This is a genomic window from Shewanella canadensis, from assembly GCF_003966225.1.
GTDB lineage: Bacteria > Pseudomonadota > Gammaproteobacteria > Enterobacterales > Shewanellaceae > Shewanella > Shewanella canadensis.
On sequence record NZ_RXNU01000022.1, the window covers coordinates 1 to 47,034 of the forward strand.

The 47,034-nt window shown below is 44.6% G+C and carries 44 protein-coding genes, 4 tRNA genes and 2 pseudogenes; 21 read left to right on the forward strand and 29 right to left on the reverse strand.

Translation table 11 applies throughout. From position 1 onward, the window contains the following. Window positions 1-48: 48 nt before the first annotated feature. The 13 genes from EKG38_RS23260 to EKG38_RS23315 all read right to left on the reverse strand — a co-directional run bounded on the left by EKG38_RS23260 (window position 49) and on the right by EKG38_RS23315 (window position 9,743). A tRNA-Lys gene (locus EKG38_RS23260) sits at window positions 49-124 on the reverse strand. A 116-nt stretch (window positions 125-240) separates the two neighbouring features. Beyond that, window positions 241-330 (reverse strand) — tRNA-OTHER (locus EKG38_RS25035). A gap of 44 nt (window positions 331-374) precedes the next feature. Continuing rightward, window positions 375-450 (reverse strand) — tRNA-Lys (locus EKG38_RS23265). Window positions 451-520: 70 nt separating this feature from the next. Then, a tRNA-Lys gene (locus tag EKG38_RS23270) sits at window positions 521-596 on the reverse strand. Window positions 597-778: 182 nt separating this feature from the next. Beyond that, entirely contained in the window at window positions 779-1,507 is a 729-nt protein-coding gene (gene ybgF, locus EKG38_RS23275; RefSeq protein WP_126523286.1) for a tol-pal system protein YbgF, read from the reverse strand. A gap of 19 nt (window positions 1,508-1,526) precedes the next feature. Next, window positions 1,527-2,066: a peptidoglycan-associated lipoprotein Pal gene (gene pal, locus EKG38_RS23280; RefSeq protein ID WP_012142205.1), complete on the reverse strand. Its 540-nt coding sequence runs from the start codon at window positions 2,064-2,066 to the stop codon at window positions 1,527-1,529. A 33-nt stretch (window positions 2,067-2,099) separates the two neighbouring features. Continuing rightward, window positions 2,100-3,428: a Tol-Pal system beta propeller repeat protein TolB gene (tolB, locus tag EKG38_RS23285; RefSeq protein WP_126523287.1), complete on the reverse strand. Its 1,329-nt coding sequence runs from the start codon at window positions 3,426-3,428 to the stop codon at window positions 2,100-2,102. 10 nt (window positions 3,429-3,438) lie between these two features. Continuing rightward, window positions 3,439-4,398: a cell envelope integrity protein TolA gene (tolA, locus tag EKG38_RS23290; RefSeq protein ID WP_126523288.1), complete on the reverse strand. Its 960-nt coding sequence runs from the start codon at window positions 4,396-4,398 to the stop codon at window positions 3,439-3,441. Between the two features lie 2 nt (window positions 4,399-4,400). After that, the gene (tolR, locus tag EKG38_RS23295) at window positions 4,401-4,835 is read right to left on the reverse strand and encodes a protein TolR (RefSeq protein ID WP_126523289.1); all 435 of its coding nucleotides are present in this window, start codon (window positions 4,833-4,835) and stop codon (window positions 4,401-4,403) included. Further along, entirely contained in the window at window positions 4,835-5,524 is a 690-nt protein-coding gene (gene tolQ, locus EKG38_RS23300; protein ID WP_126523290.1) for a protein TolQ, read from the reverse strand. The genes tolR and tolQ overlap by 1 nt, the downstream gene beginning before the upstream one ends. Then, entirely contained in the window at window positions 5,514-5,912 is a 399-nt protein-coding gene (gene ybgC / locus EKG38_RS23305) for a tol-pal system-associated acyl-CoA thioesterase (RefSeq protein ID WP_126523291.1), read from the reverse strand. The genes tolQ and ybgC overlap by 11 nt, the downstream gene beginning before the upstream one ends. Window positions 5,913-6,077: 165 nt before the next feature. Then, window positions 6,078-8,231, reverse strand: coding sequence for a prolyl oligopeptidase family serine peptidase (locus EKG38_RS23310; protein WP_126523325.1), 2,154 nt, complete (start codon window positions 8,229-8,231; stop codon window positions 6,078-6,080). Between the two features lie 642 nt (window positions 8,232-8,873). Further along, a complete protein-coding gene (locus EKG38_RS23315) occupies window positions 8,874-9,743 on the reverse strand; it encodes a flagellar protein MotY (protein WP_126523292.1) in 870 nt (289 codons plus the stop codon). A 141-nt stretch (window positions 9,744-9,884) separates the two neighbouring features. On the opposite strand from EKG38_RS23315, the gene rnt reads away from it, so the two are divergent. Beyond that, window positions 9,885-10,556, forward strand: coding sequence for a ribonuclease T (rnt, locus tag EKG38_RS23320; RefSeq protein ID WP_126523293.1), 672 nt, complete (start codon window positions 9,885-9,887; stop codon window positions 10,554-10,556). A gap of 88 nt (window positions 10,557-10,644) precedes the next feature. On the opposite strand, the gene EKG38_RS23325 is transcribed toward rnt, so the two are convergent. Both EKG38_RS23325 and EKG38_RS23330 read right to left on the reverse strand, forming a co-directional pair. Then, complete coding sequence (locus EKG38_RS23325) at window positions 10,645-11,166, reverse strand: aminoacyl-tRNA deacylase (protein ID WP_126523294.1); 522 nt, start codon at window positions 11,164-11,166, stop codon at window positions 10,645-10,647. 215 nt (window positions 11,167-11,381) lie between these two features. Continuing rightward, complete coding sequence (locus EKG38_RS23330; RefSeq protein ID WP_126523295.1) at window positions 11,382-11,987, reverse strand: peroxiredoxin C; 606 nt, start codon at window positions 11,985-11,987, stop codon at window positions 11,382-11,384. Between the two features lie 310 nt (window positions 11,988-12,297). Here EKG38_RS23330 and EKG38_RS23335 point away from each other — a divergent pair, with 310 nt between their 5' ends. Continuing rightward, complete coding sequence (locus EKG38_RS23335) at window positions 12,298-13,617, forward strand: Na+/H+ antiporter family protein (protein WP_126523296.1); 1,320 nt, start codon at window positions 12,298-12,300, stop codon at window positions 13,615-13,617. A gap of 237 nt (window positions 13,618-13,854) precedes the next feature. On the opposite strand, the gene upp is transcribed toward EKG38_RS23335, so the two are convergent. Beyond that, entirely contained in the window at window positions 13,855-14,481 is a 627-nt protein-coding gene (upp, locus tag EKG38_RS23340; RefSeq protein WP_126523297.1) for a uracil phosphoribosyltransferase, read from the reverse strand. Window positions 14,482-14,703: 222 nt separating this feature from the next. Here upp and purM point away from each other — a divergent pair, with 222 nt between their 5' ends. From purM to EKG38_RS23360, 4 genes are all read left to right on the forward strand, one after another. Continuing rightward, the gene (gene purM / locus EKG38_RS23345) at window positions 14,704-15,741 is read left to right on the forward strand and encodes a phosphoribosylformylglycinamidine cyclo-ligase (RefSeq protein WP_126523298.1); all 1,038 of its coding nucleotides are present in this window, start codon (window positions 14,704-14,706) and stop codon (window positions 15,739-15,741) included. Next, on the forward strand, window positions 15,741-16,385 hold the full coding sequence (gene purN / locus EKG38_RS23350; protein WP_126523299.1) for a phosphoribosylglycinamide formyltransferase: 645 nt from the start codon (window positions 15,741-15,743) through the stop codon (window positions 16,383-16,385). Before purM ends, purN begins: the two co-directional genes overlap by 1 nt. A 271-nt stretch (window positions 16,386-16,656) precedes the next feature. Continuing rightward, window positions 16,657-17,061, forward strand: a complete 405-nt coding sequence (locus EKG38_RS23355) for a hypothetical protein (protein ID WP_126523300.1) — start codon at window positions 16,657-16,659, stop codon at window positions 17,059-17,061. 257 nt (window positions 17,062-17,318) lie between these two features. After that, window positions 17,319-18,701 (forward strand): serine hydrolase domain-containing protein, encoded by a 1,383-nt coding sequence (locus EKG38_RS23360; RefSeq protein ID WP_126523301.1) that lies wholly within the window; start codon window positions 17,319-17,321, stop codon window positions 18,699-18,701. A 238-nt stretch (window positions 18,702-18,939) separates the two neighbouring features. On the opposite strand, the gene EKG38_RS23365 is transcribed toward EKG38_RS23360, so the two are convergent. Further along, complete coding sequence (locus tag EKG38_RS23365) at window positions 18,940-20,502, reverse strand: hypothetical protein (RefSeq protein ID WP_126523302.1); 1,563 nt, start codon at window positions 20,500-20,502, stop codon at window positions 18,940-18,942. Window positions 20,503-20,895: 393 nt separating this feature from the next. On the opposite strand from EKG38_RS23365, the pseudogene EKG38_RS23370 reads away from it, so the two are divergent. The 5 genes and pseudogenes from EKG38_RS23370 to asnB form a co-directional block, all read left to right on the forward strand. Then, window positions 20,896-21,216: pseudogene (locus tag EKG38_RS23370) on the forward strand (UMP phosphatase); the annotation flags it as partial. 276 nt (window positions 21,217-21,492) lie between these two features. Then, window positions 21,493-22,329, forward strand: coding sequence for a TIR domain-containing protein (locus EKG38_RS23375; RefSeq protein WP_126523303.1), 837 nt, complete (start codon window positions 21,493-21,495; stop codon window positions 22,327-22,329). A gap of 72 nt (window positions 22,330-22,401) precedes the next feature. Beyond that, window positions 22,402-22,851 (forward strand): annotated as a pseudogene (locus tag EKG38_RS23380) (HAD hydrolase-like protein); the annotation flags it as partial. 705 nt (window positions 22,852-23,556) lie between these two features. Then, entirely contained in the window at window positions 23,557-25,266 is a 1,710-nt protein-coding gene (locus EKG38_RS23385; protein ID WP_126523326.1) for a M28 family metallopeptidase, read from the forward strand. Window positions 25,267-25,729: 463 nt separating this feature from the next. Then, on the forward strand, window positions 25,730-27,391 hold the full coding sequence (asnB, locus tag EKG38_RS23390) for an asparagine synthase B (protein ID WP_126523304.1): 1,662 nt from the start codon (window positions 25,730-25,732) through the stop codon (window positions 27,389-27,391). 79 nt (window positions 27,392-27,470) lie between these two features. Here asnB and EKG38_RS23395 read toward each other — a convergent pair whose 3' ends face one another. The 4 genes from EKG38_RS23395 to EKG38_RS23410 form a co-directional block, all read right to left on the reverse strand. Continuing rightward, window positions 27,471-27,824 carry a 5-carboxymethyl-2-hydroxymuconate Delta-isomerase gene (locus EKG38_RS23395; RefSeq protein ID WP_126523305.1) on the reverse strand — a complete coding sequence of 118 codons (354 nt, stop codon included), beginning with the start codon at window positions 27,822-27,824 and terminating at the stop codon, window positions 27,471-27,473. A 59-nt stretch (window positions 27,825-27,883) separates the two neighbouring features. After that, window positions 27,884-28,234 (reverse strand): VOC family protein, encoded by a 351-nt coding sequence (locus EKG38_RS23400; RefSeq protein ID WP_126523306.1) that lies wholly within the window; start codon window positions 28,232-28,234, stop codon window positions 27,884-27,886. Between the two features lie 93 nt (window positions 28,235-28,327). Then, window positions 28,328-29,035, reverse strand: a complete 708-nt coding sequence (locus tag EKG38_RS23405; RefSeq protein WP_126523307.1) for a DUF445 domain-containing protein — start codon at window positions 29,033-29,035, stop codon at window positions 28,328-28,330. A 58-nt stretch (window positions 29,036-29,093) separates the two neighbouring features. After that, window positions 29,094-29,489 (reverse strand): GNAT family N-acetyltransferase, encoded by a 396-nt coding sequence (locus EKG38_RS23410; RefSeq protein ID WP_012142181.1) that lies wholly within the window; start codon window positions 29,487-29,489, stop codon window positions 29,094-29,096. Window positions 29,490-29,702: 213 nt separating this feature from the next. On the opposite strand from EKG38_RS23410, the gene EKG38_RS23415 reads away from it, so the two are divergent. After that, window positions 29,703-30,110 carry a VOC family protein gene (locus EKG38_RS23415; protein WP_126523308.1) on the forward strand — a complete coding sequence of 136 codons (408 nt, stop codon included), beginning with the start codon at window positions 29,703-29,705 and terminating at the stop codon, window positions 30,108-30,110. Here the strand turns inward: EKG38_RS23415 and EKG38_RS23420 are convergent, their stop codons facing one another. Then, on the reverse strand, window positions 30,111-31,130 hold the full coding sequence (locus EKG38_RS23420) for a 2Fe-2S iron-sulfur cluster-binding protein (protein WP_126523309.1): 1,020 nt from the start codon (window positions 31,128-31,130) through the stop codon (window positions 30,111-30,113). Window positions 31,131-31,284: 154 nt separating this feature from the next. Between EKG38_RS23420 and EKG38_RS23425 the strand changes: the two genes are divergently transcribed. Beyond that, complete coding sequence (locus EKG38_RS23425; RefSeq protein WP_126523310.1) at window positions 31,285-34,395, forward strand: DUF748 domain-containing protein; 3,111 nt, start codon at window positions 31,285-31,287, stop codon at window positions 34,393-34,395. Between the two features lie 65 nt (window positions 34,396-34,460). Further along, window positions 34,461-34,817 carry a glutathione S-transferase N-terminal domain-containing protein gene (locus EKG38_RS23430; protein WP_126523311.1) on the forward strand — a complete coding sequence of 119 codons (357 nt, stop codon included), beginning with the start codon at window positions 34,461-34,463 and terminating at the stop codon, window positions 34,815-34,817. Between the two features lie 55 nt (window positions 34,818-34,872). On the opposite strand, the gene EKG38_RS23435 is transcribed toward EKG38_RS23430, so the two are convergent. The 4 genes from EKG38_RS23435 to EKG38_RS23450 are packed head-to-tail and all read right to left on the reverse strand — an operon-like array spanning window position 34,873 to window position 37,142. Then, the gene (locus tag EKG38_RS23435; protein ID WP_126523312.1) at window positions 34,873-35,280 is read right to left on the reverse strand and encodes a CBS domain-containing protein; all 408 of its coding nucleotides are present in this window, start codon (window positions 35,278-35,280) and stop codon (window positions 34,873-34,875) included. After that, window positions 35,277-35,627 carry a P-II family nitrogen regulator gene (locus EKG38_RS23440; protein ID WP_126523313.1) on the reverse strand — a complete coding sequence of 117 codons (351 nt, stop codon included), beginning with the start codon at window positions 35,625-35,627 and terminating at the stop codon, window positions 35,277-35,279. Before EKG38_RS23440 ends, EKG38_RS23435 begins: the two co-directional genes overlap by 4 nt. After that, window positions 35,617-36,408 carry a DUF1538 domain-containing protein gene (locus EKG38_RS23445; protein WP_126523327.1) on the reverse strand — a complete coding sequence of 264 codons (792 nt, stop codon included), beginning with the start codon at window positions 36,406-36,408 and terminating at the stop codon, window positions 35,617-35,619. The genes EKG38_RS23440 and EKG38_RS23445 overlap by 11 nt, the downstream gene beginning before the upstream one ends. Beyond that, window positions 36,408-37,142 (reverse strand): DUF1538 domain-containing protein, encoded by a 735-nt coding sequence (locus tag EKG38_RS23450; RefSeq protein WP_126523314.1) that lies wholly within the window; start codon window positions 37,140-37,142, stop codon window positions 36,408-36,410. The genes EKG38_RS23445 and EKG38_RS23450 overlap by 1 nt, the downstream gene beginning before the upstream one ends. A gap of 358 nt (window positions 37,143-37,500) precedes the next feature. On the opposite strand from EKG38_RS23450, the gene EKG38_RS23455 reads away from it, so the two are divergent. Continuing rightward, window positions 37,501-37,956 (forward strand): hypothetical protein, encoded by a 456-nt coding sequence (locus EKG38_RS23455; RefSeq protein ID WP_126523315.1) that lies wholly within the window; start codon window positions 37,501-37,503, stop codon window positions 37,954-37,956. Between the two features lie 79 nt (window positions 37,957-38,035). Here EKG38_RS23455 and yqfB read toward each other — a convergent pair whose 3' ends face one another. Then, a complete protein-coding gene (yqfB, locus tag EKG38_RS23460) occupies window positions 38,036-38,353 on the reverse strand; it encodes a N(4)-acetylcytidine aminohydrolase (protein WP_126523316.1) in 318 nt (105 codons plus the stop codon). 175 nt (window positions 38,354-38,528) lie between these two features. Here yqfB and EKG38_RS23465 point away from each other — a divergent pair, with 175 nt between their 5' ends. Beyond that, entirely contained in the window at window positions 38,529-38,765 is a 237-nt protein-coding gene (locus EKG38_RS23465) for a DUF2986 domain-containing protein (protein WP_126523317.1), read from the forward strand. 85 nt (window positions 38,766-38,850) lie between these two features. On the opposite strand, the gene EKG38_RS23470 is transcribed toward EKG38_RS23465, so the two are convergent. Continuing rightward, a complete protein-coding gene (locus tag EKG38_RS23470; RefSeq protein WP_126523318.1) occupies window positions 38,851-40,368 on the reverse strand; it encodes an MATE family efflux transporter in 1,518 nt (505 codons plus the stop codon). A 24-nt stretch (window positions 40,369-40,392) separates the two neighbouring features. Further along, window positions 40,393-41,232, reverse strand: a complete 840-nt coding sequence (locus tag EKG38_RS23475; RefSeq protein WP_126523319.1) for an ion transporter — start codon at window positions 41,230-41,232, stop codon at window positions 40,393-40,395. Between the two features lie 175 nt (window positions 41,233-41,407). Here EKG38_RS23475 and EKG38_RS23480 point away from each other — a divergent pair, with 175 nt between their 5' ends. The 5 genes from EKG38_RS23480 (at window position 41,408) to ablB (ending at window position 46,721) form a co-directional block, all read left to right on the forward strand. Continuing rightward, window positions 41,408-41,947: a L,D-transpeptidase family protein gene (locus EKG38_RS23480; protein WP_126523320.1), complete on the forward strand. Its 540-nt coding sequence runs from the start codon at window positions 41,408-41,410 to the stop codon at window positions 41,945-41,947. A 33-nt stretch (window positions 41,948-41,980) separates the two neighbouring features. Then, window positions 41,981-42,553, forward strand: coding sequence for a VOC family protein (locus tag EKG38_RS23485; protein ID WP_126523321.1), 573 nt, complete (start codon window positions 41,981-41,983; stop codon window positions 42,551-42,553). A gap of 634 nt (window positions 42,554-43,187) precedes the next feature. Then, window positions 43,188-44,381: a KamA family radical SAM protein gene (locus tag EKG38_RS23490; protein WP_126523322.1), complete on the forward strand. Its 1,194-nt coding sequence runs from the start codon at window positions 43,188-43,190 to the stop codon at window positions 44,379-44,381. A 2-nt stretch (window positions 44,382-44,383) separates the two neighbouring features. Next, a complete protein-coding gene (locus EKG38_RS23495; protein WP_126523323.1) occupies window positions 44,384-45,838 on the forward strand; it encodes a sodium:solute symporter family protein in 1,455 nt (484 codons plus the stop codon). Next, on the forward strand, window positions 45,825-46,721 hold the full coding sequence (ablB, locus tag EKG38_RS23500; RefSeq protein WP_126523324.1) for a putative beta-lysine N-acetyltransferase: 897 nt from the start codon (window positions 45,825-45,827) through the stop codon (window positions 46,719-46,721). Before EKG38_RS23495 ends, ablB begins: the two co-directional genes overlap by 14 nt. Window positions 46,722-47,034: the final 313 nt, after the last annotated feature.

Sequence of the window (47,034 nt, forward strand, 5' to 3'; positions counted from 1 at the left end):
ACATTTCTGAATTCATCTACTATAAAAGTAGAACCACCTCAGAAAAAGTGGTGGGCCGTGAAGGATTCGAACCTTCGACCAATTGGTTAAAAGCCAACTGCTCTACCAACTGAGCTAACGGCCCTTCCGGTAAATCATCCTGAATTTGCTCATTCACTTTAATGAATGAGTCCACTTTCAGAAGAGTGGTTTTGAATTTAATAACGAAAGCATGACTTAAGCTATTCACTTTCAAAGAAGTGGTGGGCCGTGAAGGATTCGAACCTTCGACCAATGTGGTAGTTAAGAGTAAAGCCAACTGCGCTCTTATTACAAAGCATCAACTGAGCTATTATCTTTCCAACCTTTCTTTATATTTAGCCACCTAAAGGAAGTGGTGGGCCGTGAAGGATTCGAACCTTCGACCAATTGGTTAAAAGCCAACTGCTCTACCAACTGAGCTAACGGCCCTTACTTGGTATTGCGCTTTGAATTTAACGACTTATGACTCAAACCTGAGTATCGTACACTTTCAAAGAAGTGGTGGGTCGTGAAGGATTCGAACCTTCGACCAATTGGTTAAAAGCCAACTGCTCTACCAACTGAGCTAACGACCCATCGAGTTCCGAAGAACTGAATCTACAGTTAAAACTTCTTAATCCGTAGACCCTCAAGCGACTCTGCCGCTCTAAGGGCGCCTATAATACCTTTTTCATCTTCTCTTGCAAGTGCAAATTTTGCATTTTTTGTTGTTTGCATGAAAAACAGACTAAGAGTATGTTTCTTGAATAAATTCAGATTAAAGAGCAGCCAACTGTTGCTTCGCAATACGTGCCGCGGCACTATTTGCGTACTCTTTGACGACTTTCTGGTAATAAACTTTAGCCGAAGAGATATTTCCTGTCTTCTCAGCGATCATTCCTAGCTTAACCAAGCTGTCTCCGCGCTTATTAGACTCAGCAAATTGATTAACTACAGTTTCAAACGCTTTCTTAGCCGTGACAAACTCCCCTTTGTTATATAAAAGCTGCCCTAACCAGTAATTCGCGTTAGCCGCATACGTTGAATTTGGGTAGTTTTTGATGAAACCACTAAAAGCCGGAATGGCTTCATCATACTTTCTTTGCTTAAGCACCAAGTTAACAGCATGCTCATAGCTTGCTGTTTCACCTAACGTTGATGAAGCAGAAGAGTTGACCCCAGGAGGTAAAGTGGCTGCCGGGAGCTGCGCAGGCTTAGCTGATAGATTGGCAATGTCATCATAGAGCTGACGTTGACGCTGCAACATCTGTTCAATTTGATAGCTTTGTTGCTCATTCAGACCACGTAGGTCAAGCACCTCTTGCTGCAACACATCCAAGCGCTGCTGCGTCTGAAACTCTGATTGCTGCTTCGCCTTTAAGATCCTTTCTAAACGCGCAATTCTTTCATCGTTTGAACCGCCGGTTACATCAGCAACCGGAGCGGGTGCAGCAATTGCCACACCTATACTGAGAAGAATTGCCGTAGTTAATACGGCACTTTTCATAAAAACCTTAACAACTAAATTAATAAACTAAGACAGCTCTACGGTTTATAGCAAAACCATCGTCTGTACGAGACATATCGAGTGGCTTTTCTTCACCGTAACTCACGATACTCATCTGACTTGGCAGTACGCCCATACCTTGAAGGTACTTTGCCACAGCTTTAGCACGTCTTTCGCCAAGCGCGATATTGTACTCTGGAGTACCACGCTCGTCGGCATGTCCCTCAATCATTAAGCGGACATTTGGATGTTCAACCAGGTAGTTACCATGAGCCTGTAATACTTCAGCAAATTGCATAGAAACAGAACTACGATCGAAATCGAAATAGATGACATGTTCTTTACGCAACTCTTGGTACTTCAAACGTTGCTGTTCTTCTGGCGTTAGTATTGGCGCAACACCACCGGTTTCTACACCACTACCCGTTGATAGTTCGCTTCCAGAACCTGAAGTTGAACTTGTCGCATCGGTTTCAGACTCAGAAGTTGAACTACAAGCGCTGATGGCCATGATAGGAAGAGCAACCAGCATCGCTTTAAACAGCTTATTGAGATCCATTTTTAATCCTTATTATTCTTTATCGTTAATATATTAGAGAAAAGGTGACCAAGAAGGTGATTTAACTTCCCCTTGACCCGTTGGCAGTCGGGCTTTAAATCGTCCATCCGTTGAAACCGCTGCTAAAACTTGCTTACCTTGATAGGTTGTTCCGTAAATCACCATCGTTCCATTTGGTGCTACACTAGGTGATTCATCGAGACGTGTCGATGTCAGTACCTGCATAAAGCGTGTTTCCAGATCCATTCTGGCAATATTATATTTACCATTTGTTCTGTTCACAAAGATCATGCTTCGACCATCGGGTAAAATTGAACCGCCTAAGTTCCACTCCCCTTCAAATGTCATTCTTTGTACCTTACCTGAGGCCAGTGTCACTTTGTAAATTTGAGGGCGACCGCCGCGCTCCGAGGTGAAGATCAAAGATTTGCCATCAGGAAACCAAGACGCTTCTGTATCGATAGCATAATGATTTGTGACACGCTTAAGTGCTTTAGTACTGATATCGATGATATAGATCTCTGGCTGGCCATCTTTAGACAGAGTCAAAGCTAGTTTTTTTCCATCAGGAGAAAAAACGGGAGCGCCATTAATTCCGTCAAAGCTGGTAATTTTACTTCGAGATTGCGTATAAATATCTTGTACAAAAATTTCCGCTTTTTTGTTTTCGAAACTCACATAAGCAAGCTTCCGTCCATCGGGTGACCATGAAGGAGACATCAAGGGCTCCGGAGAACGTAACAGCATCTGTTCATTATGCCCGTCGTAATCTGAAATCATCAACTGGTACGGTGACTTCTCACCATGCTTAACGACAACATAAGCGATACGAGTTAAAAAGGCACCACGGATACCCGTTAGTTTTTCGTAGATAATATCACTAATACGGTGACCATATTGTCTGAACTGAGCAGATGAAATAACGGTTTCACGACTATCAATCAAGAATTCCTGTTTTGCCTGAGGCCCCGTTCCTGATTGCATTTGAGCTTTGACAAGATCGACCAGGTCGAAGCTCACCAAATATTTATCTTCGCCATAAGGCTTAATCGCCCCCATGACCACAGCTTCGGCGCCAACGCTTGCCCAATCTTTAGCTTGAAACTGAGAAATAGCGCTGATGTTTCGTTGCGGTAAACTCAGCTCATCCAAGGTTTTAAAGGTACCACTTCGAGTCAGATCAGACATAACAACATCAGAGATCTGCTGCGGTGCGGGTCCCTGCCCTTGCCAGACAAAAGGAACCACTGCGATAGGCCTTGCCGCATCGATACCTTCGGTGATCACGATATCCAGTGCAGCTCTTACAGGTGAGCTTAATATAACCAGCCCTAAGACGAGCCATTTTCCCAAAGTCTTCATATCACGCCTTTTAGTTAAATTCAGGTTGAACAGTTAAATTAATCTCTTTTAATTTGTTATAAACATCTGGCTCACTCGACACAGGCAAGCGCCCGGCTTTGTTTATCGCCGTTTTAGTCGCTCTGCATACAACTGGGTCGCCCGACAATATTTTATTGGCGGTGACAAATCCATCATTAGCTAAACGAATGAAAATAAGACAGCTCTTACCTCGCATCGACTCATCAACTACAAGGTTTCGCTGAATCGTCGCTCTGATCATGCTGGTATAACGCTGAACTTCACTCATCACTTGCCTATTCCGCGTCTGAGACAGTGCAGCCTGCTCCGCGGCTAAGGCATCTTGCATCATCTGCTCTTGCTGTTGACGAGCTAGCTCCTCAGCTTTGCGCTTACGCTCGGCATCAGCCTTACGTTTACGTTCAGCCTCCTCTTTACGCTTACGCTCATCGGATGCTTTTTTCGCCGCTGCCTCTTCCTGCTTACGCTTATCAGCGGCTTTTTTTGCTGCCACTTCAGAGGCTTGACGTTCTTTCTCTTTCTGTTTTCGGTCAGCTTCAGCTTTTTGTGCTTTATCCTTGGCTTGCTTCTCTTTTAATTGAGCTGCCTTTGCAGCCGCTGCTGCATTTTTCGTTTCTATCTCTTTTTGCTTACGCTGTTTCTCAAGCTTTTTAATTTGAGCCTGTTCACGCTCTCGCGCCTGACGAGCTTTCTTAGCCTTAAGCTCTAGTTCGTCTTGTCTGGCTTTCTCTTTACGGGCCACTTCCCTTTTTTCGGCTTTAAGTCTCTCGACATGCTGAGCCACTTTTTTCTGATCCACTATAACGGCTTGTACCGCAGGCGCACTCGCCTGAGGCTGAGGTTTTGGTGGTTCAGAAAAATCGACACCCAATGCGAGAATAACTAACACGCCAATATGAATGCCAGCTGAAATCACCAGAGGTAACGTAAAATTTGCTTTATCTGTCACGACTACTCCTCAGGTGAATCTGTCATCAATCCGACCGAAGGCACACCTGCACCTTGTAGCGTCACCATGAGTTGAATGACCTTCTCATAAGCGATGGTTCTATCGGCTTTGACCACAACCGGGCGCTCCGGCTCTAGTTGAATAATGGCCCCAACTCTGATTGCGATCTCTTCTAAATCGAGTGTTTGTCGATCACTTGAGCTCCCTACATCCAGGAAATAATCCCCATCAGCATCGATTGAAGCCACTACAGGCGGTTTACTGTCTGCGGGTAAAGCCTCTGAAGAGGCTTTAGGAAGATCGACTTTAACCCCCTGAGTCACGATGGGAGCTGTCACCATAAAAATAATCAACAAGACCAGCATCACGTCGATGTATGGCACCACATTAATCTCAGCCACCGGACGTCGGCGCTTTCGCTGATAGCCCTGCTGCATTAGCCTTCATCCTTTTCGCTGTACGCTTGGCGGTGTAAAATACTTGAAAACTCCTCCATGAAGTTTGCGTAAGACATCTCAATACTATCGACCTGAGTGGTAAAGCGGTTATAAGCAATAACGGCAGGAATGGCGGCAAATAAACCCATCGCCGTTGCAATCAATGCCTCAGCAATACCTGGTGCGACCATGGCAAGCGTCGCATTTTCGACTGCTCCGAGCGCAATAAAGGAGTTCATGATCCCCCATACAGTTCCAAACAAACCGATATATGGACTCGTTGAACCTATGGTCGCTAGCAAAGGAAGGTGAGTTTCAAGCTTTTCCATCTCTCTTGACAGAGATACCCTCATCGCTCGATAACTACCATCCATCACCGCCGCAGGAACCTTGCCACTTAACTTATTTAATCTGGCATATTCCTTAAATCCGGTATGAAACAGGGCTTCCAGCCCTTCATTACCATCTTGTCGAGCGGAAATCTCTTTATAAAGCTTGTTAAGATCCACTCCGGACCAAAATTTATCTTCAAATTTAATGGAGCTTTGCTTCGCCGCGGTTAACAGGCGGCGGCGCTGAATAATCACAGCCCATGAGATCACTGACAAACTCAGTAAGGTTAACATCACAAACTTGACCAACAAACTGGCTTGTAAAAATAATCCAATAAACGAAATATCAGCTTCCACCGGTAAACTCCTGAGCAATATTTTGGGGAATGGCACGAGGTCTCATAAGAGATAAAGTGATACAAGCAACTAAGATGTTACCTTCACAATATAAAACGCCTTGCTTATCGACTAATCGTTGATTAAACATCAACGACGCTTTCTTCATCTTTGTGACAACAGTTTCTACAATAAGGTCCTGTTCGAACTTCGCAGGTTTACAAAAATCCAATTCGGCCTTCTTGACAACAAACGCAATATCTTCCGCTAACAGAGCGGTCTGTTTCACTCCCATATCTTTCAACCATTCGGTTCTGGCTCGTTCAAAAAAATTAAGATAATTTGAGTGATAAACAACACCACCAGCATCGGTATCTTCGTAATAGACTGAAATAGGCCAGCGAAACATGAGTATAAATGCCAATCAATGATTTAAAACAGAGGGCTACTATACCTAGCCCAAATGAAATTGTGAATGCTTCTCATCAGGCTGGGATCACTATCTTCGTAAATTTTTGTTCATAAAAAAGAGGAGCCATTGCTCCTCTTTTTAACTCATTTCACTTTTTAGTGATTATTGGATAATTTTTGCCGGTATTTTCAGACCAAAGCTATCAAAAAGAAAACTATAAATATCGGCAAATTCATCAATCTTCATGGCTGTTGGTTTACCCGCACCGTGTCCGGCTTTCGACTCTATGCGCATGATGATTGGGGCATCGCCTTTTTGCTTGGCTTGTACCATAGCGCCAAACTTAAAGCTGTGAAGAGGTACAACCCTGTCATCATGGTCCGCAGTCATTACCATAGTCGCAGGGTAGGCTCTCTCGCTAACATTATGGTAAGGAGAATACGCCATAAGGGCTGGAAATTGCTCAGCCACATCCGCACTACCATATTCACTGGTCCAAGCCCAACCTATGGTGAACTTATGGAAACGTAACATATCAAGTACGCCAACTGCCGGAAGGACTGCTGCAAACAGTTCCGGACGCTGCGTTAGCGTCGCTCCCATCAACAAGCCACCGTTGCTACGGCCATAAGCTCCTAACTTACTCTTGTTCGTGTAATTTTGATCGACTAAGTACTCAGCTGCAGCATAATAGTCATCAAACACATTCTGTTTCTTATCCAGCATTCCAGCTTGATGCCAGCTCTCTCCATATTCGGCGCCGCCTCTTAAATTCGGCACCGCATACACACCACCAAGATCCATCCATGCTATATTAGCAGGGCTAAATCTAGGTGTTAATGAGATAGCAAAGCCACCATAGGCATAAAGTAAAGTAGGATTGTCTCCGGTTTTCTTCAACCCCTTCTTATACGAGATCATCATAGGCACGCGAGTACCATCTTTACTGTCATAAAAAACCTGCTCCGAAATATAATCATCGGGGTTAAATGACACTTTAGGCTCGGTAAATAAGGTTGAGCTTCCCGTCTTAAAGTCAAAACGGTAAGTCGTTTTGGGTTGAACATAACTATTAAAGACATAATAGAAATAGTCTTTGCTACGCTTCCCATAGGGACCGGCAACTTTACCTTTTCCGGGAAGAGTCACATCTTGTCTCTTATCACCGCTCAAACTGAAGATAGAGAGCTTGCCGAGTACGTCGTGCAGATAACTAACAACCAAGTGATCGTTAATAATTGCAATATTGCTTATGGGATCGGTAGACTCAGGAATTATCGTGTGCCAATTAGCCTTATCACTCTTATTCACGTCTATCGCAATGACTTTACCGTTCGGCGCATCGAGATCTGTCTTGAAGTAAAACGTCGATCTGTCATTTCCCAGGAAGCTGTATTCAGCTTCAAGGTCGATGATCAGCTCAACGACATCAGCGTCCTTCTCCAGACTCTTATAGAAAAAGCGGTTACGGCTATCCGTTCCCTGAGAGATGGATAGCAACAAGTAGTCACCCGCTTCAGACACTTCGATTCCAAAGCCCCAATCTTTATTTTGTGGGCGCTCATAGACCAGCTTATCCTGACTCTGATCGGTACCGATTTTATGAAAGTACACTTTTTGATTGAAATTCACATCGGCAAGTAAGTTACCGCCGGCTGGAGCATCGTATCGTGCGTAATAAACGCCACCGTTATCCTTACTCCACTCGGCACCCGAGAACTTAATCCACTTAAGCTCATCATTTAACTTAGCACCGCTGGCAATATCGACAAATTGCCATTGCTGCCAATCTGAACCTGAATTTGAAACACCATAAGCTAAGGTATTACCATCACCGCTGACAGACACCCCAGATAAGGCAACCGTACCGTCAGTAGAAAGCGTATTCGGATCGAGAAGTACTTTCTCTTTGCCATCCGCTCCCTTTACAAACAGAACAGATTGAGCCTGCAGACCATCATTTCGGTAGTAAAAAGTATTATCACCGTGCTCGAAAGGCGCAGACACTTTTTCATAATTCCAAAGCTCGGTAATACGGTCGACAATGGCTTGTTTGTTTTCAATTCTTGCCAGATAGGCATGCCCGTCAGCCTGTTGCGCTTTTACCCAGCTTGTCGTTTCCTCAGACTCTACTTCGAGGTAACGATACGGATCCGCAACCTGTACACCGTGTATTGTCTCTATCGTGCTTGCCGGCGAGGGAATTTGAGGAGCTGAAACTTGCTTCTCAGTCGTTGTAGCCTGACAACCCATTAACGCGATGCCGACCCCAGCCATTAAAAGGTGCTGTTTTTTAAGTATTGATTTAAATACCATCATTGCCATCCTGATGCAGATATTATTTGAATTTTAGATATTGTTATTATTGGAGGGAAAACCTCAATTAACGAAGTACTATACAAGCAAAAAAAATGATGGCAATGAAAGAAAATTTTTAAGGAAACCCTAGTTACTAAACCCGGATTAATAAATCTGTAACATAGATTATTTATTTGAACCGTCAAATTATGCATAAATTTTGCTTAAACACCCGCAAACCAGCTGTACAATTGAATTTACCGACCTGGATCACACTTGCCTACATAAGAAAAACTAATGCTAGAATGCAATTTTTCTAGTTTGTTACTTTAGAGGACGAACCCTATAATTCACCTCGTTTTCTGGAAGTGTCTGCTTGGCAGATTTGAAAACAAGAACTCTTAATTCCCGTGTTTACACGTGAATTTTATCCCTGGTTCTTATGCTTGACTTCCTTCCTTCAATTTGTTGATTGCAATGCACATTTTGCAGCCCATTTAATTTATTAAGTGGGCTTTTTTTTATCCAAAATTCTTGCTTTGCTTTCCAAACTTTTAAACCTAAGCATACGTGTATAAAAAAGCCCAACACTAAGGTTGGGCATAGTCTGTTGCTTCTCTGTTTAGATATGAATATCTAAGGAGTTCTCGCAAAGCGAATCTACAGAGGTTTACTAATTCTAATAACGACTCGCCTGTTTCTGGAGCGTTCATCGATTGTATCGTTTGATGCCACATGATGGCGTTCACCATGACCGACGGTATGAATTCTCTCTTGTGTGATCCCCGCCGACAGGAAGAAGTTCTTTACAGAATCCGCTCTCTCCTCGGATACTTTTTGGTTAATTGAGCGGCCACCGTAACTATCGGTGTAAGCATCGATCAATACCAATTCAACCTCAGGATCGTAGGCTAGGTACTCTTGAATTTTAGCAATCTGCGCCTTGGCGTAGCGAGTCAACTCCGCACCACCAAACTCATAGGTCAAAACGGTAAACGCAATATCATCAAAACTGTACGGCAACAAACCCGCTAAGCAAGATTTAAATTCACCATATTTTCGGTTGAAGTTCACGGCCGATAACCCAACCGCAATTTTATTTGCTCGGTTATACCAGTCTGCATAATAGAAGGTGGGCTGCATCCCTCTCTCCAACTCGGCTAACATAGACCAGGCCGCATTTCTTGGTACTTCCCCACTAAAATACTTCTGATAACTGAGCTCGGTTATCTCTTTAGAGAGAATTCCGGGGCGCCACGCGGGAGCCAAGCTCATTAACTTAGCCTGAGTCACTTGATCTGGTTTAACCCACATATCTAAACTGAAATTCAGATTATGGTTTTTGCCTGCTGTGCTTGTAAATACCGCTTTGCCATAGGAGGGAATATCATGCTCAAGACGGCATATAATTGGGGTATTGTCGCTGAGCTTCCATTGGGATTGATCGAGAGAGGCAACATAATGACGCAACTCTGCATTAGCAAAAAAAGGCATACACAGTGTCAACGCCAACAATACTCTAAGCCACATACACAGCACTCTTATTAATTCTATTACTTAAAGCTATCGGCACATTTATCTATACCTTTAGCTCATAATATGAACATTCGAACATGACAGCAATACCCAGTTGCAGCATAATAGCGGCCTGCTAACTATTTGGACATTTTAATGAGCGAAATTTGCGACGCCAATAAATTAAATCACCGTTTTCGAGGCTATTTTCCCGTTGTCATCGATGTTGAGACAGCCGGGTTCAATGCCCAAACAGATGCGTTGCTTGAAATCGCCGTCACCATGCTAAAAATGGATGATGAAGGTGTACTCGGTTTAGACAAGACTCTGCACTACCATATCGAACCTTTTGAGGGGGCAAACCTTGAACCCGAAGCACTCGCTTTTACCGGTATCGATCCAACTAACCCGCTTCGTGGTGCTGTCAGCGAAAAAGAAGCATTCTTAGAGATCTTTAAAGAAGTTAAGAAAGCACAAAAAGCCGCTGGCTGTCACCGCAGTATAATCGTAGCGCATAATGCGGCATTCGATCATGGCTTTGTTTCAAAAGCTGTCGAACGTAACGGACTGAAAAGAACACCTTTCCATCCTTTTGCCACCTTCGATACTGCCACTCTGGCGGGATTAGCCATCGGGCATACGGTCCTTGCAAAAGCCTGTTCAATTGCCGGCATTCCCTTCGATAATAATGAAGCCCATTCGGCCTTGTATGATACCGAACGCACCGCAGAACTTTTTTGCTTAATCGTTAACCGTTGGAAGGCATTAGGCGGTTGGCCATTAGCCACGCCCGATGAGTCGACACTCGAAACTGAAAATGAAGCGTAACGAACTTACTGTAATAGCATATTAGTGCCATACACGAATGATGCGCACAAAAAAAGCCAGTGAATCCACTGGCTTTTTACTATCCAACTCATATCCACCTATCTCGACTCGACCTTTCCCACAAGCGTGGTGCCCCCATATTAGCCCCCTGAATATTCCCATGAGGCGCTTTAGCGACGAGTTTTGCATATTCCGAAGCATTCAGTTTTAGCAAATTCTCATGATCGCCAGACTCAATATAGACAGGTTCAGCGGTTAACAAGCTGTCATCTACCAGCATTGGCATTTGATAAGCACGCCCAATCGCCGGTATCGCGCCTTTAACACAATCAGGAAACAGATCCTTCAGCTTGCGCTCACTGACTAAGTGATAATTTTTACCCATAAGGTTGTCAACCTCGGCTAGTGACACCCGCTTATTAGCAGGCAATGAAGCCATCAAGTACTCTCCATCATCATCTTGTAACACCACAGCTTTACTCACCCTAGCTGCGGGTAGATGGGCAGAACGAGACGAATCGAGTGATGTTTGGGTGCGACGATGCTCCACATGTTCGAAATGTACATGCTCTTTATCGAGGTACTCATTAAGTGTGATTGCAATGGCCATAAAAACCTCCTTCGCTATAGAAAGAATAAGCTCCACAGTGGATTTGATCAAGCTAAGCCGCCCAATATTAACCGGGGCTTTGGCATTTATATGGGTCAGGAATTAAACAAAAAAAGAGATAAAAAAAGCCAGTTGCTAAAAACAACTGGCTTAATAAAAACTGTCCGAAAAGGCTAAGACCTTCCCATAATTATTACTCGATAAATATCAAGAAATTATAGAGCGTCAGCATTGTCAGTCAGGTAAGATGCTACGCCTTCAGGGCTTGCGTCCATACCTTTATCACCCTTCTCCCAACCCGCTGGGCATACATCACCGTGCTCTTCATGGAATTGAAGTGCATCGATCATACGCAGCATCTCATCAACGTTACGACCTAATGGAAGATCGTTAACGACCTGGTGACGAACCTGGCCTTCTTTGTCGATAAGGAAAGAGCCACGGAAAGCAACACCCGCTTCAGGATGCTCAACATCATAGGCTTTACAGATCTCATGCTTAACGTCAGCAACCAGTGTGTACTGAACAGGACCGATCCCGCCTTCAGCAACTGGAGTGTTACGCCATGCATTATGAGTGAACTGAGAATCGATAGAGACACCAATCACTTCTACACCACGTTTCTTGAACTCTTCAATACGGTGATCGAATGCAATCAGTTCAGATGGACAAACGAAAGTGAAATCAAGTGGGTAGAAAAAAACTACCGTTGGCTTGCCTTTAATCGCTTCGCTAAGGTTAAAGCTATCTACGATTTCGCCATTACCAAGTACAGCTGCGGCAGTGAAGTCAGGTGCCGGACGGCCTACTAATACGCTCATTTTATATCTCCATCTATGGATTGAAAAAACGTTTTTCGTTTATATCTTATGGCATTATAGGCAGTGTTTAGACAGGCACAAGCTATTTGGGATCAATATCACCTTTTTTAAATGATTATTCATCTTGGCGTATAATAACTCGCCTTAATGACCTTACGCCTATTGATGTTATTCACAGTTCGCCTCACTATTTTCCACACAGACTTAACATAACCGAACTTTTGTCAGATAAATCCTCTCTATACTGGACAAGCCTGCCCGGGCAGGCAAAAATGGCGCTTAATCTAACGGTAATAAAGAATTTATTGATATGAACGCAGTTGTCATCGCTGTTTGCCTAATGCTGGGTCTTAGTTTAGCCAGGGTAAATGTCGTCATAGCACTCACCATAAGTGCGCTTGTTGCAGGTCTTGTTGGAGGCATGGATCTTCAACAAACCGTAGATGCATTCAACACAGGCTTAGGAGGCGGAGCGCAAATAGCATTAAGCTATGCCCTTCTCGGTGCCTTTGCCGTTGCACTATCTCACTCAGGACTCACGACACTGATCTCTAAAAAGGTCATTTCGACACTTGGGAAAAATCACAACTCGACCAATATGAATCGGGTACGTTGGACGCTATTATTGTCCATACTCGCAATGGCAGTTTCTTCGCAAAACCTGCTTCCTATTCATATCGCATTTATTCCTATCTTGATCCCGCCCCTACTTCATGTCATGTCAAAGCTACAACTTGACCGTAGATTGGTGGCCTGTGTACTCACCTTCGGCTTAGTGACCACCTATATGATCTTACCCGTCGGCTTTGGTGGTATCTTCCTGAATGATATTTTGTTGGCTAACCTTAACAGCAATAACCTTCATGCGGTGCGAGAGCAGATCCCGACAGCAATGTTGATCCCGGCACTTGGAATGATCACAGGTTTATTGATAGCGGTATTTATCACATACCGTAAGCCACGTGAGTATAAAGAGGAGTTAATTTTAGCCGCCGAGCCCGAAGAGGGGGTCAATAGCCGCAATATCGCCATTGCCGCCGTAGCGATAGTCTCTACACTCGCAGTACAACTGATCACCGGATCGATGATTTTTGGTGCCTTAATTGGTTTTATCATCTTTAGTTTCTCCGGTGCTCTTAAGCACGTCGCCGATCAGGATGTCTTCAATCAAGGCGTGAGAATGATGGCCAATATCGGCTTTATCATGATCTCTGCCGCGGGCTTTGCCGCTGTGGTAAAGGAAACCGGCGATGTGAGCAGTTTAGTCAGCTCTTTGAGTGACATTATTGGTGATAATAAAGCGCTCGCCGCGTTCCTCATGCTGTTGGTTGGTCTGCTTATCACCATGGGAATTGGTTCATCATTTTCGACGATTCCCATTATTGCCACCATCTATGTCCCGTTAGCCATGAGTTTCGGCTTCTCGGTAACGGCAACCATCGCATTAGTCGGCACTGCTGCAGCGCTGGGAGATGCGGGCTCACCGGCATCAGATTCGACCTTAGGGCCAACCGCCGGCTTAAATGCCGATGGACAGCACGACCACATCAGAGACAGTGTGATCCCAACATTCATCCACTACAACATTCCTCTGTTGGTATTTGGTTGGATTGCGGCTATGGTGCTTTAAGTTAAGGTTCTAGGTTCTAGGTTCTAGGTTCTAGGTTCTAGGTTCTAGGTTCTAGGTTCTAGGTTCTAGGTTCTAGGTTCTAGGTTCTAGGTTCTAGGTTCTAGGTTCTAGGTTCTAGGTTCTAGCAAAAATGAAAAATAAAAAAGGAGCCAATTGGCTCCTTTTTGTTTAACGAAACAGAATTTCAAAACCAGAGTACTAAAACCAAAGCATTAAAACAGAGTCTCGATAATATCTTTATTTAGTTCCGAAAATCTTATCGCCCGCATCACCAAGACCAGGAAGAATATATCCCTGCTCGTTCAAACAACGGTCGATAGAAGCGGTATAAAGCTCTACATCCGGGTGTGCTTTTCTAAGTGCTTCAACACCTTCCGGAGCAGCAACCAAGACGAGTGCCTTAATTTCTGTACAACCACGATCTTTTAGAAGATCGATAGTTGAAATCATAGAACCACCGGTTGCCAGCATAGGATCGACAACCAAAGCGATACGTGAAGGCATATCACTGGCAAGCTTCTCGAAATATGGCACAGGCTCGAGCGTTTCTTCATCACGGTACATACCAACCACTGAGATACGTGCACTTGGAATGTTTTCAAGAACACCATCCATCATGCCAAGACCTGCACGAAGAATGGGAACTACAGTGACTTTCTTGCCCTTTATTTGCTCAATCTCAACAGGACCGTTCCAACCTTCAATTGTCACAGTTTCTGTCGCAAAATCAGCTGTTGCTTCGTAGGTCAATAAACTTCCGACCTCAGCGGCTAACTCACGGAAACGTTTAGTGCTGATATCTCCCGCACGCATTAGTCCAATTTTATGACGCACTAAAGGATGCTTAACCTCAACAACTTTCATCTTCTTCTCCTGATTTTTGACGTGTATAACAAGCAAATTCATACGATTTTAGATGATTTGTTCAAAATGGAAAACATAAAGTTTCAAAAACACGATAAATCGTGACCAATGTCTGTTCTATATATGAAAAACTTCGCTTTCGAGGCCTGTCACAAACTGTTAGAATAGCGCCGCATAAAATCCAATAACTATACTGTACCTACTGTACCCGAGAGGATCTTCGTGAGCACTCCTACCCAGCTGAGCTATAAAGATGCAGGTGTTGATATCGACGCCGGTAATGCACTTGTTGATAATATTAAAACTGCAGTGAAACGTACCCACCGTCCAGAAGTTATGGGCAACCTAGGTGGATTTGGTGCTCTTTGTGAGTTACCAACTAAGTACAAACACCCGGTTCTTGTTTCTGGTACCGATGGTGTCGGCACTAAACTCAGATTAGCCATTGACCATAAGAAGCATGACACCGTAGGTATTGACCTTGTTGCTATGTGCTCTAACGATTTAATCGTGTCAGGTGCTGAGCCACTCTTCTTCCTCGACTACTATGCCACAGGCAAACTAGACGTTGAAGCGGCCACCGCTGTCGTGAAAGGCATTGCTGAGGGTTGTGTACAATCTGGCTGTGCATTAATCGGTGGTGAAACAGCTGAAATGCCAGGTATGTATGAAGGCGATGACTACGACTTAGCAGGCTTCTGTGTTGGCGTCGTCGAAAAAGCAGACATTATCGATGGCACGAAGGTTGTAGCTGGTGATTCACTCATCGCCTTAGCATCGAGCGGACCTCACTCAAATGGCTTCTCACTCATTCGTAAAGTACTCGAAGTAAGCGAAGCCGATCCTCAACTAAATCTTGAGGGTAAACCACTTATTGACCACCTGCTTGAACCCACAAAAATCTATGTTAAGTCGCTACTCAAGCTACTCGAACAAACAGATGTTCATGCAATGGCCCATATTACTGGCGGCGGATTCTGGGAAAATATCCCACGTGTGCTTCCAGAAGATTGTAAAGCCGTAGTAAAAGGCGACTCATGGCAGTGGCCTACCGTTTTCAATTGGTTAATGGAAAACGGTAACATTGCTGAATTTGAAATGTACCGCACATTCAACTGTGGCGTAGGTATGGTTGTTGCCTTACCTAGTGACAAAGTTGATGCTGCACTAACGCTGCTCAATGCCGAAGGTGAAAAAGCCTGGCTAATCGGTGACATTGCCAAGCGCAATGGTGATGAAGAGCAAGTGGAGATCCTGTAATGTCCAAAAGCTGTCGCGTATTAGTATTAATCTCTGGTAATGGTAGTAATCTACAAGCCATTATCGATGGGTGTGATGATAACCTTGAAGCCGATGTCGTTGGCGTTATCAGCAACAAATCTGATGCTTACGGTCTTATCCGCGCCCACCAAAATGAGATTGATACCAGTTGTGTGATTGCTCATAAAGACGAAACTCGTGTTGAGTATGGCGCTCGCTTAAAACTTGCCATATCGAAGTACCAGCCTGATCTGATTGTTTTGGCTGGTTTTATGCGCATCTTAAGTGACGAGTTTGTACAAAGCTATGAAGGGAAAATGATCAACATTCACCCTTCTCTCCTGCCTAAGTACCCCGGACTCAATACACATCAACGTGCCATCGATGCGAGTGATAAAGAACACGGTGCCAGCGTACACTTTGTGACGCCCGAACTCGATTCAGGTCCCGTGATCCTGCAGGCTAAAGTGCCCGTTTACGGCGAGGATACCACAGAGGTCTTGGCTGAGCGCGTGAACCAGCAAGAGCTTGCTATCTACCCTATGGTCGTTAAGTGGTTTAGCCAAGGACGACTAAAAATGGCTGATGGTGCCGCTTATCTCGACGACATTCGTCTCGATGAAGCAGGCTATGCGGCTGACTAACGCTTCAGTCCGGTTGCATTAAAATAGCTATCACGCTATAAAACAAAAAAGACCTGAGGATTAGATTCTCGGGTCTTTTTTTATCTCTGCTCTTTCTCTAAGTCCTTTCTATACGCCCTTTATTTAAGTTCTTCATCAAATTTTTTATTTAAGTTTTTCACCTAAGTTCACTAAGACCAATAGTGATGTCTGATTTTAATTCTCCCTCTATTCTGGCTTCATATTTAAGGCTTATACCAATCGGTATTAAATATGGAGCATTAGCAAAGATATGTTTTCAAAGTTTAAAGATGCGCTACCGGGCATGATGACGCTGAGGCTCATCAACAGCTTTAACGAGATCGCCAGTCATTCCAGCAGCCATAATTCGAATACGCATTGGCAAAGCCTGGTCGATCATGGCTACAACTTCTTAATCTTCCCCAGCACAAGCTCACGATACGAAATAAGCAGCAGATATATCGATACAGTGCTTAGTCCTAGGGCATTCGGCGCCTATGTCAGCCTTCTGGTACTCAATCACTGGGCGACCAAGATGTATGAGATGGAGGACAGGCGATTATCCCAATACTTCAGCTACCACTTTCATGACTCAAAACGTTACTTGGTCGACCACTGCCAAGAGCTTAAGATTGATGCCTTCGAAGCTAACCTTGTGATTCGTTTAATCGAATAAAGCCTATGGCATGCCACGAATAACTAAACACCTTAATGATGCTTAGTATCAATTGTTTTGGGATATTAGCTATATCGATAAGCAATACCGGTAAAGATACAGGTGGAGCAAGCTTCAAATCATTGTTGGGAGGAATAAAGTGAAAATATCCGGCATAACACAACTACTCGAGATGGGTTCATCATTCGCAGCCTGTTGAAGGTTATAGAGCAGGGCAATTAGCACAACTTTATAACCATCTATCAGGAATACAGACAATGAAAAAATCACTTATCGCTTTATCACTCGCGCTCACCACTGCCTTTACGGCTAATGCAACGGTTACTTACCATGAGCCCGATGCCCAGATGGAAACCAACCTTAATGCCTATGGTGCCGGGGTCGAGAATTGGGAAGAGGCAAGGCTCACTCAACTGACCATGGCCGACTCTCACCTTTATCATCGCTATGCATTAATCCACAACAACCCAGAGAAAGCGATGGAGTTAAAAGTCATCGGTGGATTGGATGTATCGAAAATAATGCTGGACAACGTGATCCCAGGCAAGCAAATCAGCCTCTATGATGTGATGCGAGACAGGGCTTCTATTCAAAACTATGTCGTAATGAACAAGAAAGGCGAAATCATAGCCGAAGATTACTGGAACGGTACAGACAAAAATACCAAAAACCACATCATGTCGGCGCATAAATCATTCACATCGATGGCGATATTCATCGCAGAGCGTGAAGGCTTCTTAAAGATGTCTGATCCTATCGGAAAGTTCGCTCCAGAGGTCAAAGGAACTCAGTGGGAAAATATCCCACTGCAGAACTTTGCCGATATGAGCGCCGGTGTGGTAGACCTGCCCGATTCTCGTCCCGATTACCATTGGGGTTCCTATGGAGCCGGTACTACTGGCTCTTGGGACAGCAACATGCCATCGGTGATGGGTTATAACGGACTGCATGTCGTTGATGGTCATTTAGTACCTAAAGCCGATAACCTCGGCCAATTGAATACATTCAGTGACTATCTGAAAATCTTCGCGACCACGACAGCACCTAAGTATGCACCCGGTGAGGTTTATGAGTACAAAGATGTGAATACTGAAATGCTTGGCCTGGCGATTGTACGTAGCTCCGGGCTAACACTTTCTGAATTCTTCGAAAAGTACTTGTGGTCTGAGGGTGGTTTCACCTCTGACATGACAATGTACGTTAACCAAGCAAATGAGTCTGCAGCATCCGGTTCAGCCAACATGACTGCTCGTGATTTCGCTATCGGCTCTTTACTCATGGCCAATGGAGGTAAAAATCATCTGGGCGAACAGGTTCTTCCTAAAGCATATGTTGACGCAGTGATTAATGGTGATGATAGTGTGAAAGCTGCTTGGTCAAAAGTCTCTTACGAATACAAGATCTTCCCGACAGCTTTCTATAAGAACCAGTGGCGTACGGCTACGCACCCGGTAACCGGTCGCACTATCTCCACCATGATTGGTGTGAATGGTCAGTACTCTGCGTTCGACCATGAAAATGGTAATGTCATCTCTATCTCGGGGGCTTATCGTCAGCCCTCGGGACAACAGATGGTGATGTTGTATATGTTCGATACCATGTTCACCATCTTCGATAAGTTAGCCGCTAACGCTAACTAGTTGGCAAATAGCTCACAAAAACAGATAACGCCCTACCTAAGGCCAAGCTCACTGAGCTTGGCCTTTCACCACTCAGGGTGGCAACTGCCGACTTCCTCAAGCATCAAACGGGCTTCGTTATCGGCGAGGGTGCCTCACCCATGAGCTCTATAAAGCCAGCTTTGCCATCACCGTGGTGTAGTCAAAGTTGAAATTAAAAAAAACACCTAAAAAAGTGGCTTTATGCTGAAATTCAATTCTACTGAGTCTGTTTCTTAACCTTAAGAATAGTATCGATGGCCTGTGTCATAATAGACATGTTCTTAGCATCTAACTTTGAAGTTGGCTGCTGGCTTTCAAACAGCTTCATAATGATCTCTACTTTAAGTTTCTTGCTTTGCTCAAGGCGCTGGGCTCTTGTTAGAGCAAAGTCATTAGCTAGTGAAACAGAAATTTGCTCTGCAAGTATCGATGCTTTAAGCATATTCATTCTGTCTTTATTTAGTGAAATAATATGGTTTACAGTGAAGAACAACAACGCCAGAAAACCAGTCAGTAGAACTGTAGTTGCTAAGATTAATGGTGAGCGGCTGAGTAACAGCTGCCAAATGTTCGTGTCTTGTGCAGTGTTGAATGAACCTATCAGTGAAGAAGCCCTATCGTAAACTTCCCAAAAAATGAAGCTAGTGAATCCAATCAGAGTAAGAGCTAACAGCATATAACAGCCCAGCTGAATACGGCTTTCTTTCATATGACCACTTAAATCACGAGTGTAAGTGTCGGCTTTAGCCGTACCTTTAGATATTTTTTCGTGCACACTCTCCAACTCCAAGTGCTTAGATTTTATCTGTTGTTCAATCGTGCTAATACTGTTATTTAACTCAACTTCCTTTAAATACAAATTCTTCTTTGTAAGTATGGCTTCATTATTTTTTTTGAGTAAAACACTTACTTCACCATTAAGTTCATGCAGTTTTAAAGAGCTTGAATCCAAAGACTTTCGCTCCCTTGAAATATCTTCCTTAACAGATTTTAAAATCCCTTTATCCTGTGAAATAAATACGTCTAACCGGCCTTTTTCTTCTTGTAATGTTGAAATCTGTGTCGACAATTGATCGACCTCAGATCTTTTAGATTTTATTCTTTCTCTCGTTAAATTAAAATAATTCTGAATGCCTCCTCTGATGCTAGAAGCTACAGAGAACATTTCAGCTTTAACCTCAAGCAAATTTTCCATCACTTTAGAAACATCTGAAGGAGTAGTGCTGACAACTTCAACCGACACGATGGAAATAGGTAAATTAAAATAAAATCCAATTATCTGACTATTCACTTCATATACAATTCGACTTTTCTTCCTCCCATCGATGATAGGCTCAGTGGTTTGTAATTTTTTTGACGGTTCTTGAATATAAAAACCAGTAAGGTCACTTTGATGACCACTTTGAACTACAACCTCAATGGTTTTTACATAGTGAGCTCTGGAAAATAGTAGAACATATGGATTATTAGTAGCGGTATATGCAGCTTCAAAAAAATTGCTATTATTAAGCACATTCTCTACGCGTTTGTTCTTCCTATCTTCTTTTCCATCACCGTTATAGCCAATTTCACTTAGAGGCTGACCGTTACAAAGAAGCAATGAATTGTTAACATTTAACTTTGATACGATATTACTTTCAACTTCAGACAAACTACTTTGTAATTTTTGAAACTGTAATAATGAATATTCATTTGCAGTTTCAATTTTTTTCAAATGATCCAAAAATTCATTATCTTCTAAATTTTTTGCTCTGTCTGACATTCTTCCTTCTACACCCATCACCCTTTTCCCTCTTCTTTTAAGCTGGTAAGGGTGAAAGCCTCTGCCAGCCTGTATTCTTCTTATGCTGTCATGTACTCAGGCACTACATAACACAAAAATATTTAATAAATTCAGAAGCATGTTACACCTATTGATAACCATTGTGAATACAGGCTTTAAGGCTTTTCGAACTGAGAACTTCACTTTATTGAGAGACAAATTTCAGGTCCTGTAACCCAGGAAAGCACATCTCTATGCCCCCAATCACTCAGCCCTTTTTAATTTGGCATGATCCGGAACCCCAAACGTAAATCCCAGATAAAAGTCATTGTAATTGCGGCTAAATTGGCATTATATAAAGCAATCTGGTTAAACAAAGCACTGATTTCACAATTCAAGCGAGATCTATTAATGAAAAATATTATTTGCGATATCGACGGCGTTTTACTGCACAACAATAAACTGATCCCCGGTAGTGATAAGTTCATCCACCGAGTTTTAGAACAAGGTAACCCCTTGGTCATCCTGACCAACTATCCGGTGCAAACCGGCAAAGATCTGCAAAACAGACTCGGCGCTGCGGGCCTCAATGTCCCCGAAGAGTGTTTCTACACCTCGGCGATGGCAACGGCCGACTTTCTCAAGCATCAAACGGGTAATAAAGCCTTCGTTATCGGTGAGGGCGCCCTCACCCATGAGCTTTATAAAGCGGGTTTTACCATCACAGCAGTTTGTTACTAATTGCACTCGTAATATTGCCTCTCACACGATTTTAAAAGAACACTCGCTTATCATCTTAAACACATCAGATTTTTGTTGTTATAGTAAGGGTTACTCCGCTTAAGCAGGTCACCCCATCACAGCGGTTTGTTACTAATTGCACCTGTAAACCCTCTCGCTCAGCATCACAAACTCCATTTTAAAACAGTCAGTTACCTCCCCTATTTCATTGCCTTATTTGTGTATCTCGGTAGAATGTTCTTAATAGAACCATTTTGTGAGGCATGGATGGATAAGCAAGAAGTGACAGACTCTATGAAAGTAGAGATCATTACAGAGTTAAGCAGACTAAGAAATAGACTTATTGACGAAGTTGCTCCTGCATTTCAAAACAAGGGTTCAAACTTTGGTGCTCAAAGATTTGTTGCATGGAAAAAAGCAGTATCAAGCTTTTATGAAGAATCACTACCTTGTGAACAACTGCGATTTAAAGGAATGTTTAATACTTTTGTTTTGGTTATCAAAGCGACTGATTTAGAAACATTCTGGAATAATGATGGGAATCGCATGGTAGCTTACATGGATTCTCTTATGCTTGACATCAAAAATGGTGAGTATGATTTCACTCCAATCAACAAGGACGTTAAGCAAGTGGATATAATACCTGTAACACCTACAGTAAAATCTAAGAAAGTGTTTATCGTTCACGGCCATGATGGTGAAGTTAAATCTCGCACTGAAGCTTTTCTTCGAAAACATGGATTCGACCCAATTATTTTACATCTTAAAGCAAGTGGTAATAAAACCATTATTGAAAAGTTGGAGCACAACACAAAAGATGTGGGCTATGGAATAGTTCTATACACACCTGATGATATGGGTGAAGTAAAAATCAAAGCAACTGACGGAGACTTAGCACTTAGAGCACGCCAAAACGTCATTTTTGAGCATGGATATTTGATGGGACTTATTGGACGACCTAATGTAGCAGCAATCGTTGAAGGCAATGTTGAGCTACCTAGTGACATCAATGGTATTGTTTACATCCCAAATGGTGCTTGGGAGATTGATCTTTTAAGAGAACTACGTGAAGCAGGCTACACCATCGATCCAAATAATTTGTAGTTTCTTGACATATAAAACCCTTACTTAAACACATCAGGTTTTTGTTGTTATAGTAAGGGTTGCCTAAAGTTGTCAGGCGCGAGCATCACCGATATCAACCCCGACTTTGTCATCGTCGGCGAGACACGTTCCTATAACTGGGAGATGATCCATAAGGCAGCGCGCTTCGTCGTCGAAGGAGCCCGCTTTATTGCAACCAACCCCGATACCCATGGCCCCTCTTTTAGCCCGGCCTGCGGAGCCCTGTGTGCGCCCATCGAGCGTATCAGTGGTCGCATGCCCTTTTATGTCGGTAAACCCAGTTCATGGATTATCCGTTCTGCCTTAAACCATATCGAAGGCCACTCGGAAAATACCATTATTATTGGCGACAATATGAAGACTGATATTTTGGCGGGTTTTCAGGCGGGTCTTGAAACGGTACTGGTCACCAGTGGCGTCAGCCAGCTCAAAGATATTGAGCTGGAGCCATTCAGACCTAACCATATCTTTAACTGCGCAGCCGATATAGACATAGTTTAAAAGCTATAAGTTTAAAAACCATTAGTTTAAAAGCTTTAAGTTTAAAACCTATGGATATAATACTCAGCCCGTTGAGATAGCCCGCTTTTCAAAGCGGGCTATTGCCATTTATAAATCAAGCTACAGAGGTATTTTCCAGCTCTTACATAGCCAACACCATTCCAAGCCCCACTTCCAACACTATTATTAACTTTTATAACCAGCGATAACCGGCATTACTAAGACTCTTATTGATGTCTGGTTAAAGATACATTTGTAACATCTGGATATATTCTGAAGTTAGAGGCGTTTATGGGGAATTCTACATCTGTGTTTGGTTTTTTGTGGTCACTGTGTTCGATAGTCGCATTTTTTTGCATCAAATATACGGCTCACGGAACGATGAACTTATTTTCGTTAATTTGCGGCACGCTGGTTGCGTGCATAGGGTTAGTGTTAATCACACTTAAAGGCGACTTCAGATCGGTTAATCATCCGTAATAACATACTTGAACCGAATAAAGCACTTTATCGCTAGCTATAGAGGGGGGATATGAGTCAGCCTTCTCTTTGCTCTCTTGCTTGGCCTCTTACGTTGGTGCAACACAAGGTAACACTTTTCTGCCATCCCCCTCTTGTCAAAGCGGGCAATTTTCCTTCATCATGTTCGCCGACTATTTTAATAAGTCATTCTAAGTCAGAATAACAATAATAACAGGACCAATGATGCGATTACTGCTTCCGCTATCGCTGCTTGCATTGCTCAGTGCATGTAGCCAACACCCCAGCCAACCCCAAACTCTCAAGTTGGAAATCGACCCGCAAGTCGACACGGCAAGTGTCACTCAGGTCAGCTTCGATGAAGTCCAATTCAGAGAAGATATTAAAACCCTCTCCTCCGATGAATTTGAAGGTCGCGCCCCTACCACCCGTGGCGAGAAGCTCACACTGGATTACCTGACACAGGCCTTTAAGGCAATGGGACTAAATGGTGCAAATAACGGTGATTACCTACAAGCCGTCCCTATGGTCAGTTACACCGCATCGGAAGCGCAAGAGGTGAACCTCGCCGGACTGACACTCAAATACCGTGAAGATGTGGTACTGGGCAGCCGCCATGATAACGGCGGTGTCGATATTAAAGATGCCCCTCTGGTGTTTGTCGGTTATGGCATCTCTGCCCCCGAGTATGACTGGAACGACTATCAAGGTATCGACATGGCAGGCAAGATAGCCGTCATGCTGGTTAACGACCCGGGGTTTGCCAGACCAGACTCGGGCCTGTTTAACGGCAAGGCGATGACCTATTACGGCAGATGGGACTATAAGTATCTGGAGGCCAGCAGACAAGGCGCCCTGGGTGCCATCATCATTCATGACACAGCGCCCGCTTCCTACCCCTGGTCAGTGGTGGAAAACAGCTGGACCGGTGCACAGCAAGACCTTGTGCACAGTAAGGAGAAACAAGCTGAGCGTGTTCAGGTTGAGGGTTGGATTACCCTCGACGCCGCAAATGAGCTTTTCAACAAGTCCGGAATATCGTTAAAGAACCTCAGTGACCGTGCGGCAAACAGCCCTGTTAATCTGCCGCTTAAGCAGAGCGCCGACATTCAGTTTTCCAATACAGCTGAGTATGCCAACAGCTACAATCTTGTGGCTACACTACCCGGTGTTAAGGCCGCAGACGAGCATGTCTTGTTTACCGCTCACTGGGATCATATCGGCGTAGATGAAAATAAAACTGACGATAAAATCTATAATGGTGCACTCGATAATGCCTCTGGTACCGCAGGCATTATGGCCATCGCCCGTCAGTTTGCACATCAGGCCAAGACTGGCAACCCATCAAAACGCTCGCTCACTTTCATTGCAACGACAGGTGAGGAACAAGGCTTACTCGGCTCTCGATATTACGCAGCGAACCCCATCTACCCGATAGATAAGTCGGTGGCTGTATTTAATCTCGATAGCACCAACATTTATGGCAGAACCAGTGACTACACGATTGTTGGCAAAGGGAAATCTGAGTTAGAGCAATACCTTATCGAAGCACTGGCACCTCAAAATAGAGTGGCAACATCAGAGAGTCGCCCTGAATCGGGTGGCTTTTTCCGCTCAGATCATTTCAGCTTCGCACAGAAAGGGGTACCCGCAGTATTTGCTGGTGGAGGCAGCCAGCCTGTCGATGAGTCCACCAGAGCGTATAAAGCCAGAATGAAGGAGATAATGAAAGGCTGTTACCATAGCACCTGTGATGAATACCGCCATGACTGGGATCTTAGCGGTGCCCTCGAAGATATCGCCGTCTATTATCATGCCGCCGACTCTCTCGCCAACAATTCTGATTGGCCCGGTTATTATCAGGGAACCGAGTTTCACTCTTTACGAGCGGCAAAGTCTGATGAGAACAGAGTGACAGCTAAATTAGAAGAATAATTCTCTGTTAGTCTGCTCCAAAAGCAGGGAAGCTCAATCGAGCGGCCCTGCTCTTCTTAAGTTGTTTCTCCTGAATAGCCCTACACTATGCCCCGTTAGGTCATTCCCCCAAACTTCACCAACATAAAGCGAACGGCCAAGGCTTTGAGCCTGTTAGTTCAACTTTTAGACTGCCCGGTATATAAATCGCGCTAAATCGCTGTTTTTAGATATTGTTTAAACAATAATAATTTCATTGCTAATAATGAAATTATTAGCCCTTTAATAGCCGACAACCAAAGATAACCCAACAAAATCCACCACGCGTTGAGCTTTCCTCATTTTAGCCCGCGAAAGATCGGATTAACCAAGCTCAAAACCCCACTTTTATCGAAGATTTGTCAATTCCGCATTTGGCAAAATGTAAAATTGCTGGCACAGTAACACTCAATTGAGATTTACACCGTTTTGCTGGAGATAGCCTATGTGTTCAATATTTGCCATTTTAGATATTAAGTCTGATGCGACGCCACTTCGTCAGGTTGCGCTGGAGATGTCTAAACTACTTCGTCATCGCGGTCCTGATTGGTCAGGGATCTACAGCTGTGATAAAGCGATTCTCGCTCACGAGCGTCTCGCTATTGTCGATATTGAACACGGTGCTCAACCTCTGCTCAGCCAAGACGAAAGCATTATTCTTGCTGTCAACGGTGAAATCTATAACCACAAAGAACTCAAAGCCGAATTAGGCGATAAGTACAGCTACCAAACCAACTCTGACTGTGAGGTGATCCTATCCCTTTATCAGGAATATGGCGCAGACTTCCTGGACAAACTTAACGGCATATTCGCATTTGTTTTATACGATAAGACGAAAGATCTTTATCTGATTGGTCGCGACCATATGGGGATAATCCCGCTCTACACGGGTCTCGATGCAGAGGGAAACTTCTATATTGCTTCGGAAATGAAAGCCTTGATGCCGGTATGTAAAACTGTCGAAGAGTTCAAGCCCGGCCACTACATGACTAGCAGCGAAGGTTATGTGCATTATTATCAGCGTGACTGGCGAGAGTTTGATGCGGTAAAAGAGAACCCCGCCAGCGTTGAAGAGCTCAGAGATGCGCTTGAAGCCTCGGTAAAGCGTCAGTTGATGTCTGATGTCCCTTACGGCGTCTTGCTCTCCGGCGGCCTAGACTCTTCGGTTATCTCAGCAATCACTCAAACTTTTGCTAAGCGTCGCATCGAAGATGATGGCGAGAGCAGTGCATGGTGGCCACAACTTCACTCTTTTGCCGTCGGGCTTGAAGGTGCACCTGACTTGATTGCCGCCAAGAAAGTGGCCGATGCCATTGGGACGATTCACCATGAGATCACCTTTACCTTCCAGGATGGTATCGATGCGATCAAAGATGTGATTTATCATCTGGAAACTTATGATGTCACCACCATTCGCGCCGCGACACCTATGTACTTGATGGCCAGGAAAATTAAAGCCATGGGCATAAAGATGGTGCTCTCTGGGGAAGGAGCCGATGAGCTATTTGGCGGTTACCTCTATTTCCATAAGGCACCCAATGCACAAGCATTCCACGAAGAGTTAGTACGTAAGCTCGATAAACTGCACCTGTTTGATTGCCTGCGTGCAAACAAGGCAATGGCAGCCTGGGGACTGGAAGCACGTGTACCTTTCCTCGACAAGGAGTTCATGGATGTCGCAATGCGCATTAACCCGGAAGCCAAGATGTCTAAAGATGGCAAGATTGAGAAGCATATTCTTCGTCAAGCCTTCGAACATAAGTTACCTAAAGAGGTGGCTTGGCGTCAAAAGGAGCAGTTCAGTGATGGCGTTGGCTACTCCTGGATCGACGGCTTGAAAGAGTTGGCCGAAGAGAAAGTTGATGACCTTAAATTAGCGAATGCAAAATACAGGTTCCCTTACAACACCCCTGAAACCAAGGAAGCCTATTTCTACCGCAGCTTTTTTGAGGAGCTTTTCCCATTGCCTACAGCCGCTGAAACGGTTCCAGGCGGCAAATCGGTAGCTTGTTCGACACCAGAGGCCTTAGCATGGGATGAGAGCCTGCGAGGGATTATTGACCCATCGGGACGTGCGGTGCGCTCGGTTCATGAACAGGCCTATTAATCACTAGTTCATCGTGAGCGGTGGTAATCAAGGTTATCACCGCTTTTTCATATCAGTCACATACCGTTAGTGGATATGATTAATGGCCACAGGTTAAGTGTTTAGCATAAGCCGTTGCATTAATATCTATCACCTCTATAGTCAGGCTATACACAGAGACCGTTTCAACGGAAATCGAATCATAAACAGTCGACAGCAGATGTTGTTTCTGCTCATCCGTTCGTCCTGGCATGATCTTTATTGTGATATGAATAAAACTACCTAGATGGTTATCGCCCACCTGATAATCATCACAGCGAATCGCCCTGGTCTTAATAGCCGATCGTTCGAACAAGCCAGAGTTAATCGCACCATGATGGACAAGTTGAACAAACTGCTTAATATCAATCTCGTGCGCTAATGGCGCCGAATATTCGATGATACAATGGGGCATAAGCGACTCCTGTTAAACGGCTCTGATTAACCTACTCTTACTTAACTACTCTTGCTGAACTACTGTGACCAAACCCCAAACTCATTACCATTGGGGTCTTTAAAGTGAAATCTTCTGCCACCAGGAAAGGAAAATACCGGCTCAGTGATAGTGCCGCCAGCGGCTTCAACACCAGTAATGGATTCAAGCAGGTCATCTGAATAGATAACTATCAGCACCGAGCCTCTGTTTAGTTCGAACGAGTGAGGCGACAGGTAAAATCCCCCCGCGATCCCGGCTTGATTAAAACAGCTATATTCCGGCCCATAATCCGTAAAATCCCAGCCAAATGCCCGGTTAAAAAAGGTTTTAGTTTGAGCCAAATCTTTTACAGGAATTTCCAGATAGTTGATTTTGTTATGCTGATCCATTTTAACTCCATTAATAACTTCACAGACTCTTTTATAGCATAGCTTTATGGATAACAAAAAGGGAGCCGAAGCTCCCTTATATTTAACTGAATATCAGATCTTTAGCATTGCCGCTATGAAGCCAATGACCCCACCAAAAACGCCACCCCAAACAACCAACCAACCCAGGTGTTCTTTTATCATCTCTTGAATGATCTCTTTGACTAATTGCGGTGTCAATTCGTTGAGTCGCTGAGTGACAATTTCATTGATTTTTGTGCGCATATCATTGAGCACATCGGGCTGCTCTAACTCACTCTTAAGCAGGGCATAAAACTCTTCACTTTGGGATAGCTCAACCAAAGAGCTTTTCATCTTCTCGATAAATGGCTCCTTCAAGGGAGTAATGGCTTCACTTCCTCCAAACATAGCCAGCATGCCACCCAATGATGACTGCTCAACGGTGGTGACTAAGGCATCGAATGCCGGCGTCAAATCGACCTGTTCAATCACAGGCTGCAGATTGATATGAGATTCACCGCCACCTTGCTCCGACAAAAAGCGGTCTATATTTTCGTCGGTAAAAAACTGTTTCATCATCAAGTGAGAGATCCCGTCCTTGAACTCTTCGAAACGAGATGGGACGACACCTGAGCCATAAAGCCCCGGTACCTTCTCAAACAACATATGAATCGCAAGCCAGTTTGTGACGGCTCCGGAGAGTGCAAATAATCCGATACTGATGATAATCGGAGATGCAAAAAAATACCCTGCCATAACCAAAGCGGCTGCGATCAGGTTTGTAATAACGCTCTTATTCAAGCTACTAGCTCCAAAATTAACTAAACAGCTAATAATACCATAGAGTATTCGGCATTAATCAAATGGAGAATGATTCAATAGGCACAAATCCATCCCCTTCCAACCTTTCTCTGCGAACGGCGAGGACTTGAGTTTCATCGGCAAGCTCTTTGGCTTTTGCGACCAAGTCTCTGGCAATCCCTTGGCCACGAAACGACTCGGCTACATAGAGGTCATCAAAATACCACAAAGGTTTTAGTAAGCTGGATGAAAATGACGGGTATAACTGAATAAAGCCAACCGGCTCACCACAACGTAGAGCAATAAAAATAACCGAGTCATTTTCGAGTAACCTGGACTCGATAAACTCTTTCCCTCCCTGAGGATCAGACTCCTTTCCTAAACTTTTTCTATATTCATCGAACATGAGTGCTAAAGATTCAAGATCTTCATCTATCGCTATTCTTATCTGCATTTTCATTCCTTGAAATGGCGACCAACAATACCTTAGGCACGGGCAAAAAAGGTAACTTTAATCTAACCAGTACCGGTAACTTCTCTTTCTGTTACATCAGCTTATCATAGGTTAATAATTTTATTAGCGAAAAACAATATACTCAGCTTTATTTTAAAAGTTTAAAGCTGAACTACACTTTATCCATATATGTTGCTCATTAAGGAGCTGAAGATGGGCTCACCTTTCACGACACCAGGTGCATTGAGTTGGCACGAGCTAACTTCAAACCATTGTGAAGACTCAATCACTTTCTACGGAGAAGTTTTTGGCTGGGAATTTAAAACCATGCATCTGGGCCATGGCCCCTATCACATAATAGAAAATCAAGGAGTTGCAATCGGTGGGATCACACCCAACCCCTGCCCCAAACAGACAAGCCATTGGACAGGTTACATCACGGTAGAGGATGTGGACAGCGTCGCTATCAAGGCCAAGTCATTAGGAGGTGAGCTGTTATATGGCCCGGAAGATATTCCTCGCGTGGGCCGGTTTTGCTGGATAAAAGATCCCCAAGGCGCAATCATCGCAGCAATAAGTTACCTCAAATCGGCAGTAGACGATGACAATAAGACTGTATAGCTAATCCCGTGCTCGACTCCTGAGATCTTTATAGTCGAAAGATAGCACGTGCACTCTATCCAATGGTGTGCCGTTTAAAAATATCGTCTCTTGTCCCTTAGAGACAAAGCTTGGCTCACCACACAGGTAAAAACGATTCTGACTATCGCAAGGCATACAGACATCGAATGGGTGTCGGCTCATGGCAATATCAAATGGGTTTCCCTGCAGGACTCGATTAGAAAGATGTTCCTCTGAGTTATTGTCACTCTCTATACAGGCTTGATAAGTAAAGTTTCGATATTCCATCATCATTTTCAGCAAGGTTGAGTGCTGATACAACTCCTCGAAGTTTTTTGCACCATGGTATAGATAGATCTCTCCTCGATGACCATTGTCCAAAGCATCTCTGGCTATTCCATACACCGTTCCCAAACCTGTCCCGCTCCCAATCAAGATTAAGGTATCATCGACAAAATCTGTCGAATAACAGCAATCTCCCCAGGGGCCCTGGATCAGTAAATTTTCACCGACACTGGCATGAGTGAACAGCCAATCACTAAACTGACCGTTATATTTTCTTCTGACATGTAACTCGATAAACTCAGAAAGTGCACCATTGGTAACAGAGTAACTTCTGGTAAGGCCATCGAAACGGCGTAAGTTAATGTGTTGTCCCGCCCTGTGGTCTATTTTCTCCGCCGCCTCTATTCTCAATTTAACGACAGAATCAGACAGGTACTGTTTGGAATACAATTTAGCCGGAATAAACAGATCTTGAGCTAATAAAGATTTTAATTTAAGCCCCGCTGTTGGACGGCACTGACAGGAACACAGATAGTGGTTCTCCTTTAAACGGGATGTGAGCCCTCTTTGAGCCCCCGCCGTTAACTCCCCTTCAAGGTGCTGCACTAAGCAGGTTTTACACCGCCCTTTCTTACAAGAGAAGTTAACCCGATGCCCCTCTCTGAGCAGGGCATCTAACACGGTTTCATCGGGTAGAGCATCGACTCCTTGCCCATCAAAATAAAATTTTGTCATCAGCGCCTATACCAATCTTATTAAATATCGAGCTTAGAAAATTGATTTTAATCCGAGCAAGTAGGCTTTTATTTCATTAGATTTCTATTACAAATCTATTAAGTTAGCTAAACTAGCAACAGGATCAAAGTTATTTATAGATGATAAGGTAAGTATGTTCGCTATTAGGGAAAAATTCAGTAATTTCTCAGAGAAATTTAAACAATTACCTAAGTATCAACGATACCTCTCTATCCTGCTAACTTCATATTTTGTCTATTCGGGGATCTTAGGTCTAATTGTCCCCTATGCCGTCGAAAAGCAGCTCCCGGTACAACTTGAATCACTATTAAAAAGGCCGGTAAGTTTAGATGATGTCAGCATCAATCCCTTTACACTTAATGTAGTTTTGACCCACTTTAAAATAGATGAGACCGATAACCGTGAGTTTGTCGGTTTTGATACATTGGGCTTTGAATTGCGCTTTTGGCACTCTCTGTTCAATGGGGCAATCAGCATTAGCGATGTCAGCTTAACTCAGCCCTTCGTGTTTACCGAGCGTTTAAATACCAAGGAAAATCTGCAATTCAATTTTTCAGATATTCTGGCTGAACTTGCAAAGTCTCCCGAATCACCTCAAGAGCCATCGAATGAACCAATGAGCTTGCCCCATGTGATCGTTGAACATCTGTCGATTGCTAACGCTAATTTTTTATATTCAGATACGGTCACCGACAGCCAATTACATTACCCGGCGGTAGATCTTAAACTGAAAGGTTTCGATACCTTAACAGACATTACAAGCACCTCTTCGGGTAATCACTTTTCCATTCACTTTGTTGGAAAGCAAGGGGGAGATATCTCCACACAGGGACAGATACAGGTATCTCCGTTCAATATCGTCGGCGAGTTAGCATTAACCGCAATAAAATTGCCACACTTTTGGTCTTTTATCTCTGACGACTTTAAGGCGAAACTCGAAACCGGACAGTTGAATTTCCAAAGTCATTTTGAAGTAAAATCAAACACAACATCGAGTCAGGCACCTATTCAAGTGGTCACCAGCCAAGGGGCCTTCTCTTTAGAAAATATCCTGTTTACCCATGAAGACCGCCCTTTGGTGAGCTTGCCATTACTGGCCCTTGAGGGCATAGAACTCAATCTTGATGATAAAGAGATAGTCGTTAACCGTTTACATACCGAAAATTTAGACCTGAACGCCAGCATCACCTCCGATGGAATAGATATTGTCCCATTGTTCATCCCGAGCTTTATGGCTAATTCTGCCAGTGAAACAGGCTCAGTAAAGGTCAACAAGGCTGAGCATACAGGATCAGAAGACAAAGAGAGCGAACATTCAAGCTTATGGTCTGCGACCTTAAGTGAAATATCTGTAAAAGACTATGCGCTGAACATACAAGAAAGCCTGCTCACCGAAAATACGCCCTGGCGCATAGCGCCGATAAACCTGACAACAGGGTCAATACAGTCTGATTTCAATTCCCCTATCGAATACCGTTTAGACTTAGGTATTAACGCTCAAGAAGACTTAGGTATCAACGCTCAAGGCAAGTTAACATCGACGGGCAAGGTCGAGGTCAATCAACAGCACCTTAATGCAGATCTGCAGCTTACTGGTTTTTCGTTAAAGCAGCTGCAACCCTATCTGGCCCCCTTTATTAATATCACAGTCAAAAATGGTGAGCTCAACTCAAGCGGTCGCTTAGAAGCAAGCTCGGCCGATGAGTTAAGCTTTGTCGGTGATATCACAGTCAATGAACTGCTGGTTAAAGACAATCAACACAAAAAGACGTTGTTGAAATGGCAGTCGATGGCGATAGAAAAGTTAAACTTTGATCAGGGTAAACAGCAATTAACTATCAGTCAGATTAACTTCTCTCAACCCTACAGCCGCATCATCATAGCTGAAGATAAAAGCACGAACTTCCAACAGTTACTTGTGAGTACGCCGCCGACGCCTAAACCCGAGGCAAAGGAAACTCCCGAGATAAAAGCCGTTGAAAGTGCTCCTGAGCTATCAGAGTCTAATCAACAAGCTCCTTTGGATATAAGGATCGGTAAGATCACGGTCTCTGACGGTTCGACCTTCTTTGCCGATAACTCACTGACCCCCAACTTTGCGGCAAGTATTGAACAGGTAGAGGGAAGCGTGAGCCAACTGTCCTCGTTATCGGACAAAGCTGCGGTTGTCGATATAAAGGGAAAAATTGACAAATATGCCCCCGTCACTCTCAAAGGAGAGATTAACCCCTTACTCGAACAACCCTACCTGGATCTGGATCTTGACTTTAACAGTGTGGAGCTCACATCCGTTAACCCCTACTCAGGAACCTATGCCGGATATTATATCGATAAGGGGCAGCTTTCATTAGAGCTAAGCTACTTGCTAAAAGACAACAAGCTAAACGGCAGCAATCATATCGTCGTCAATCAGTTAAAGCTCGGGGAACCCAGCGATAGTAGCCTGGCCACCAGCCTGCCCGTTACGCTTGCCATCGCCCTGTTACAAGACAGACATGGTGTTATCGACTTAGGACTCGAGGTATCGGGCGATCTGGACTCTCCGGACTTTAGCGTGGGCAGTATTGTGATGACGGCATTTACCAATGTGATCACTAAAGCCGTTACGGCACCATTTACTCTACTCGCCGGGCTATTTGGTGACGACGAAGAGCTCGATAAAATTGAATTTGCTGCGGGTAACGCGCAGATTACTGATAAAGAGAACAGTAAGCTGGCAACGCTTGCCACCGCCCTTCTCGACAGACCTAAGTTAACCTTGAGTATTGAGGGCGCGATCAATTCGGCCACCGACAGCCGTGTACTGCAAGAGAAGGCACTGTGGGACAAACTGGCTCAGCTAAGCCAACTTGAGATTGAGGAGTTGCCGGAAGCACTCTCGCCGAGTACCTACCCGACACAAGGGCCACTATCCAAAGCGCTTATAGCCCTGTATGAAACTGAATTGATGCAAGATGCCAATGAACTTAAACAGCAAATCAGCAAGAGTCATGAAAAAGACTCTGCTCTTAGCGAGCCACAGCTACTGACTCAGTGGCATATAGCCCTCTACAATCACTGTCTTAATCGGCAGGTGGTCGATGATAATATGTTAGGCACTCTTGCAAGCGAGAGGGCGCAAGCGGTAAAAGCGCACTTAATCAATATCAATAAGGTTCCGGCAAATCGAATATTTCTGCTCGACAGCCGCGTCGATATCAATCAGGGCGCACAGGAGGCGCTACTGACATTAGGGGCAGATTAAAAGATTTAATAATTCTGTGACATGGGTTACACTCTGGCGGATTTTGACTTATTCAGAGGTAGCTCATGTTTATTGTTCGTTGGATTCTAGGCCGTATCATCCTAATTCTTAATTTCATTTTCGCCCCAAAGAAACGTAAGCGTCCACAGGATGAACAATCTAAAGTCGATGCCGCAACTAAGTTACTCGCGTTATACGAATACAAAGCCTGCCCATTTTGTGTCAAAGTTCGTCGCGCAATGCGTCGTCAAGGGCTCAACATTGAGACTCTCGATGCTAAACAAGATGACCACAAGTCAAGACTGGTCAGTCAGGGCGGTCACGCTAAAGTTCCTTGCTTGCGTATAGAGGAGAACGGTGAGACTCGCTGGATGTACGAATCTTCAGATATTATCAATTATCTGGATAAGCGATTCGCATAAGTGAAACGAAAATAGCGACCTCTCAGGTCGCTATTTAATCAGCTAAAACAAAGCGTTACTGCTTTTCGGCCATCATCCCTTTAAGTACCAAATCATGATAACTCACTAAACCTAAGATTTTACCCGCTTCGATCACAGGTGCCTTTGTGATACGAAATCGTTCAAACAAGCGAGCACAATAGCGGACGTCCATCTCAGGGCTGACAGAGAGTACGGGTTTGATCATGATCTCGTAGATATTCACCCGCTCCGGGGCTTTATCCTTTGCCAGCACTTTCTTGGCAATATCACTCATCAGTACCATACCGAACTCATCGTCTTCATTACGTTTATTGACGAGTAATACTCTCACGTCTTGAGAGCTGGCCAGTTCTATGGCATCGGCAACAGTATCAAGTCCATCGACCATGACAAACTTCTTCGTCATCACATCTGCATTTCGGACTATCTTTCGGTGGCTCATAAATCATCCTCAATATCTTTACTGATCTGTTGGACCTGATGGGCAACCCCAACGGCATCTTCGACATCAATCTGAATTGCGATCCCTTGACCCGGATTTATATCAAACCCTCCGACTCGATTGATCGTTTCCAGTATACTTCTGCTCTTATGTTCTTCGACTAAAAATAAAATCACATCCCGCTGAACATCCAAAGAGAGTCCCATAAAGGTCTTTTTCTTCTCCAGCCCTTCGCCTCTGGCGTGATTAATCACTGTTGCGCCAGTCGCACCCGCCTCTCTCGCTGCATCGAGAATATTATTGGTAGTGACATCATCTACGAATGCGATAATGAGTTTAAAGCGCATCTTTTTGCTCCTTTAACGAACGTCTCTTATTTAATTTTTCAACTATTTGTGCATATCCCATCACAGATATCATGGGAAATAAGCTGGCAAAAGCGATCAGACCAAATCCATCGATAAGCGGATTTCGTCCCTCAACATTTGTGGCTAAACCTAGGCCCAAAGCCGCGACTAAAGGTACGGTAACGGTTGATGTTGTCACCCCACCCGAATCATAGGCCAATGGCACGATGAGTTTAGGTGCATAAAAGGTCTGGATAACCACAATGACGTACCCTGCCATGATGTAATAATGGATCGGATCGCCCACGACAATCCGAAAACAACCTAACGCGATACCAAACGACACACCGATAGCCACCGAGATCCGTAAACCCTGTACACCAATGGCTCCAGCCGATACCTCATTCGCTTTAATCGCGACCGCAATTAACGAAGGCTCGGCTATGGTCGTGCTAAAACCTATGGCAGCTGCAAATATATAGACCCAGAAATAATCTTGCCAAACAGTAGGTGCATGAACCCCGGCTTCAGGGTGAATAAATTCAGGCGACGTCAACTGCTCTGCCATGCTCTCACCAATGGGAAACAGTGCCAGCTCAAGCCCGACCAGGAAGAGGCTCAGGCCAACAATCACGTAAACAAACCCAAGCGCAACCTGCCGCAGATTTGCTATAGGACGTTTTAACACCCCTAGTTGGAAACCAAACAGGATAACCGCAATGGGGATCACATCCCTTGCAGTCAATAAGAAAGTGGTAAACAGATTCGTTAGCATCTCCATCACAGCACCACCATCCCATAGATAAGCACGAATATCATCGGCGTTAAGCTGGCAAACGCGATTAAACCAAAGCCATCTAACATAGGGTTCCGTCCTTTAATGACCGTCGCTAAGCCAACTCCTAAAGCTGTGACAAGGGGCACAGTGATCGTTGAAGTGGTTACCCCACCAGAATCATAGGCGATGCCAATGATATTCTCTGGTGCAAAGCCGGTCAGAATCATCACTGTGACATAGCCACCAATGATAAGGTAATGAATCGGCCAACCCTTAAGAATACGAACAACACCGAGTAAAATGGCCAAGCCAACCGATATGGCGACGGTTAACCTCAACCCCATCGCATAACTGTCCATCGCCTCTTCTGTCATCGCAATGGCATTACCCTCCGCTGCGACTTGCGCGGCCTCATTTGCCACGGCGGTGAGCGCGGGCTCCGCTAATGTCGTCCCAAAGCCCAAAGAGAATGAGAAAATGACCAACCAAAACACGCTGCCCTTTCTGGCAAGGGCTTGTGCCAAAGATTCACCGATGGGAAACAAGCCCATCTCCAGTCCGAATACAAAAAATGTCAAACCAAAAACGATGAACACTAGGCCAATTAGAATAGAAAAGAGGTTATCAGGCGCTTGCTGTAGAACAAAAACCTCAAAAAATCCGACCACGAGAATGATAGGAATAAGGTCCTTAAAACTCGATAACAGGGATTGGAGCAGTTTTATAATTGCGGCCATCTAATCTCCGAATCATTCAATCTGAAAATGGAAAACTGAACACCAACATTCACCATAAACTCCCCTCTCCTTTGGGTTATGCCACACATAAATAGTGCCAGCGCCATGATAAATAGCAACAACTAAATAACAGAGTCACATCAATACTTGAGCGAAATCAAGTTGGCAGCAATTTTGATATAACTGTTCCATACCCGAACCAGTATCCAAACGAGGAGTGTAAAAAAATGTCAGTAAGCTGCTAACTTGCTTGCTTTTCAGTTATCCTGCTACCAATGGTGACATTTCATGGTAAATTTCTGCGCTAACTGTAAAGGTAACCCCTTTAGCGAAGATGTGAAGAATTAAAAGAGCGGATATGTTAAAAAATATAATAAAAATAATGTCGGTACTCATCGCCCTCAGCACCATCTCGGCTTGTGCCAGCCACAAAACCGATCCCGACGATTTTAAAAATCGGGTTAAAGACAGGTTTAAAACGGACATAAGAAGTAATGGCATAAAGCTATTCACCTATAAAGCCAAGCTCGAGATGCCTGAAGAGGGCAATACCGAGCTGGCTCATCAGGAACGAATCAAGGAGCTAAAGAAACAGAGTCGTTCTAAATCTGCCAAGCGCTCTATCTATACCCCGGACCTTTCAGATTGGACGGAACAGATAGAGCTGGGATTATCAAAAACATTGGACATGACAGGGTACTGCCGGGAAGGCTTTATGGAGTTAAGCAGAATGATTGAAGTCGGCCGCGCCGAAATTAGAGGTGAATGCAACGAAGGTGCCACCGATGAAGACAGAGAAAGGTTCTCCTCTTAGTTAAAGTCGGTGTGTTATACATGGGGAAAGCATCGACCATAGTAGCGCCAATAGCCTTCCCTTTTAGCTTTCAACCCTTTTAAGTGCGTACCAGGTGAAAGCTAATCATCCATAGTGTCTCTATCTCACCATAGATATCGGTAATAACAGACCTTAATTCCGGTAATGTCATATTTTCCTGCTCGGCGTGGATCTGGTTAAGTTCATCAAATTTGATGCACTCGACCGCGTCAATCAATACATCACAAAACCAACGGTCGGTTTCATAGGTCGAAACAGCAACCCGCTGTCCCGCTTTGTAATGAGACTCAGAGGCATCCCTTAATGTAATGGTTTTCGCGCCAGAGAGAATATCTTTCTCAAATCTTTGAAAAAAAGTGATTTTATTAGATGACATAGAGGCTCAATAAACTATTAATACGATAAATTGGGGTTCACTTTGCCAATAAGTGGTAAGAAAATCCATATTTAATGGCTTGACGGCCAAGATTAAGTTAAAATCCGCACCCGGTTTACAACTGGCCGACACTTTTTGAAGGTCAGAGATATGAAAGCACATTGCTAGAGAGCTTATGAACAAAAAACAGAAAATGATCAAGATGACGGCGAAACGTGCCAAGGCTCGCCTGAACAAGCATACAGCTCCTACCATCAAAAAGTATGTCTCTAAAGGTGATCGTGCAAAAGCATTAGCTCAAGAGCAAGCAGACGCGGCACTATCGGCTAACACGCCAAGCGACGTAGAGCAGAGCTCAGTCGAAGAGGTTCAGGACGTACAAGTTGAGCCAACGGATACAAAACAAGCTTAAGCTATATCTTTCTTGATATGATTTAAGACAATAAAAAGGGAGCCTAAGCTCCCTTTTTTAGCATTCAAATTAAGGTTTTTAGCTGTTAGCCAGCCCTGCTGTCTGTAGCATTCAATGATTTCGTCAGTTCATTACTGGCTTCACAATCCTGCTCTTCCGTTATCTGGGCCATCTGAGCACAGGAAGAGGACAATGGATTAGGGCTACTTGGCATAAGCTCACTATCCAGTAACTCCTCATCCGCCTTATTTACTAACTCCGCATCTCCATACTGTAAAGAGGTTTGTTTCACTTTATCGATCAACCTGAAGGCTGCTAACACCCCAAAAACAGCAAAAATGATAGACCCGATAACTTGCCCTATCAACACACCATATACACCAGCCCACTTAGCTCCGAAATAGACAAATGGTATGGTGCCGATCGTGGCTTTTCCCACATTAAAGAAGGTAGAGTATTTAGGTTTACCTAAATTATTAAATGAAGCATTCGCTACAAAGAGCGCACCGGAAAATATAAAAAATACGGAAATATAACTGCAGAAAAAACGGATGATGTCGGCGCTATCTCCCTGCATATCGAATATGGAAACAATCTGCTCTTGTAACAGCATCAAAATCAGAGAGACAGCGATGACATATAAGATGCAAAACTGTAGTGCCTTAGTGAGACTCTCTCTCACCCGGCTAAATTCATGGGCACCAAAATTTTGACCAACAATGGGGCCAATCGCACCAGACAGCGCAAATATCATTCCGAATGAAACGGGAATTAAACGCCCTAACACTGCCCAGCCAGCCACATACCCATCACCAAAATCAGCGATAGCTCGGGTGACAACGGCGTTGCCTATCGGTGTCGCCACATTCGTCAACATAGCAGGGCCTGCAATGGCAAATATCGGCCTTAAATCTGCCTTAAAACTATCGAGCTCAAACTCTCCGAAGAGTTTATGCTTTGTAATGACGCCACGAGCTGCGATGATAAGAACCGCAGTCCGAGCCAGTACCGAGGCTACCGCGGCCCCCTCAATTCCCATTCCCAGCGCAAAGATAAAAATCGGGTCAAAAACTAAGTTAACGCCACCGCCGGCTAAGGTCGACATCATAGATAGCTTAGCATCACCCACGGCTCTCAACGCCGCTCCTAACGCCATTGCCAGACAGATGATAGGAAGAGACGGCACCAGGATATAGAGATAACTCGCAGCCAGCTCAGCCGTATGGCCAGTCGCACCGACTAGGGAAAGCACCTCAGGAATAAAATAGGTCATGACCGCAGATACACATAAGCTCATGAGCAAGGTCACCACCGCACTATTGAGCAGTAATCTCTTGGCTACATCTAACTGCTTTGCCCCGATGGCGCGGGAGACTAATGCGCCCAGAGCGATGGACAGACCGATGCCGATAGATGTCGTAAAAAATGAGATAGTTCCGGCGTAACCGACGGCTGCGGCTAACTCTTGTTCGCCGAGCAGACTGAGAAAAAAGATATCGATTAAATCGACCACAAAAAGTGCCGAGATCCCGACTGCAGCCGTGGAACTCATCACCAATATGTGACGCATTATCGAACCTTGAACAAATTTAGCGACTGTCATCTATTTCCTTCGTTACCCATCTCATTAAACATCGTTCTCTAATTCACTACCACAATGGTCGCAATAGTCAGCGTTATTTTCATGACCTTTCTTTAAACAGTTGCTGCATCTCCGTAGGTCTTTATTTCGTCCCATCTCCTGAGATATTTCTACGGTTAAAATGCCTGTCGGAATCGCAATAATTGAATAACCTAACAACATAGTAAATGCAGCTATTACTTGACCCAAAGTGGTTCCGGGCGTGATGTCACCGTAACCCACAGTTGTGATCGTCACGATGGTCCAATAGATCGACTTAGGTATTGAGGTGAAGCCATTTTCAGGACCTTCGACCACATACATAATCGCGCCCAGCACCATGATAATCAGGCTGACAGAGAAGAAGAAGATAAAGACTTTACGCCCAGACTGTAACATAGCCCTCAGTAAAACATTGCCCTCACTAAGATATCGTAACAATTTAAGCACTCTGAAAATTCTAAAGAGCCTTAATATTCTGATGACTAAGGTGAAGTTGGCTCCGGGGAAAAACAGGGCCAGATAACTGGGCAAAACAGACAAGAGATCGACGACGCCATAAAAACTTCGGGCATAGCTGACGGGGTGAGCCGAACAATACAGCCTCAGAGCAAACTCTATGGTGAAAATCACGGTGAATATCCATTCAAATATCCGTATGATTTCACCATATTGCTCATGGATCCCTGCCATAGTGTCCAAGAACACCAAAGAGACACTGATAATAATACAGATTATCAAGGCGATATCGAAATATCGTCCAGCCTTAGTATCGGTACCAAAGATGATCTCTCGTAGTTTATACCTCATCGAAGTGTCGGGTATTTGATGATTATCTTGCTGCATGCGGACACTCTTTCCTTGATTGAGAAGATGAGGCTACGCCAATTAGCGCAGCAGAGTATTTTGCCACTTCTCATAGATAATACCAAACAGATTAAATTCCTCCCTGCCCTAAACCAATAATTGAGGTAAGATATAACTATTAACAGCGGTTTAATCATCGGACCCTCGACACCTGATGCACAAAATATTTATTCTAGTCTCATTCGTCATCTCGATAAGTTACTCGTTACAAATAGGCGCTGTGACCTCGTTACAGAGTGCGAGTTACAGTTCATCTAATACCAGCATTGGCAAAATCGATCTTGTTGTTGTCGACAAATCACAATCGAGCATGGCATTGATGCGTAATGGACAGATCCTACGCAAATATCGTATCGCAATGGGTGACCGTCCTGTGGGCCACAAGTTAACCGAAGGCGATCAGCGCACGCCTGAAGGCCGTTATCTGCTGGATTACAAAAAGTCTGATAGTGCATACTACCGCGCCATCCATATCTCCTATCCCAATGAAGAAGACAGTCTCAGGGCAAACGCATTAGGACTCGATCCCGGTGGACAGATCATGATCCATGGGCAAAATCCAAATTCATCTTTATCACCCGAAGAGGCACAAAGGTACAACTGGACCGATGGCTGTATCGCCATTACCAATGCTCAAATGGATGAACTTTGGCGCGCGATAGATGAAGGAACCCCGATCGAAATCTGGCCTTAACGCCCAATTTTTTACTGGAAATATACCCCTATAATGACCTCTCCAATCACATACCAGAACCTAGATGATGCATGGCCAAGCTTTAGTGACAGCATCACAGACTTCATCTCAGAATTAGGATTAGCTCAGCTTCAATTAGCCTGCGATCATGTGGCTTTAAGAGTCAATGACACAGATTCGGCCAAACGTTTGAGCCAGGATTTTGAACGGGTTGGCAATGTCATCTCCAACAATATCATCAATGGTCGCCCCATCTTAATATTTGAGCTTAATTCTCCCTTAATCATTGGCGATATGAGCATAGATTGTGTCGAGCTGCCCTACCCGGGAGAGAAAGCCTATCCGGTAGAGGGGTGGGAGCACATAGAGCTTGTCCTGCCTTGCCAGGCAACAACATGTGAAGCACTCAGAGATGAACTATTCAAGATAGCGCCACAACTCGAATCAGTCTTAAAGATGAAGACGGAGATTAAGGTAAAGATGAGCTCACCTCAGGGAGAGCATGAACGTCTTGCCAACCCTACGATAGCCTTTAAAAAAGGGAGTATCTGCATCAAGGTGCATCCCCATGGGATCAAAGATGTGATTGCTTCAGAGCAAGCCTAGCTAAACTGGACAGGGCTTAACTTAGCTAAAAAAGTGAGCACCAATTCACGTGCTCACTAATTCTTAACTTTCTAAGCAAGCGTTTTAACTGGTTATTCATAGAAGCTAATGTTATAGGTTCAGACATCAATTACATTCAGTTGAAATTATTTTGCCCACACCAGCCCTAATCATTCGCTCAAATAAGATAAATCGACGTTAAACTTCTAAGCTTTCATAATCACATATTTATTCAATACATCATCACTACTTACTCATCGGCAGAAAACTGTCGATTCGCTATTTAACATCCCCTTAGCAGCAGATAAAACCGAACTCTCTCCTGAGCCGATTCTCAGGTTAGTAATTGATTGCAAGACATATTTTAATGGAACCCTTTTCGTTTGCCCAGGCAGTAAACATAGTGTTTTTTCTTCTGTCACCAGTCGAAGTCACTGTCTGTTTTGACGATCTCGATATTCAGCTCAGTCGATGTTTCAGTTAAAAACAGGGCTCCATTGTTAAATTTCACCACGCCAAATGTAAACAACTTGCAGCAGCGGTATTGAAGCCATGCATTATAAATGCGAAAATAGTTCGAACTCTAATCATTACGACTGTAACCATATTCAGTTCGTCTACAGGTAACCCCTCCATGTCTCAGGCATCCATACAAGTTAAGCAGTACACCCCGCAGATCCCCCTTAAGCTGGTCAAAAATAATAAAGAAGATAAGTTTGCTGACTACCAGTCACTGATGGACTTTGATGTTGCCAGCCGCCCCTGGCGGGAAACATTGGCACACTCCTTTAAAACGGACAGGGAGCTCTCCAAAGTATTCGGCAATATAAATCCGGTCGAAGAGGACGTTTATAAGGTCATCGCCACCCGTATTACGCCCTATATTGCTCAGTTGATGGACAAGGACGATCAGGCATGCCCGATCCGCATTCAATACGTTCCTGAGCAAAATGAAATGGATGTAGCACCACAAGAGATGGGGGATCAGCTGGCTGAAGATGACATGATGCCTGATGGAACCTCTATCGTTCACCGCTATCCTAACCGCGTGCTCTTTCTGGTACACAATATTTGTGGCGCCTATTGTCGCCACTGTACCCGAAAGCGCATGGTGTCAGATCCCCTGAATGTTATCTCTATGGATCGGATCCGCAAATCTGTGGAATACCTGCGTGAACACCCGGAAGTACAGGATGTACTGCTCTCAGGCGGTGATCCATTGTTGCTGACAGATGACAAGCTGGACCAAGTATTGTCCATGATCCGTGAAGCAAGGCCAGATCTTAAGATACTGCGCATCGGCAGCCGCTTGCCAACTCAGTTGCCTACACGTATTACGCCAGAGCTGTGTCAGATACTGGTTAAAAACCGTGTCACCCTGCTCAATACCCAGGTTAATCATCCCAAAGAGATCACTCCATTGTTTGTGAAGCATATGGCAATGCTGCGCACCAGCGGCATTATGTTGGGCAACCAAAGCGTGTTGATCAAGGGAGTTAACGACAGCGTTGAAGTGATGCGTGATCTGGTCATGGATCTGGTCTCCAATGGTATTCGTCCTTACTATGTTTATTCCATGGATCCCGCTCCCGGTAACAGCAAGTTTCAGGTCAGCTACGACCGTATGCTGGAGATCTACCATGGCATCCGGGGCTGGGTATCGGGACCTGCCATTCCAACCTTTATCGTTGATGGCATTGGTGGTCTGGGTAAAATGCCGGTACAGCCGGAATACGTACGCAAACAAGTGGTCGATGGCGAAACCAAACTCTTAGCGACCAATTTTGAAGGGCGAAACGCCGACATGTCTTTCCTGCTGGGTGAGTAATAATGCATTATTTTGACTATGCAATTTTTGCCTGCTATTTGATTGGACTGTTAGCGTTTGGTTACTACCATTTTCGTCGTCATGAAACAGGTGAAGATTACTATCTGGGTGGGCGAAATATCAAAGCCAGGCACGTGGGGTTCTCCATCGCTGCAACGGATGTTGGTGGAGGCTTCTCCATCGGACTTGCCGGGCTAGGTTTCAGTATGGGTCTTTCAGGCGCATGGCTGCTGTTTACCGGTTTACTGGGAGCCTGGCTCTCAGCCGTGTGGTTGCTCCCCAGAGTTAAGTTTTTGGAAGGGAAACACGGACTGTCTACCTACCCGGAACTGCTCAAGATTAGATTTGGCACCAAAGTCGCCATGCTGGCGGCTATAATTTCCTGTATTGGTTACCTGGGATTCACCGGTGCGCAGATGCTGGCGGGGGCTAAGTTAGCTGCGGCAACATTACTGACCGAACCGGTATTGGGTATCTCTAACCTGCAACTCATGCTCTGGGTAATAGGCGGTGTGACCATTTTGTACACCGTATTTGGCGGCTTGAAGGCGGTTATCTACACAGACAGTGTGCAGTGGCTCATTCTCCTTGCGGGCATGTCGTTGTTTGCTTTGCCCTATGCACTCGATGCAGTGGGTGGTTGGCAGGGGCTGATGGACTCATTGCCTGCCAGTTACTTTTCACTAACTGCCATCTCTCCGGTGTTGGCCATCAACTGGTTACTGACCATTACCCCAATTTGGCTGGTTGCCATGACTCTGTATCAACGCATGTTCGCCTGCAGAGACACGCAAACAGCGAAGCGGGCCTGGTATCTTGCAGGCTTTCTGGAGTTCCCCTTGATGGCTGTCAGCGGTGTAATTTTGGGAATGTGTGCCAGGGTGCTGCTGCCGGATATGGAGCCGGAGATGGCAGTACCTGCGATGATCCGGGATCTCTTGCCTATTGGCATCACAGGGATCATAATTGCAGCCTACTTCTCTGCCATTATGTCGACTGCTGACAGCTGTCTTATGGCCGCTTCGGCTAACCTGACTCAAGACGTACTCAAAATTCCAGCCAGTCATTCCAAGACGGTTCGCATCTCAATGATTGCCACCGCCCTGTTGGGACTCGCTGCTATCTTTTTGGCGAGTCAGGCGAATCAGGTTCTGGACGCCATTTTGTATGCCTATGGCTTTATGGTTTCAGGTCTGGTTTTCCCCACCCTGGCAGCTTTGTTCTGGCCCAAGGTGAGCGCCAAAACAGCGTTGGCCTCAATGTTAAGTGGTGGGCTGTGCGCCATCGCCCTGATGACCGGCCTGTTGCCACTACCCGAGACTCTTACCACCTTAGGGCTGGATGTGAGCATTTATGGTCTGGCTCTGTCGGCGCTGATCATGCTTATAGGCTACAAAATTTCACCCGAACTAACGGCCGATGTACAAGATGTGGAGGCCAATTATGAGCGAAGTTAATCGCAGCTTGTTTGATACCTGTGATCTACTCGAAGGTGCCAGTATTCAATATGGTCCGAATAGCAGCCGGGTGTATTTGATGTCTATGAAACAAGCTGAACCGGCTCGTCTGCCGGCGGCCATGTATCAATTAGCCAAAGCACAGGGCTATGGCAAATTAATAGCCAAGGTTCGCCAATGTGAATCGGAGCACTTTTTCAACCACGGCTTTACCGAGGAAGCGCGCTTACCGGGATATTACCCAGCCATTGGAGAGAGTGAAGGTGGCAGTGCGAGTATCCATGAAGATGCGTTATTGTTAGGTGCATATCTGGACTCTGAGCGCCAAATAGATACCAAAGCGGCAGAACATGAAAAAGTACTCACTCTGGCCCACAATAATCTCTCCAAGGTAACGTCAGCTCCTCATTGGCAGGTTATCCCATTGGATGAAGTGTACGTTGAAGAGATGGCTCATCTGTATCGTGAGGTCTTCCCAAGCTACCCCTTCCCTATTCATGAGGCTAGCTATCTGCTTGAAACCATGTCCGATAACGTCAGTTATTTTGGCATCAAACACCAGGGCCGACTGATCGCCTTAGCCTCTGCTGAGCAAGATCTGGATAATATGGCAGTGGAGATGACGGACTTTGCGACTTCACCTGAGTTCAGAGGGCTGCAACTGGCGGCGGCACTATTGAATAAGATGGAATCTTGCATGGAACAACTGGGCTTTCGTCAGGCTTTTACCATAGCCCGTGCGGGTTCAGTTGGTATGAACAGGACATTTGCCAAACATGGCTACCACTATCAGGGACGGCTGATTAACAATACTCAAATCAGTGGCCAGATTGAGAGTATGAATATCTGGTGCAAACCACTATGTGTGGAGAAAACAAAGTAATCGGCCAACAATCATGGTAAACGAATAGTTGCGTCAGCCCTTATGAACGAGAGACATGGATGTCGAACGGGTCTTAAGATAAGGAGATTGTTGCAAACCACCTCTGCCAAAAAACGAAGTTCACAGCCGCGCTCACACAGACTCTGGTTTCGAAAAAAGCATCTCTTCGATTTAGTATCTTATGCATGTGATTACCGAGGGAGCCTGACGGAATAAAAGCCAAGCGACTTTGTCGTTCACTATATAGTCTAGCCTATCATGCTAGATTTCCTTATTTAGGGATGCAGCTCGTTTAACTCGCAGTGCTCTGGTA

What these genes read in the sequence shown, in the direction of transcription:
- ybgF (WP_126523286.1), bottom strand. Translation starts at nt 1,507, where the DNA reads ATGAAAAGTGCCGTATTAACTACGGCAATTCTTCTCAGTATAGGTGTG.
- pal (WP_012142205.1), bottom strand. Translation starts at nt 2,066, where the DNA reads ATGGATCTCAATAAGCTGTTTAAAGCGATGCTGGTTGCTCTTCCTATC.
- tolB (WP_126523287.1), bottom strand. Translation starts at nt 3,428, where the DNA reads ATGAAGACTTTGGGAAAATGGCTCGTCTTAGGGCTGGTTATATTAAGC.
- tolR (WP_126523289.1), bottom strand. Translation starts at nt 4,835, where the DNA reads ATGCAGCAGGGCTATCAGCGAAAGCGCCGACGTCCGGTGGCTGAGATT.
- ybgC (WP_126523291.1), bottom strand. Translation starts at nt 5,912, where the DNA reads ATGTTTCGCTGGCCTATTTCAGTCTATTACGAAGATACCGATGCTGGT.
- EKG38_RS23310 (WP_126523325.1), bottom strand. Translation starts at nt 8,231, where the DNA reads ATGGTATTTAAATCAATACTTAAAAAACAGCACCTTTTAATGGCTGGG.
- EKG38_RS23315 (WP_126523292.1), bottom strand. Translation starts at nt 9,743, where the DNA reads ATGTGGCTTAGAGTATTGTTGGCGTTGACACTGTGTATGCCTTTTTTT.
- rnt (WP_126523293.1), top strand. Translation starts at nt 9,885, where the DNA reads ATGAGCGAAATTTGCGACGCCAATAAATTAAATCACCGTTTTCGAGGC.
- EKG38_RS23325 (WP_126523294.1), bottom strand. Translation starts at nt 11,166, where the DNA reads ATGGCCATTGCAATCACACTTAATGAGTACCTCGATAAAGAGCATGTA.
- EKG38_RS23330 (WP_126523295.1), bottom strand. Translation starts at nt 11,987, where the DNA reads ATGAGCGTATTAGTAGGCCGTCCGGCACCTGACTTCACTGCCGCAGCT.
- EKG38_RS23335 (WP_126523296.1), top strand. Translation starts at nt 12,298, where the DNA reads ATGAACGCAGTTGTCATCGCTGTTTGCCTAATGCTGGGTCTTAGTTTA.
- upp (WP_126523297.1), bottom strand. Translation starts at nt 14,481, where the DNA reads ATGAAAGTTGTTGAGGTTAAGCATCCTTTAGTGCGTCATAAAATTGGA.
- purN (WP_126523299.1), top strand. Translation starts at nt 15,741, where the DNA reads ATGTCCAAAAGCTGTCGCGTATTAGTATTAATCTCTGGTAATGGTAGT.
- EKG38_RS23355 (WP_126523300.1), top strand. Translation starts at nt 16,657, where the DNA reads ATGTTTTCAAAGTTTAAAGATGCGCTACCGGGCATGATGACGCTGAGG.
- EKG38_RS23360 (WP_126523301.1), top strand. Translation starts at nt 17,319, where the DNA reads ATGAAAAAATCACTTATCGCTTTATCACTCGCGCTCACCACTGCCTTT.
- EKG38_RS23365 (WP_126523302.1), bottom strand. Translation starts at nt 20,502, where the DNA reads ATGGGTGTAGAAGGAAGAATGTCAGACAGAGCAAAAAATTTAGAAGAT.
- EKG38_RS23375 (WP_126523303.1), top strand. Translation starts at nt 21,493, where the DNA reads ATGGATAAGCAAGAAGTGACAGACTCTATGAAAGTAGAGATCATTACA.
- EKG38_RS23385 (WP_126523326.1), top strand. Translation starts at nt 23,557, where the DNA reads ATGCGATTACTGCTTCCGCTATCGCTGCTTGCATTGCTCAGTGCATGT.
- asnB (WP_126523304.1), top strand. Translation starts at nt 25,730, where the DNA reads ATGTGTTCAATATTTGCCATTTTAGATATTAAGTCTGATGCGACGCCA.
- EKG38_RS23395 (WP_126523305.1), bottom strand. Translation starts at nt 27,824, where the DNA reads ATGCCCCATTGTATCATCGAATATTCGGCGCCATTAGCGCACGAGATT.
- EKG38_RS23400 (WP_126523306.1), bottom strand. Translation starts at nt 28,234, where the DNA reads ATGGATCAGCATAACAAAATCAACTATCTGGAAATTCCTGTAAAAGAT.
- EKG38_RS23410 (WP_012142181.1), bottom strand. Translation starts at nt 29,489, where the DNA reads ATGCAGATAAGAATAGCGATAGATGAAGATCTTGAATCTTTAGCACTC.
- EKG38_RS23415 (WP_126523308.1), top strand. Translation starts at nt 29,703, where the DNA reads ATGGGCTCACCTTTCACGACACCAGGTGCATTGAGTTGGCACGAGCTA.
- EKG38_RS23420 (WP_126523309.1), bottom strand. Translation starts at nt 31,130, where the DNA reads ATGACAAAATTTTATTTTGATGGGCAAGGAGTCGATGCTCTACCCGAT.
- EKG38_RS23425 (WP_126523310.1), top strand. Translation starts at nt 31,285, where the DNA reads ATGTTCGCTATTAGGGAAAAATTCAGTAATTTCTCAGAGAAATTTAAA.
- EKG38_RS23430 (WP_126523311.1), top strand. Translation starts at nt 34,461, where the DNA reads ATGTTTATTGTTCGTTGGATTCTAGGCCGTATCATCCTAATTCTTAAT.
- EKG38_RS23435 (WP_126523312.1), bottom strand. Translation starts at nt 35,280, where the DNA reads ATGAGCCACCGAAAGATAGTCCGAAATGCAGATGTGATGACGAAGAAG.
- EKG38_RS23440 (WP_126523313.1), bottom strand. Translation starts at nt 35,627, where the DNA reads ATGCGCTTTAAACTCATTATCGCATTCGTAGATGATGTCACTACCAAT.
- EKG38_RS23445 (WP_126523327.1), bottom strand. Translation starts at nt 36,408, where the DNA reads ATGGAGATGCTAACGAATCTGTTTACCACTTTCTTATTGACTGCAAGG.
- EKG38_RS23450 (WP_126523314.1), bottom strand. Translation starts at nt 37,142, where the DNA reads ATGGCCGCAATTATAAAACTGCTCCAATCCCTGTTATCGAGTTTTAAG.
- EKG38_RS23455 (WP_126523315.1), top strand. Translation starts at nt 37,501, where the DNA reads ATGTTAAAAAATATAATAAAAATAATGTCGGTACTCATCGCCCTCAGC.
- yqfB (WP_126523316.1), bottom strand. Translation starts at nt 38,353, where the DNA reads ATGTCATCTAATAAAATCACTTTTTTTCAAAGATTTGAGAAAGATATT.
- EKG38_RS23465 (WP_126523317.1), top strand. Translation starts at nt 38,529, where the DNA reads ATGAACAAAAAACAGAAAATGATCAAGATGACGGCGAAACGTGCCAAG.
- EKG38_RS23470 (WP_126523318.1), bottom strand. Translation starts at nt 40,368, where the DNA reads ATGACAGTCGCTAAATTTGTTCAAGGTTCGATAATGCGTCACATATTG.
- EKG38_RS23475 (WP_126523319.1), bottom strand. Translation starts at nt 41,232, where the DNA reads ATGCAGCAAGATAATCATCAAATACCCGACACTTCGATGAGGTATAAA.
- EKG38_RS23480 (WP_126523320.1), top strand. Translation starts at nt 41,408, where the DNA reads ATGCACAAAATATTTATTCTAGTCTCATTCGTCATCTCGATAAGTTAC.
- EKG38_RS23485 (WP_126523321.1), top strand. Translation starts at nt 41,981, where the DNA reads ATGACCTCTCCAATCACATACCAGAACCTAGATGATGCATGGCCAAGC.
- EKG38_RS23490 (WP_126523322.1), top strand. Translation starts at nt 43,188, where the DNA reads ATGTCTCAGGCATCCATACAAGTTAAGCAGTACACCCCGCAGATCCCC.
- EKG38_RS23495 (WP_126523323.1), top strand. Translation starts at nt 44,384, where the DNA reads ATGCATTATTTTGACTATGCAATTTTTGCCTGCTATTTGATTGGACTG.
- ablB (WP_126523324.1), top strand. Translation starts at nt 45,825, where the DNA reads ATGAGCGAAGTTAATCGCAGCTTGTTTGATACCTGTGATCTACTCGAA.